Origin of the sequence: Pseudomonas sp. PD9R (assembly GCF_019200975.1) — a bacterium.
In the GTDB taxonomy this organism is placed as follows: domain Bacteria; phylum Pseudomonadota; class Gammaproteobacteria; order Pseudomonadales; family Pseudomonadaceae; genus Aquipseudomonas.
In genome coordinates this window covers 57672-115342 of sequence record NZ_JAHTMR010000016.1, presented here as the reverse complement: position 1 = coordinate 115342, position 57671 = coordinate 57672, and the positions used below count along the sequence as shown (strand labels likewise).

Here is a 57671-nt window from a genome sequence, read left to right as displayed (position 1 = left end):
TCACTTTGGGTTTACAGACATCCCCTGATGATTGCTGGACCCGAAGGTACCAGGAGGGAAGGGCTAAGGCTGCTTACGCAGCGAGAGCGTATTCCCCGTAGGTTTCGTCATTGGCAACTATAAGAAGTTGCAACAGTGGATTTACGAGTTCTGTTACCAACTCGGCATGCACCTAAAGTTTCGCAACCGGCGTCGAATCCTAAACGGCCCCGAACTCATTGCTCGTGAATCTGATGAGCAACAAGCCTGTGTAGTCTACGTCAATGCGACCCGGAAGGCCAACCCGAAGGTTGGCCATGTCTCGCATCAGTTCCGGGTAGGATTTCGAATCTGCATTTTTTGGATCATGTTACTTGAGATTTCGACGCAATCCTTGTCGTTACCGGCTGCCTGGGCTGCTTTGGCTTTTTCCATCGCGGCTTTGACGTTGTCCAGGGAGCCTTCCGGGATAGAGGGCGCACTGTCCACAAAGTCGCTGATGGTCTGAAGGTTATCGGTACAAAGATCTTTATCCGCCGCAAACACAGGCGAGGCCAGCAGTGCAGCGGTGATGAACAATCCAGCAATTGCAGAGTTCTTCATGAGTATCTCCTTGCGCATGAGGGCTCGGGGCTGCCGGTCGAGGAGGGGGCCGCTGGCCGAGGTGGTTATAAGCCCCTTTCACAGGGCCTGGCTAAATGACTATAGCCGCAGGTTGGAAATTGGCTCTTTTTTGCGCATCTGCCGGTCATACAAAGGAACGAGGGCCCCATCTGTAGGAGCGAGCTTGCTCGCGAAGAACTCAAGGGCGACGCGCTTATTCAGAGAAAACGCGTTTTCGTTGACATCCATCGCGAGCAAGCTCGCTCCTACAAAGGTTACCCCTGGATCGAGCGTGGCTGGGTCACGCGATCCACCAGATAAACCAACCCGTGATAGTCGATCCCGCCATGCTGGCTCAGGCCTATTTCACAGGTACGACTGGTGGAGATGCCTTCGCTGCAGTGCTGCACGGCATCTTTCAGGGTGCGCAACGAATGCGCATTGAGTTCGGGAGTCGTGAAGCCCTTGTCACCGGCAAAGCCGCAGCAGTGAATGCCTTCCGGGATGACCACGTTTTTGCTGCACTTGCGCGCGAGATCAATCAAGGCCTGGCTTTCCCCCAGGTGCTGGGTGCTGCAAGTGACATGCACCGCGATCGGCGCATCCTGCGGCGTGAAGTCCAGTCTATCCATCAGATGCGTGCGGATGAAGCGCACTGGGTCGTACAGGTCCAGACGCACATCGCCCAGGTCCTGAGCCAGGCGCAAGGTGCAGGGGCTGGTGTCGCAATAGATCGGATCGAGGCCGCCACGGCTGGCGTGAAGCAGAGCGCCGATCAGTTCCTGGCGTTTGTGCTCGGCTTGTTCGGCATATCCCTTGGAGGCAAAAGGCTGGCCGCAGCAGAGGTTGTCGAGGTTGTCCGGGAACACCACCTGATAACCGGCCTTTTCCAGCAGGCCGCGGGTTTTGTCATACAACGACATTTGTTCCTCGTCACCGGCTGCCGGTCCCATGGCGCGGGATACGCATGCTGCCAGGTACACCACCCGAGGGCGCTCGTCCGTAACGGATGGACTGAAACGAATGGCTCTTTCCGGCTGTGGCATGGCGTTGGTCCATTGCGGAACCTGACCTTTTGACAGCCTCGTCAATGTCGCCGACAACTTCGCCAGTCGCGGCGCACCCAGCAATATCCGCGCACCATTGGCCACGTGCAGGGTGAAACGTGCACCTTGCAGTGCCGTGGCGAAATTTCCTTCCAGCCAGTTAGCGGTTTTCGTATGCGTGGCGTGCTGACCGCGAAGCTTTTTCACCAGTTCGCCAGTATTAATTCCTACAGGGCATCGTTGTGCACAAAGACCGGTGGCGGCACAGGTGTCGATGCCCTGGTACTCATAGGCCGCTTCAAGTTCACGGGTGTCGACTCCAGCGCGTTTCTTCGCCTGAATGTCACGCCAGACAACGATGCGCTGGCGCGGGCTCAGGGTCAGGCCTTTCGACGGGCACACCGGTTCGCAGAAGCCGCATTCGATGCACTTATCCACAATTTCGTCGGCAGCGGGCAAGGGTTTCAAATGCTTGAGGTGTATCTGCGGATCTTCGCTGAGCACCACGTCCGGATTGAGAATGCCGTTGGGATCGAGCAGGCGTTTGAGCTGCCACATCAACTGGTAAGCATCGCTTCCCCATTCCAGCTCAACGAACGGTGCCATGTTACGCCCGGTGCCATGTTCGGCCTTCAGCGAACCACCAAATTCCACCGCGACCAGTTGCGCCACGTCGTCCATGAATGCCTGGTAACGTGCGACTTCTTCCGGGTTGTTGAAGCCTTGGGTGAAGACGAAGTGCAGATTGCCTTCCAAAGCGTGTCCGAAAAGGATCGCTTCGTCGTAATGATGTTTGTCGAACAATTCGATGAGGCGATTCACGCCAATCGCCAGTTGTTCCACCGGGAAGGTCACGTCTTCGATGATTACCGTGGTGCCGGTTTTACGCACCGCACCGACGGCGGGGAAGGTGTCCTTGCGGATCGCCCAGAGACGGGCGTTTTCCAGCGGGTCTTCGGTGAAATCGACCTGTTTTTCCACCGGGAACGAGCCAAGCGACGCCATGATTTGCGCCAGTTGTTCGTGCAGCAATGTGGACGACGCGGCGCGGGATTCGATGAGCAAAGCACAGGCATTGTTCGACAGGTGCTGTACGAAACCCGGCATGCCGGGTTTGTTCTGCACCGAGCGCAGGCTGCGACGGTCGAGCAGTTCTACGGCGGATACCGGTTGGCTTTTCAGCACAGTGACTGCGTTGCAGCAGGTTTCCACATCCGGGAACACGATGAGCGCTGAGGCCTTGTTCGGGTGGTCGATCACTGTGTCGTAGGTCACCGCGCTGATAAAGCCGAGAGTGCCTTCGGAGCCCACCAGCAAGTGGCTCAAGATATCCACAGGCTCGTCGAAATCCACCAGGGCGTTGAGTGACAGGCCGGTGGTATTTTTCAGACGGTATTTGTGGCGAATCTTTGCAGCCAGTTCGGAATTTGCCCGGGTCTCGCGGCCCAGCGTCGCCAGACGCTCAAGCAGCGTTGCATGGCTTTGCAGAAACGCCGCGACACTGGCCGAATCCTCGGTATCGAGACGGCTGCCGTCAGCCAGCACCAGACGAATCCCGGCCAGTGTGTGATAGGTATTTTGTGCCGTACCGCAGCACATACCGCTGGCGTTATTGGCGACGATGCCGCCAATTTTGCACGCATTGATCGAGGCCGGATCCGGACCGATCTTACGCCCGAACGGCGCCAGCCACGCATTGGCCTGAGCGCCGATTACACCCGGTTGCAGGCGGATTTGGGTGCCCTGGCCACGGATCTCACGACCGTTCCAGTTATCCCCCAGCACGATCAATACCGAGTCGCTGATGGCTTGGCCGGAGAGGCTGGTGCCAGCAGCGCGGAAGGTCACCGGGACTTGATCACGCTGCGCCAGTTTCAGCAGCGCCACCACTTCATCTTCGGACTCGACGCGGATTACCAATTGCGGAATCAACCGGTAGAAACTCGCGTCAGTACCGAAGGCCAGCGTCGATAACGGGTCGTCGAAGCGTCGTTCTTGGGGAATCAGTTGCTGCGCATCGCGCAGGAAAGCGGCCGGTAAAGTCATTGGTCCTCCAGGATCAGCACCACCAGGTCTTTAGGACCGTGGGCACCGTACGCCAAGACCTGCTCGATGTCGGCGGTCTTCGACGGCCCGGACACCAGCAACGCATTGGTCGGCATGCCCTGGGCCCATTCGAACTCCTGCTGCACCTGATAGAAGTTATCCCGAATTTCACTGGCCTTGAGCAGGGCGAAATGCACGGGTGGCGCCAGGCTCATCAGGCGCGGTTCTTCCCGCGTGGGCCACAGAATCAGACTACCCGTGGCGGCAATGGCGCCGAGTGTTCCGGTCAGGCTTGCCGGTGTGTCGTTAAACAGCTCGGCTTTCCATTCTTCGACGGGACGGTCGTAGGACTTGAGTACCGGCAGATCAGGATTGTTCGCCCACTGCTGAGTAAGTTGTTGCCCGTGAGGTGTTGTCGGTGCGATCAACAGGCTTGGCAACTGACGATCCAGCAACAACCGAGCGAGCAACGCCGGCCAATCGTCACCCGACGTCAGGTGGATTTCCGTGTGCACCGCTTCCATCAGTTTGCGCAATTGCGGGATGCGTTGCTCAGGCGTGTAGGTGTAGGGCTCTGTCACCAGCGCGACGTCAAAGTTGTCATCCACTGGCGTGGTGCCTGTCAGGCTTTTGCGCAGTTTGGCGAGGATATTTTGCTTGGCGCTCATCAACGATCTCCCTGTTTGGCCAGATGCTCGCGGGCCATGTCATGCAATGAGCGGGCGGCGGGTTTCGGTGCGCTGTGATTTTGCGTCCACGGCCCGACATTACCGGGCGTGAGTGCGCGCAGGCGCGTGGCGAAGAAACCGAACAGGCGATACAGCGTCGGCGAACTGTTGAGTCTGGCCCAGGCGTTCCAGATGAACCGTTCTTTACGCGAGTACTTGCTGCCCTGGCCGCGCATCACTTGATGCGGGCTGTCCGGGGCTTTGACGTTCTCTTCCCGCAGACGACGCAGCAAAGCAGGGATCGGGATTTTCACCGGGCACACTTCGCCGCAGGCTCCGCACAACGAAGAGGCGCTCGGGTGGTCCGGGACTTTCGCCAGGCCGACCATGTGCGGGGTGATGATTTTTCCGATAGGCCCAGGGTAAACCTCGCCGTAGGCATGGCCGCCGATTCGAGTGTAAACCGGGCAATGATTCATACAGGCGCCGCAGCGGATGCAGTTCAGGGTCTGACGCAATTCGCTGTCGGCAAAGGCCTGGCTGCGACCGTTGTCGAGCAGCACCAGGTGCACTTCCTGCGGACCGTCGAGTTCATGCTCCTTGCGCGGGCCGGAAATCATGTTGACGTAAGTGGTGATCGGAATGCCGAGTGCCGAGCGGGTCAGCAGTGACAGCAAAGGGACCACATCGCGCAGATTTTCCACGACTTTTTCGATACCGGTGACGGCGATGTGCACGGGCGGGACCGTGGTGGTCATGCGGCCGTTGCCTTCGTTTTCCACCAGCAGCAGGGTGCCGGTTTCAGCCACGGCGAAGTTGACACCGGAAACGCCGATGTCCGCTTCAAAGAATTTCTGCCGCAGAACCCTGCGACCGATTTGAATAAGTTGGTCTACGTCCTTGGTGTATTCCACGCCAAGTTTGTCGTGGAACAAGGACGCGACCTGACCGGCATTCTTGTGGATCGCCGGCATAATAATGTGTGAAGGCTTCTCGTCATCGAGCTGAACGATGTACTCGCCCATGTCCGATTCCAGGCATTCAATGCCCCGATCAGCGAGGAAGTGGTTCATCTCCATCTCTTCGCTGACCATCGATTTGCCCTTGATCACTTGCCGCCCCTCGTGAGCGCGGATGATCGAGAGGACGATGCCGTTGGCCTCGTCCACCGTTTCCGCCCAGTGCACTGTCACACCGTTGCGGGTCAGGTTCTGTTCAAGTTGCTCAAGCAAGTCGGGCAACTTGGATAACGCACGGGCACGGACAGCATTGCCCAGCGCTCGCAGATGTTCTCTCTCGTGGGCATCGCTGAAGGACGTTGCCCGTTTTGTCATCAGTGAATCCATCGCCTTGCGAAAGTTGTTTCGCAATTGCGCGTCACCCAGCGCCTCGTGAGCGCGGGTGCGGAAATCTTCTTCTACGGCGACCACTGGAATCAGTTCGGCGGCGCTCATCGGGCACCCCCGGTACGCTGCCAAAGGAAACTGGCCAGATGTTGGCCGCGCAACGCTTCCTTCTGCTTTTCCAGCGAGCCGTTGATGTTCATCAGGCAACCGCAGTCGGCACTCAGTACCTTGTGTGCGCCGGATTCCTTCAACGAGCGGGTCTTGTCAGCCACCATCGCGCCGGAAATGTCTGGCATACGGACGCTGAAAGTCCCACCGAAGCCACAGCATTCGCTCTCGTGACTGTGCTCGACGCGCTCCACATTGCTTAGCTGCGCCAACAACTCGCGGCCATGCAGATGGGTGTTCATCTCGCGGCGTGCCGAACATGACGTGTGCAACGCCACTTTTACCGCTTCGCCGCTGTCCTTGAATTGCACCTTGCAGACAAACAACAGGAACTCGGCGAGTTCATAGGTTCGGGCAGCCAATGCCAGGACCTGTTTCAATGTTTCCGGCTCGTCCTGGAACAAGTCGGCATAGTGCTCGCGCAACATGCCCGCGCAGGAGCCGGACGGTACCACCACCGGATAATCACCGGCGAACAACGCCAGTTGTGAGCGCGCCACGGTCCTTGCCTGCTCGGTGTAGCCCGAGGTGTAGGCCGGTTGTCCACAGCAGCTTTGCCCTTGCGGGTACTCGACCCGGATGCCTTCGCGTTCCAGCAAGTGGATCGCATCCATTCCGGCTTGCGGGTAGAACAAATCCACCACGCAGGTCCCGAACAGATACACCCTTTGCGGTTTCTCACTGGGGTATTGCCGAGGCTCAGGCAGTGGCGGGGCGACACGGGTCGCATTCGGCACTGCGTTGTAAAAAAGCTCGCTCATCAGGCGTGTCTCTCGGCCGGTTACCCGTCCGTTGAGGCTGCTGAATATAGAGATAGATTCTTTCAGCAGCCTTACAGACCGAGTAGTGAATAGCTGACGCCAGAATCGTGGTCCGACGTCGGTTTTTTCCATGTTGCTTGTAGTGCTTAGTGCACCAGCATGCCGGTGAGCCAATAAGCCTGAACGTAGGTGATCACGCCTACGATCGTGGCGAAGAACAGGCTGTGTTTGAGCGTGAAGCGGAACAGGTCCGACTCTTTGCCCACCAGACCGGTTGCGGCGCAGGCCACGGCGATTGATTGTGGCGAGATCATCTTGCCGGTCACGCCGCCGCTGGTGTTTGCCGCCACCAACAGGGTGTCGTTGACGCCGATCTGGTGTGCGGTGGTCGCCTGTAGCGAACTGAACAGCGCGTTCGACGACGTATCGGAACCGGTCAGGAACACGCCCAGCCAACCGAGGAACGGCGAGAAGAATGGGAAGGCTGCGCCAGTAGCCGCCAGAACGAGGGCCATGGTCGAAGACATGCCCGAGTAGTTGGTGACGAAGGCGAAGGCCAACACCATGCCGATGGACAAAATCGGCCAGCGCAGTTCGTAGAAGGTCTCTTTAAAAGTGGTCAGACCAGTTTTGATGTTGATCTTCAGGATCAGCATCGAGATCAACGCCGAGAAGAAGATGGCCGTGCCGGTCGCAGAAATCGGGTCAAGCTTGAATACCGCCGGAATGGCGGTCGGAGCGGCCACGATGGGTGCGACCTTGATCACCATCTGATCCAGATGCGGAATGGCGAAGTTGAACACCCAGCTGTACATCGAACCGCCAGCCGCGAACATGGCCTTGAACGGTTTCAGGGTCCAGATGGTCACCAGCACGGTGAGGATCAGGAACGGCGACCAGGCTTTGAATATTTCCCCCAGGCTATAAGGCGAAGCCACGGTGGCGCGTTTCTGGCCGAAGCCGCCGACGCTGGCGGTCACTACGGACGCCGAGACGGCACCAGCAATGTGTTGGCCTGCGGCGCGCTTCGGCTGCCAGACTTTCAGGAACAGCGTCAGGGAAACCAGCGAAACCAGCGCCGAAGTGATGTCCGGCAGTTCCGGGCCGATGAAGTTCGAGGTGAAATATTGGGTCACCGCAAAGCTCAACCCGGCCACCAGTGCTGCCGGCCAGGTTTCCCGCACGCCGCGCAGGCCGTCCATCATGAACACCAGCCAGAACGGCACGAACAGCGACAGCAATGGCAGTTGACGGCCGGCCATGGCGCCGATTTTGAATGCGTCAATACCGGTCACTTGCCCGGCAACGATGATCGGAATGCCCAGTGCGCCGAACGCAACCGGAGCGGTGTTCGCAATCAGGCACAAGCCTGCGGCGTACAGCGGGTTGAAGCCCAGGCCGACCAACAGCGCGGCGGTAATCGCCACCGGTGCACCGAAACCGGCGGCACCTTCCAGGAAGGCACCGAAGCAAAAGCCAATCAACAGAACTTGCAGGCGCTGGTCGTCGGTGATCGACAGAACTGAACTGCGGATGACTTCGAACTGGCCGCTCTTGACCGTCAGTTTGTAGAGGAATACGGCCGCGACGATGATCCAGGCAATCGGCCACAGGCCGTAGGCGAAGCCATACCCGGCGGCGGCGAACGCCATGTCGACCGGCATCTGGAAAGCAAAGATCGCCACCAGAATCGACAAGGCCAGCGTGATACTGCCAGCGACGTGTCCTTTGAGGCGGAACACGGCCAAGGCCAGGAAAAAAAATACGATCGGAATAACGGCCGCGAGGGCGGACAAGCCGAGGCTGCCGAGCGGGCTGTAGAGCTGTTGCCAGGTTTGCATATGGGGTGGCCCCTAATTGTTGTTGGTCAGGCACTGATCAGCGTGCTTGGATAATTGGTAATACCAATTTACAATCGCTGTTGGCTAGGGTAAAAGCCTTGTAGGCGGTGTGTCAATTTGCCGCGCTAAAACTTTTGTCGAATGCGTGAGCCATCAGCTCATCTGATCCGCTCGCGCTATTGCTGCCTGGCAGGTGCCGCCGCGGCACCAATAGGCCAGAATGGAGCCCCGGCGAATCGTCGGGCCTTGGAGAAATCGAGTTATGGGGTTTGATCAGATTCGGCAGCGCCGTTTGTCTGACGATATTGTCGAGCAGCTGGAGGGGATGATCCTCGAAGGCACGCTGAAGGCGGGTGAGCGTTTGCCGGCCGAGCGCGCGCTGGCCGAACAGTTCGGCGTGTCACGCCCGTCACTGCGCGAGGCCATTCAGAAGCTGGCCGCCAAGGGCTTGCTGGTCAGTCGTCAGGGCGGCGGCAATTATGTCGTGGAATCCTTGGGCACAACCTTCAGCGATCCGTTGCTGCATCTGTTGGAAAGCAATCCCGAGGCGCAACGCGATCTATTGGAGTTTCGCCATACGCTGGAAGCGTCTTGTGCCTATTACGCTGCGTTACGTGCCACGGATGTTGACCGCGACCGCCTGACCGCTGCGTTCAATGAGTTGCAGGACTGTTATTCGCGGCACGACGAAGTGAGCCGTGTGGAGGAGGGCGCGGCGGATGCGAAATTTCATCTGGCGATCGCCGAGGCGAGCCACAACGCGGTGTTGCTGCACACCATTCGTGGGTTGTTCGACCTGCTCAAACGCAACGTGGTGACCAATATTGGCGGCATGTACAAACAACGCACCGAAACCCGCGACATGCTGATCACGCAGCATCGGGAGTTGTACCAGGCGATCATCGAAGGTCGGGCGGACCAGGCGCGGGAAGTCTCCAGTAGACACATTTTGTATGTGCAGGAAGTGCTGGAAGAAGTGCGCCAGGAAGTGCAGCGCATGGCTCGGGCGGAGCGGCGCAAGGGGATGTGATTTTTTAAAGCAAAAGATCGCAGCCTGCGGCAGTTCCTACATGGAATGCATTCCAAAGTAGAGCTGCCGCAGGCTGCGATCTTTTCGCTAGTGCCTTAAAACTCAGGCCGGAAGATTAATCTTCCTTGCCCTTGTTCCGCACCGCACGCTGCAATTCACGGCCGGCATCGCGCTCGCGCTCGGTATCACGCTTGTCGTATTCCTTCTTGCCCTTGCCCAGAGCGATCTCGCACTTGACCATGTGCTTGCTCCAGTACCAGGACAGGCACACGCACGCATAACCTTTTTGCTGCACGGCGGCGGCCAGTTTTTCGAGCTCGCGGCGGTTGAGCAGCAATTTCCGGGTGCGGACCGGATCAGCAATGACGTGGGTGCTGGCGGTCATAAGGGGCGTGATGTGGCTGCCGAGCAGCCAGGCTTCGCCATCCTTGAGCAGCACGTAACTGTCTACCAGTTGCAGCTTGCTCGCCCGCAGACTTTTTACTTCCCAGCCGGCCAGGACCAGACCAGCCTCGAACTTGTGTTCGATGAAGTAATCGTGTCGCGCCTTTTTATTTTGCGCGATGGTCCCTGTAGGGTGTTTCTTCTGTTTAGCCATAGGGGCGGCATTATAGGGACTTGCAAGCGAGTCGGCTACGGTGATGCTACGTGCTTGAGCAGGTTGATTGAATCCCGGACAATGCGCGCTCTTTTTTGAATGCTTGGTCGTAATAACGATGTCGACAGACAAGGTTTCTGTCCACGGCAGTTGGGCTAGCCGCTGGGTCTTCATACTCGCCGCGACCGGTTCGGCCGTGGGCCTGGGTAGTATCTGGAAATTCCCGTACATGGTAGGCGTCTACGGTGGCGGCGCCTTTGTGCTGATGTTTCTGGCCTGTATTGCGCTGATCGGTGTGCCGGTCATGTTGGCGGAAACCCTGATTGGCCGGCGCGCCCGGCAGAGTCCGGCCAACGCCTTGAAGGTGTTGGCACTGGAAGCTGGGCACTCGGGCAAATGGTCCTGGGGAGCGTTCGCCGGAATGATCACCGCGCTGCTGATCCTGTCTTTCTATAGTGTGGTCGGCGGCTGGTCGCTGGATTACATCATCGACATGGGGCGTGGCGATTTTCAGGGGGTGACGCCGGCTCAGGTCGGTGCGTACTTTGGCAATGTGATTGCCGACCCATGGCGCCTGACACTTTGGCACACGATTTTTATGCTGCTGTCGGCCCTGGTGATCGCCAAAGGCGTGGTTGCCGGGCTCGAGCGTAGCCTGCGGATCATGATGCCGTTGCTGTTCGTGATGATTCTTGTATTGCTGGGCTACAGCATGACCACCGGGCATTTCATGGAGGGCGTGCACTTCATGTTCGACTTCCACCCGGAAAAGGTCCTTGACGGTTTATTGCCAGCGATGGGGCATGCGTTCTTTTCCCTGAGCGTGGGCGTCGGTTCGATCATGATTTACGGCGCCTACATGCCGAAGAACTCGTCGATTTCAGGCACTGTCGTCGGCGTGGCACTGCTAGATACCTTCGTTTCTCTGGTGGCCGGCCTGGCACTGTTTCCGATTGTGTTCGCCGCGGGCCTGAACCCGAGCGAAGGCCCGGGCCTGATGTTTGTCAGTCTGCCATTTGCCTTTGGCAACGTAGCCTTCGGCCAGTTGATGGGCGTAGTGTTCTTTGTGCTGGTAGCAATTGCGGCCTGGAGCTCGGCAATCTCCCTGCTTGAACCGATGGTGGCATACCTGGTTGAGCGCACGAAAGTCAGCCGCGCCTGGGTGACATTCTGGCTGGCATTCACCTGCTGGTTTGTCGGGCTGGGCACAGTGTTTTCCTTCAATGTCTGGAAGGAAGCGAAGTTTTTCGTGAACGAAGGCGGTCTGTTTCACCTCTACCAATGGGGCGCTGCGGGCGGTCTGGATTTCTTTGGAGTGATCGATTTCTTCACCTCGCGGATCATGTTGCCACTCGGTGGGTTGTGTTTCGTGGTGTTTGCAGGTTGGGTGATGGGCCGTGAAGCGGTGCGCGACGAATTGTCGATCCGTAGTCCTGCGCTGTTCGCCTTGTCTTTGTTTTTGATGCGCTATGTGGCGCCCATCGGCATTCTCGTAGTGTTTGCCGCCCAGCTGTGGAAGTGACGCTGACATGACGACACACATTTCACGTTCGGCCTTGCTGCCGTATCCGGCGCAAGCGCTGTACGACCTGGTCAACGACGTTGCGCGGTATCCGGAATTCCTTCCGTGGTGCTCGGAGGCCGAGGTCCTGGAAAGCTCTCCTGAGCATATGCGCGCGAGCGTTGGCGTGGCCAAGGGTGGGCTGAGCCAGCATTTTGTGACGCGTAATACTCTGGTATCCGGCCAGTCGATTGAAATGAACCTTGAAAAAGGGCCGTTCACTCAACTGCACGGTGTCTGGGTGTTCAAGCCTCTGGGTGAGAAGGCCTGCAAGATCAGTCTGGACCTGTCGTTTGATTACGCGGGGCCGATCATTCGCGCGACTCTGGGGCCATTGTTCAATCAGGCCGCCAACACGCTGGTGGATGCGTTCTGCCAACGGGCGAAGCAAATGTATGGCTGAGGCGTTGATCAAGGTCGAGGTGGTGTATGCCGCGGTTGATCGTCAGATGCTTCTGTCTGTGACGGTGCCTGCTGGAACAACTGTGCGGGCGGCATTGTTGAAGTCCGCTGTAGGTCGTGAATTTCCGGAGCTGGACTTGGCTGAATGCCCGGTGGGGATTTTTGGAAAGGTAATCACCGACTCCAACAGTCGACCGGTTCAGTCAGGGGATCGCATCGAAATTTACCGGCCGCTGTTGGCCGACCCGAAAGAGGTTCGCCGGCTGCGTGCGGCCAAGGCTGCCGAGGCCAAAGCACGGAATCTTTAAGCTGGGTAAACGCCAGACAATAAAAAACCCGGCATGCCGGGTTTTTTATTGCGTCGCAAATTATTGCGGCGAAGTTTCCAGAGGTTGTGGCGTCGGGACTGGAACGGTTTGTACGCCGTCAACGTCCTTCTGAATCTGATCCAGCAACGAACCTGGTTTCACCGGTTTTTCCGGTTTTGGCTTCGGCTTCTCGGCGTTTTCAGCAGGTGCGGTCACTGTCGTGGCGGTGTCCTTGCCGAGGATGGCCTCGTCGCGGCTCACGCCCGGCATGAAATCACCAGAAAGACTGACAAGCTGGTCATTTGGGTTGAAGATAACGCTAATGCGTTCTTGTTGGCGTTCACCGCCACCCGGTTGCAGGCTGTACAGATAATCCCAGCGATCGGCATGGAACGTGTCAGTCAGCAGAGGGTTGCCCATGATAAACCTTACTTGCTTACGGGTCATTCCCGGGCGTAACTGGTCTATCATGTCCTGCGTGACGACATTGCCCTGCTGGATGTCGATTTTGTAAACCCCGGGGAATGAACAACCGGCGAGTGCGAGCAGTCCCACAAAGGTGAAACTGGTTAGCAAGAGCTTGGTGTTTTGCATCGGTGGGCGACTTCCACTATCTTGGCTGGGACAACGTAAACGCCGATCATACCCGCATTAAGAGAAGCTGCGAAGCAGCATCGCGAGAAAGCTGACCATGGTTGAAAATAGCGAACTACGCAAAGCCGGCCTCAAAGTGACCCTGCCACGGGTCAAAATTCTGCAAATGCTCGATTCCGCCGAGCAGCGCCACATGAGTGCTGAAGATGTCTACAAGGCACTGATGGAGGCTGGCGAGGACGTCGGTCTGGCCACGGTTTACCGTGTACTGACTCAGTTCGAGGCAGCTGGCCTTGTGGTGCGGCACAACTTCGACGGAGGCCACGCGGTCTTTGAACTGGACGACGGCAAGCATCACGACCATATGGTCAATGTCGAAACCAGCGAAGTGATCGAATTCTTCGACGAAGAAATCGAGCGCCTGCAGAAAGCCATCGTCGATAAGTATGGTTTCGAGATGGTTGATCACAATCTTGTGTTGTACGTACGCAAGAAAAAGTAAGCATGTCGCGCGAACTCAATGTTCGCGAAACGAACGAAGGCGACCTTAGGGTCGCCTTCGTGCTTTCTGTGGGCCTTAAACTTTCGCAGTAACCACCATTTTCCTGGCGTGAGCTAAGGATTCTTTGGTGAGGTCAATGCCGCCCAGCATCCGCGCCACTTCTTCGACACGATCGTTCTTACTCAGCTTGGAAACGGCCGTGCGGGTGGCATCTTCGCCACGTACTTTGTGCACAAACAGGTGTTGATGACCTTGTGCCGCCACTTGTGGCAAGTGCGTGACGGTCAGAACCTGCCCGCGCTCACCCAATCGACGTAGCAACTGACCAACGATTTCGGCTGTCGGGCCGCCGATGCCTACGTCTACTTCGTCGAACACCAGCGTTGGTACGCGGGAGGTTTGTGCGGTGATGACCTGGATGGCCAGGCTGATCCGTGATAGTTCACCGCCCGATGCCACTTTCGCCAAGGCTTTTAAAGGTTGGCCCGGGTTGGCACTGACCAGCAGTTCGACCTGTTCGAGTCCGTTAGGCAGCAGTTCGTCACCACTGTTAGGGCGTAGCTCAATGGTGAAGCGGCCGCCGGGCATGCCCAGGCGCTGGATTTCCTGTTCTACCGCGCAAGCCAGGCTACTTGAGGCTTGATGGCGCAGATCGCTCAGTTCCCGAGCCTTTTCCTGATAGTGACGAGCGTAAGACGACAATTCGTCGCTCAGTCGTTCAATGGACTCGTCATTGGCATTCAGGGTTTCAATTTCATCGAGGAGCTTCTGCTGCATCTCGGCGACTTCGGTTGGCTGGATACGGTGTTTGCGCGCCAGGGTGTAGATCGAATCCAGGCGCTCCTCCAGATATTGAAGGCGCGACGGGTCCGCGTCGAAGTTGTCGAGAAAGCGATTCAGTTCGCCAACGGCCTCTTCGACCTGGATTTGCGCGCTGGTCAACAGGCTGCTGGCTTCTCCGAGTGCGCCGATTGAGTTGTTCACGCTCGACAGCCGGTTGAGGCTGGCGGTCAGCGCGTTCAGCACATTGCCGGAGTCACTTTCACTGCATTGCTCGACGACTTGCCGGCAGATGCCCAGCAAGGTTTCAGCGTTGGTCAGGTTTTTGTGTTCCTGTTCCAACTGCTCGAGTTCGTTGTCGCCAAGACCCAGATTTTCCAGTTCTTCGAGTTGATAGCTGAGCAGTTGATGGCGAGCACGCTGCTCGTCGCCGGAGTTGGAGAGGCGCTCCAGTTCCTGGCGGGTCTGGCGCCAGCGCTGGGCAGCCAGTTGCACCTGGCGGGCAAGGTCCGTCGCGCCGGCGTACTCATCAAGCAGGCGGCGGTGGGTGTCGGTCTTGAGCAGGGATTGATGTTCGTGTTGGCTGTGGATGTCGATCAGTAGTTCGCCCAGCGCCTTGAGGTCGCCGAGTGGGCAGGGCGTGCCGTTGATGTAGCCGCGTGAGCGCCCTTCGGCGGTGATTACGCGACGCAGGATGCACGGGCCATCGTTTTCCAGATCGCGCTCGGCCAGCCAGGTACGGGCTTCAGGGATGTCGACCAGATCGAAGGTGGCGAGGATGTCGGCCTTGTCTGCGCCGGGACGGACGACGCCGCTGTCGGCGCGATCGCCCAGGGTCAGGCCGAGGGCGTCGAGCATGATCGACTTGCCGGCGCCGGTTTCCCCTGTGATCACGCTCATCCCGCGATCGAGTTCGAGATCGAGATGTTCAACGATGGCGTAGTTATGTACGGACAGGTGCACCAGCATAAAGGCCGCTCCCAGGCATTAGGTCTGGTTATTTATACAGTGTTTTGTTTCTGGCTGACAATGCCCCTCGTTAGCTCGATTTGCTTGATCCGACGAAATCGTTAGTGCAGTGGGGAATGACAATGCAGCGTTTTTTGTAGGGTTAATCTCATTAAACCCCTTGAAGCTGAATTTTGCGGCCCCATATAGCTGGGCAGAAGCGCGAGTTGAGCTCGCGGACGATATTGAAAGGAGAATTCTATGGCTGACGAACAGACAGTGGATACGCAAAATCTAGACGCCGATCAGGCTTCCCAGACTTCGGGTGATGACTTGGCGGCTCGTGTACAAGTGCTCGAAGAGCAACTGGCAGGTGCGCAGGATCAGGCTTTGCGTGTGGCCGCCGATCTGCAGAACGTCCGCCGTCGCGCCGAGCAGGATGTAGAAAAGGCTCACAAATTCGCGCTGGAAAAATTTGCCAGTGACTTGCTGCCGATCATCGACAGCCTGGAGCGTGGCCTGGAGTTGTCCAACCCGGATGACGAAAGCATCCGCCCGATGCGCGAAGGCATCGAGCTGACCCTGAAAATGTTCCAGGACACCCTGAAGCGTTATCAGCTGGAGGCGATCGATCCGCATGGCGAACCGTTCAATGCCGTTCTTCATCAGGCAATGGCCATGCAGGAAAGCGCCGACCTCGAGCCAAACAGCGTGCTCAAGGTGTTCCAGAAGGGTTACCAGCTCAACGGTCGCCTGCTGCGCCCGGCGATGGTCGTGGTCAGCAAGGCACCGGCGCCGGTTTCGCCTTCTATTGATGAGCAGGCTTGAAATTAGCCGTAAGGCCCCCATTTAGAAGTCAAGCGTTTAAGTGCTACCGCAGTTAGCCACCACTGCTGCGGCAACCAAATCCAAAGTTTCGGGAGAGTGAACATGGGCAAAATTATCGGTATCGACCTGGGGACTACCAACTCCTGCGTCTCCGTACTTGAAAACGGCGTAGCCAAAGTTATCGAAAACGCCGAAGGCGCGCGTACCACGCCGTCGATCATCGCTTACGCCAACGATGGCGAAATCCTCGTTGGCCAATCGGCCAAGCGTCAGGCAGTGACCAATCCGCACAACACCCTGTACGCGGTGAAGCGTTTGATCGGTCGTCGCTTCGAAGAAGAAGTTGTACAGAAAGACATTCAGATGGTGCCTTACAAGATCGCCAAGGCTGACAACGGCGACGCTTGGGTTGAAGTGAACGGCCAGAAAATGGCACCGCCACAAATCTCGGCTGAAATTCTGAAGAAAATGAAGAAGACCGCCGAAGACTACCTCGGCGAGCCAGTGACTGAAGCGGTGATCACCGTTCCGGCCTACTTCAACGATAGCCAGCGTCAAGCGACCAAAGACGCCGGCCGCATCGCGGGTCTGGACGTAAAACGTATCATCAACGAACCGACCGCAGCTGCTCTGGCTTACGGTATGGACAAGGCCAAGGGCGATCACACCGTGATCGTTTACGACTTGGGTGGCGGTACTTTCGACGTTTCCGTGATCGAAATCGCTGAAGTCGATGGCGAGCACCAGTTCGAAGTGTTGGCCACTAACGGTGACACCTTCCTCGGTGGTGAAGACTTTGACATTCGTCTGATCGACTACCTCGTCGAGGAATTCAAGAAAGAAAGCGGCATGAACCTCAAAGGTGACCCGCTGGCGATGCAGCGTCTGAAAGAAGCTGCCGAAAAAGCCAAGATCGAGCTGTCTTCTGCTCAGTCGACCGACGTGAACCTGCCGTACATCACTGCAGACGCCACCGGTCCTAAGCACTTGAACGTGAAGATCTCGCGCGCCAAGCTGGAAGCGCTGGTTGAAGACCTGGTTCAACGCACCATCGAACCTTGCCGCATTGCTCTGAAAGACTCTGGTATCGACGTTGGTGCCATCAACGACGTGATCCTGGTGGGCGGTCAGACCCGTATGCCACTGGTTCAGAAGCTGGTGACCGAGTTCTTCGGTAAAGAAGCGCGTAAAGACGTTAACCCGGACGAAGCAGTTGCCATGGGCGCTGCAATCCAGGGCGCGGTACTGGCCGGTGACGTGAAAGACGTTCTGCTGCTCGACGTCAGCCCGCTGACCTTGGGTATCGAAACCATGGGTGGCGTGATGACTGCGCTGATCGAGAAAAACACCACGATTCCTACCAAGAAATCGCAAGTGTTCTCGACTGCCGACGACAACCAGGGCGCCGTGACCATTCACGTGCTGCAAGGTGAGCGTAAGCAGGCCGCACAGAACAAGTCCCTGGGCAAGTTCGACCTGGCCGAGATTCCACCAGCACCACGTGGCGTGCCACAAATCGAAGTGACCTTCGACATCGACGCCAACGGCATTCTGCACGTAGGCGCCAAAGACAAGGCCACTGGCAAGACTCAGTCGATCGTGATCAAGGCCAACTCCGGTCTGTCCGACGAAGAGATCGAGCGCATGGTGCGTGATGCCGAGGCTAACGCTGAGGAAGATCGCAAGTTCGAAGAGCTGGCTGCTGCCCGTAACCAGGGTGATGCACTGGTTCACTCGACGCGCAAAATGGTCGCTGATGCTGGCGATAAAGTGAGCGCCGAAGAGAAGACTGCAATCGAAGCTGCTGTAGTTGCCCTGGAAGCCGCTGTCAAAGGCGACGACAAGGCTGCAATCGAAGCCAAGGTTGAAGAGTTGTCCAAGGTCTCCGCGCCAGTGGCTCAGAAGATGTACGCCGAACAGGCTCAACCAGCTGAAGGCGCTGCACCGCACGCTGAATCGGCTGAAAAAGCTGACGACGTCGTCGACGCTGAGTTCGAAGAAGTCAAAGACCACAAGTAAGTTGTTGGTCGGCCGGTTGACTGCCTTGAGGCGGTGACTGGTAGGATGTCGCCGCGCGGGAGCTTGCTCCCGCGTTGGCGTGTCTGGAGTAAGCGAATTTTTACAGCATGCGACAACGTTCGCCTGCTGCCGGCATGGTCGGGAATGCTCCTGCTTTCCGAGCCGAAAGTGCCACATAGAAACAAAGACCAGGATCGTTGAATTGACGTGAGTTGGGTCCGGGCCTGTATTGGGGCTCAACGAGTTTGGCGAGGCTCAGGAGAGGTTTGCCGAACGTCCTCAAGAGTGCAAAAGAATTATGGCAAAGCGTGACTATTACGAAGTATTGGGTGTTGAGCGAGGCTCAAGCGAGGCGGACCTGAAAAAGGCCTACCGTCGCCTGGCGATGAAGCATCACCCGGACCGTAATCCCGATGACAAAGCGTCGGAAGATATGTTCAAGGAGGCCAACGAGGCCTACGAAGTGCTGTCCGATTCCAGCAAGCGCGCAGCGTACGACCAGTACGGCCATGCTGGTGTTGATCCGAGCATGGGTGGCGGCGGTGCCGGTTTCGGCGGCCAGAACTTCTCCGATATCTTTGGCGATGTCTTCAGTGACTTCTTTGGTGGCGGTCGCGGTGGTTCCCGTGGCGGCGCTCAGCGCGGCAGCGACCTGCGCTACACCCTGGAGTTGGATCTGGAAGAAGCGGTGCGCGGCACGACCGTGAATATCCGCGTTCCGACGCTGGTCAACTGCAAGCCGTGCGATGGCTCTGGTGCCAAGAAAGGCTCCTCTCCGGTGACTTGCCCGACGTGCGGCGGTATCGGTCAGGTGCGTATGCAGCAAGGCTTCTTCTCGGTGCAGCAAACCTGCCCACGCTGCCATGGCCAGGGCAAGATCATTTCCGATCCGTGCGATTCCTGCCACGGTGAAGGTCGTGTCGAAGAATACAAAACCCTGTCGGTGAAAGTGCCGGCCGGTGTCGATACCGGCGACCGAATTCGCCTGTCCGGCGAAGGCGAGGCTGGCGCTCAGGGTGGCCCGACTGGCGACCTGTACGTGGTGATCAATGTGCGCGAGCACTCGATCTTCCAGCGTGATGGCAAGCACCTGTTCTGCGAAGTGCCCATTAGTTTTGTCGATGCTGCGCTGGGTGGCGAGCTGGAGATTCCGACCCTTGATGGTCGGGTCAAACTGAAAATCCCTGAAGGGACCCAGACGGGCAAGCAGTTCCGTGTTCGCGGGAAGGGTGTTGCGCCGGTGCGCGGTGGTGGTGCAGGTGACTTGATGTGCCGTGTGGCGGTCGAAACCCCGGTCAACCTGAGCCGTCGTCAGCGTGAGATGCTTGAAGAGTTCCGCAGTTCGCTGGCGGACGACAACAGCCATTCTCCGAAAACCACTGGTTGGTTCGAAGGCGTGAAACGCTTCTTCGGCGATCTGTAAGGAGTCGTCATGCGACGTATAGCTGTGATGGGCGCTGCCGGGCGCATGGGTAAGATTTTGATCGAGGCGGTGCAGCAGCGCGCGCCGCTCACCGGTTTGACGGCAGCCATCGTCCGCCCTGGTAGCACGCTGATTGGTGTGGATGCCGGTGAATTGGCTTCGCTGGGGCGAATCGGCGTGCCGTTGTCCGGAAATCTGGATGCGGTGGCGGATGAGTTCGATGTACTGATCGATTTCACCTTGCCGGAAGTCATGTTGAAAAACCTGGCGTTCTGCCGCAAGGCGGGCAAGGCCATGGTTATTGGCACGACAGGGCTGGATGCGGCGCAAAAGCAGTTGCTGGCCGAGGCGGGCAAAGACATTCCGATCGTGTTCGCTGCCAACTTCAGCGTGGGTGTGAACCTGTCGCTGAAATTGCTCGATATGGCAGCTCGAGTGTTGGGCGATGATGCGGATATCGAAATCATCGAGGCTCACCATCGGCACAAGATCGATGCGCCTTCTGGTACTGCCCTGCGCATGGGTGAGGTGATCGCCAGCGCGCTGGATCGTGATCTGCAAAAGGTCGCGGTCTACGGGCGTGAAGGTCACACCGGTGTGCGTGAGCGTGAAACCATCGGCTTTGCCACTGTTCGCGGTGGTGATGTGGTGGGTGATCACACGGTGCTGTTCGCCTGTGAAGGTGAGCGTCTGGAAATCACGCACAAGGCATCGAGTCGCATGACATTCGCCAAGGGTGCGGTGCGTGCCGCGTTGTGGCTGGATGGTCGTGAGCCCGGCCTCTACGACATGCAAGACGTGCTCGATCTGCGTTAAGATGCGCCCGAAATCGGGTTCAAACATGCCGTTTGAGCCCGATTTTGCTCCGCCAAGCGACGACCTGTCGCATTCTCCGGCCTTTCGGGCTCATTGGCGGTAGACCAAAAATGCCTTTTTCTGTAAGCTACAGCTTTAGTGTGTCCACTAAAAGCGCGCAGAATAATTCAGTGAAGAAGCGGGGTGACGTGTCCATACGTCACTCCGCTTTTTTACAGCCTGCGATCGCCCTTTCAGGCTTTATTTACGGGAGGTCTTCTTGACTAAGCCAGCCATACTCGCCCTTGCTGATGGCAGCATTTTTCGCGGCGAAGCCATTGGAGCCGACGGTCAAACCGTTGGTGAGGTGGTGTTCAACACCGCAATGACCGGCTATCAGGAAATCCTTACTGATCCTTCCTACGCCCAACAGATCGTTACCCTGACTTACCCGCACATCGGCAACACTGGCACCACGCCGGAAGACGCCGAGTCGAACCGCGTATGGTCCGCTGGCCTGGTCATCCGTGACCTGCCACTGGTTGCGAGCAACTGGCGTAATACGATGTCTTTGTCCGACTACCTGAAAGCCAACAACGTTGTGGCAATCGCCGGTATCGACACTCGCCGCCTGACGCGCATCCTGCGTGAGAAAGGCGCGCAGAACGGCTGCATCATGGCCGGTGACAACATCTCCGAAGAAGCCGCCATCGCTGCCGCCCAGGGTTTCCCTGGTTTGAAAGGCATGGACCTGGCGAAAGTCGTCAGCACCAAAGACACCTACGAATGGCGTTCGACAGTCTGGGATCTGAAAACCGACAGTCATGCGACTATCGATGCGTCCGAGCTGCCGTACCACGTGGTTGCCTACGACTACGGCGTCAAAGTGAACATCCTGCGCATGTTGGTCGAGCGCGGTTGCCGCGTGACCGTGGTGCCTGCCCAGACGCCTGCTGCTGATGTGTTGGCGATGAAGCCGGACGGCGTGTTCCTGTCCAACGGCCCTGGCGATCCGGAGCCTTGCGACTACGCGATCCAGGCGATCAAGGATGTCCTGGAAACCGAGATTCCGGTCTTCGGTATCTGCCTCGGTCACCAGCTGCTGGCCCTGGCCTCCGGCGCCAAGACCCTGAAAATGGGTCACGGCCACCACGGTGCCAACCACCCGGTGCAGGATCTGGACACCGGCGTTGTGATGATCACCAGCCAGAACCACGGTTTCGCGGTAGATGAAACAACGCTGCCAGCCAATGTTCGTGCGATCCACAAATCGCTGTTCGATGGCACCTTGCAAGGTATCGAGCGTACCGACAAGAGCGCCTTCAGCTTCCAGGGTCACCCTGAAGCCAGCCCTGGCCCGAACGACGTAGCGCCATTGTTTGATCGCTTCATCAACGAGATGGCCAAGCGACGCTGATCGCTCGCCTTGATGTTGCAAAGCTTGAGGGTGGTCCCGACAACGGCGGCCCCCTCAAGTCTTCAGAGATTGAACAAGACGGCTTGCCGACTGACCTGCGGATTTGAGTGACAAACCCATGCCAAAACGTACAGACATTAAAAGCATCCTGATTCTTGGCGCTGGCCCGATCGTTATCGGCCAGGCCTGCGAATTCGACTACTCCGGCGCCCAGGCCTGTAAAGCCCTGCGCGAGGAGGGTTACCGCGTCATCCTGGTGAACTCCAACCCAGCGACCATCATGACCGACCCGGACATGGCTGACGCTACATACATCGAGCCGATCAAGTGGCAGACCGTTGCCAAGATCATCGAGAAAGAGCGTCCGGACGCGCTGCTGCCGACCATGGGCGGCCAGACTGCTCTGAACTGCGCACTGGATCTGGAGCGCGAAGGCGTTCTGGAGAAGTTCGGCGTAGAGATGATCGGCGCTAACGCCGACACCATCGACAAGGCTGAAGACCGTTCGCGCTTCGACAAGGCCATGAAATCCATCGGCCTGGACTGCCCGCGTTCCGGTATCGCCCACAGCATGGAAGAGGCCAATGCGGTCCTTGAGAAGCTCGGCTTCCCATGCATCATCCGTCCGTCCTTCACCATGGGCGGCACTGGTGGCGGCATCGCTTACAACCGTGAAGAGTTCGAAGAAATCTGCGCTCGTGGTCTGGACTTGTCGCCGACCAAAGAGCTGCTGATCGACGAATCGCTGATCGGCTGGAAAGAGTACGAGATGGAGGTTGTCCGCGATAAGAAGGACAACTGCATCATCGTCTGCTCCATCGAAAACTTTGACCCGATGGGTGTGCACACCGGTGACTCGATCACCGTGGCGCCAGCACAGACCCTGACCGACAAGGAATACCAGATCATGCGTAACGCCTCCTTGGCGGTACTGCGTGAGATCGGCGTGGAAACCGGCGGTTCCAACGTCCAGTTCGGCATTTGCCCGGACACGGGTCGCATGGTCGTCATCGAGATGAACCCGCGTGTATCGCGTTCGTCGGCACTGGCTTCGAAGGCCACTGGCTTCCCGATTGCCAAGGTCGCGGCCAAGCTGGCCGTTGGCTACACCCTCGACGAACTGTCGAACGACATCACTGGCGGTAAAACCCCGGCGTCCTTCGAACCGTCGATCGACTATGTCGTCACCAAGCTTCCACGTTTCGCCTTCGAGAAATTCCCGAAAGCTGACGCACGCCTGACCACTCAGATGAAGTCGGTCGGTGAAGTCATGGCCATCGGCCGGACTTTCCAGGAATCCCTGCAGAAAGCCCTGCGTGGCCTGGAAGTGGGTGTTTGCGGCCTGGACGAGAAGCTCGACCTCAGCAATCCGGAAAGCATGAGCGTGCTCAAGCGCGAACTGACCGTGCCGGGTGCCGAGCGTATCTGGTACGTGGCGGACGCCTTCCGCGCCGGCCTGTCCGTCGAAGACATCTTCGGCATGAACATGATCGACCCTTGGTTCCTGGTGCAGATCGAAGACCTGATCAAGGAAGAAGAGAAGGTCAAGACTTTGGGTCTGTCGGCTATCGACAAAGACCTGATGTTCCGCCTCAAGCGCAAGGGCTTCTCCGATCAGCGTCTGGCCAAGCTGCTGGGTGTGACCGAAAAGAGCCTGCGCGCTCACCGCCACAAGCTGGAAATCTACCCGGTCTACAAGCGCGTCGACACCTGCGCTGCCGAGTTCGCCACGGATACTGCTTACTTGTACTCGACGTACGAGGAGGAGTGCGAGGCGGCGCCATCGGGTCGCGACAAGATCATGATCCTGGGTGGCGGTCCTAACCGTATCGGCCAGGGCATCGAGTTCGACTACTGCTGCGTACACGCGGCACTGGCCCTGCGCGAAGACGGGTACGAGACCATCATGGTCAACTGCAACCCGGAAACCGTTTCCACTGACTACGACACTTCTGATCGCCTGTATTTCGAACCGGTTACCCTGGAAGACGTGCTGGAAATCGTCCGCGTCGAGAAGCCAAAAGGCGTCATCGTCCAGTACGGCGGCCAGACCCCGCTGAAGCTTGCGCGTGCACTGGAAGCCGCTGGCGTGCCGATCATCGGTACGAGCCCAGACGCCATTGACCGTGCCGAAGACCGTGAGCGTTTTCAGCAAATGGTCCAGCGCCTGAACCTGCGTCAGCCGCCAAACGCCACCGTGCGCAGCGAAGACGAAGCGATTCGTGCCGCCGCCAAGATCGGTTACCCGCTGGTGGTGCGTCCGTCCTACGTACTGGGCGGTCGTGCGATGGAAATCGTTTACGAAGAAGAAGAACTCAAGCGCTACCTGCGTGATGCGGTAAAAGTATCCAACGACAGCCCGGTGCTGCTGGACCACTTCCTTAACTGCGCCATCGAAATGGACGTGGATGCGGTCTGCGATGGCACTGATGTAGTGATCGGCGCGATCATGCAGCACATTGAACAGGCTGGCGTTCACTCCGGTGACTCCGCGTGCTCGCTGCCACCGTACTCGCTGCCATTGCACATCCAGGACGAGATGCGCGAACAGGTCAAGAAAATGGCCCTGGAGCTGGGCGTGGTCGGCCTGATGAACGTTCAGTTGGCGCTGCAAGGCGACGACATCTACGTCATCGAAGTCAACCCGCGCGCTTCGCGTACCGTGCCGTTCGTGTCCAAGTGCATCGGTGTTTCCCTGGCGATGATCGCAGCTCGCGTCATGGCCGGTAAAACCCTGAAGGAAATCGGTTTCACCAAGGAAATCATTCCTAATTTCTACAGCGTGAAAGAGGCGGTGTTCCCATTCGCCAAATTCCCAGGTGTTGACCCGATCCTCGGCCCAGAGATGAAGTCGACCGGTGAAGTGATGGGCGTTGGCGACACCTTCGGTGAAGCGTTCGCCAAAGCACAAATGGGCGCTAGCGAAGTATTGCCGACCGGCGGTACTGCGTTCATCAGCGTGCGCGATGACGACAAGCCGCTGGTTGCAGGCGTGGCCCGAGATCTGATCAACTTGGGCTTCGAAGTGGTTGCCACTGCCGGTACTGCCAAGCTGATTGAGGCGGCTGGCCTGAAAGTGCGCCGCGTGAACAAAGTGACTGAGGGGCGTCCACACGTGGTCGACATGATCAAGAATGACGAGGTCACTCTGATCATCAACACCACCGAAGGTCGTCAGTCGATCGCGGACTCCTATTCCATTCGTCGCAACGCCTTGCAGCACAAGATCTACTGCACCACCACCATTGCTGCTGGCGAAGCTATCTGCGAAGCACTGAAGTTCGGTCCCGAGAAGACCGTGCGCCGCTTGCAGGATCTACACGCAGGATTGAAGGCATGATCAAATACCCAATGACCGTCCAGGGCGCCAAAGCCCTGGAAGAGGAGCACGCTCACCTGACCAAGGTCGTACGTCCGAAGCTCAGCCAGGATATCGGTACGGCCCGCGAGTTGGGTGACTTGAAGGAAAACGCCGAATACCACGCTGCTCGTGAGCAGCAAGGCATGGTCGAGGCGCGGATCCGTGACATCGAAGGCCGGATTCAGAATCAGGTCGTTATTGATGTCACGACTATTCCTCACACCGGTAAAGTGATTTTCGGCACGACCGTTGAAATCGCCAACGTCGAGACTGATGAGCGCGTCACTTATCACATCGTGGGTGAGGACGAGGCTGACTTTAAACTCGGCAAGATCTCTGTCGGTTCGCCACTTGCCCGCGCCTTGATTGCCAAGGAAGAGGGTGATGTGGTTGCTGTGAAAACGCCTGGTGGCGTTATCGAGTACGAGATTGTCGAAGTTCGTCACATCTAAAAGCAGGCGCCCGCTTCGTGCGGGCGCGATGCTTTGGCAACTGACTCAGATGTTATGGGTCGGTGGCCTGTGGTTGTTACATATCGGTTTGCTGCCGGTGCTGGGGCGAATTGGCCTGGCGCCGCTGCTGATCGATGAAATTGCAGGCATGCTGAATGCGCTGATGGTGGGATTCGCCGCAGCGTGTGTGGTTTTTCAGGCTTTGGTGCTGGTTCAGGCCGAGGGCCTTGCCAGTCTATGGCGCGATATTCGCGGGCAGTTGCTGTTGATGGCGCTGTACGCGTGTGTGATGTACTTCGTCGTGCGTATCGTCTGGCCGGATGCGGAGCGCTGGCAGGTGTTCAGTTATCTGGTTCTGGGTTTTTCCGGGCTGGTGCTGGTGTTGCAGCCAGTGCCGGGATGGAGTGGCAGGGTGCGCGAAGCACACCCTTGACCCTTGCCGTCACTTGAAACGATGGACGTTCGACAGCTGCTTGTTGACGCTGAAGTTCTTGCGGTAAATCAGTGCCATCTTGCCGATGACCTGAACCAGGTCCGCTTTGCCAACCTTGCACAGTTCTGCAATGGACGCCAGGCGCGACTCGCGATCGAGGATGTTGAGCTTGATTTTGATCAGCTCGTGATCCGCCAAAGCGCGTTCAAGTTCGGCTAACACACCTTCAGTCAAACCGTTGTCCGCCACAATCAAAACTGGTTTCAGATGGTGGCCGATGGATTTGTACTGTTTCTTCTGCTCTTGAGTGAGCGGCATAATCTGACCCTTTCGTCTGGATTCTGTAAAATGGCGGCCATTTTACCCGAGGGCTCGTGGATCCGCCCAATTAATCACGACCCTTATCATCGAGGTGCCCAATGGCGCGTTCCAAGACAAGCCTTGGTTGGCTGAAAAGACATGTCAACGATCCCTATGTGAAGCAGGCGCAGAAGGATGGCTACCGCTCGCGTGCGAGTTACAAACTTCTGGAGGTCCAGGAGAAATACAAGCTGATCCGTCCTGGTATGAGCGTTGTCGACCTGGGTGCGGCGCCTGGTGGCTGGTCGCAGGTCACCAGCCGGCTGATCGGTGGTCAGGGTCGTCTGATCGCCTCGGACATCCTGGAAATGGACAGCATTCCGGACGTGACTTTCATCCAGGGTGACTTTACCCGGGACGAAGTGCTCGCCCAGATCCTTGAGGCCGTGGGTAATTCGCAGGTGGACCTTGTGATTTCCGATATGGCCCCCAATATGAGTGGTACGCCTGAAGTGGACATGCCAAAAGCCATGTTTCTTTGCGAGCTGGCGCTTGATCTGGCGGCTCGGATACTCAAGCCGGGTGGTAATTTCGTGATCAAGGTTTTTCAGGGCGAAGGGTTCGATGCTTACGTGAAGGACGCTCGTCAGAAATTCGACAAGGTCCAGATGATCAAGCCGGACTCTTCCCGTGGCAGTTCTCGCGAGCAATACATGCTGGCTTGGGGTTACCGCGGCCGTAGTGAATAAAATGCGGTTTTCTTGCGGGGCGATAGGATTTTCGTATTTCGCCCTGTAAGAAATAGCGAATATTGTGTAGGAAGTGTTTCACAAAGGGTTACAGACGGCGCCTGCCAGAGTTGTAGGTAATGTAGTAAGTTAGGCCGGTGAATATCATGCGAAGCGCGCGCCATTAGCGGAGCTTGCTTCAGAGGGTAGTTAATTGAACGATATGGCAAAGAATCTGATCCTGTGGTTGATCATCGCGGCTGTCCTGGTGACGGTGATGAACAACTTCTCCAGCCCTAACGAGCCGCAGACCCTCAACTATTCCGACTTCATCCAGCAGGTCAAGGATGGCAAGGTCGAGCGCGTGGCAGTTGATGGCTACGTGATTACCGGCAAGCGCAACGATGGCGATAGCTTCAAGACCATTCGTCCGGCAATCCAGGACAATGGCCTGATCGGCGACCTGGTGGATAACCACGTCGTGGTCGAAGGCAAGCAGCCTGAGCAGCAAAGCATCTGGACTCAACTCCTGGTCGCAAGCTTCCCGATTCTGGTCATCATTGCCGTGTTCATGTTCTTCATGCGGCAGATGCAGGGCGGCGCCGGAGGCAAGGGCGGGCCGATGAGTTTCGGCAAGAGCAAGGCGCGCCTGCTGTCTGAAGATCAGGTGAAAACCACCCTGGCTGACGTTGCCGGTTGCGACGAAGCCAAGGAAGAAGTCGGGGAGCTGGTCGAGTTCCTGCGTGATCCGGGCAAGTTCCAGCGCCTGGGTGGTCGTATTCCGCGCGGCGTGCTGATGGTGGGGCCACCGGGTACCGGTAAAACCTTGCTGGCCAAGGCAATTGCCGGCGAAGCCAAAGTGCCTTTCTTCACCATTTCCGGTTCCGATTTCGTCGAGATGTTCGTCGGCGTCGGTGCGAGCCGTGTTCGCGATATGTTCGAACAGGCCAAGAAACACGCTCCATGCATCATCTTTATCGATGAAATTGACGCCGTCGGTCGCCACCGCGGTGCCGGTATGGGCGGTGGTCACGACGAGCGCGAGCAGACTCTCAACCAGTTGCTGGTAGAGATGGACGGCTTCGAAATGAATGACGGCATCATCGTGATTGCTGCAACCAACCGTCCTGATGTACTGGACCCTGCGCTGCTGCGTCCGGGTCGTTTCGATCGTCAGGTTGTGGTTGGTCTGCCGGATATCCGTGGTCGCGAGCAGATTCTCAAGGTCCACATGCGCAAAGTGCCAATGGGTGACGACGTTGCTCCGGCCGTGATTGCTCGTGGTACCCCTGGTTTCTCCGGTGCTGACCTGGCTAACCTGGTGAACGAAGCGTCGTTGTTCGCCGCCCGTGCCGGCAAACGCATCGTCGAGATGAAAGAGTTCGAACTGGCAAAAGACAAGATCATGATGGGTGCCGAGCGCAAATCCATGGTCATGTCCGAAAAAGAAAAGCAGAACACTGCATATCACGAAGCGGGCCATGCCATTGTTGGCCGCGTCGTGCCTGAGCATGATCCGGTGTACAAAGTCTCGATTATCCCTCGCGGTCGTGCGCTGGGTGTGACCATGTTCCTGCCGGAAGAAGATCGCTACAGCCTGTCCAAGCGCGCATTGATCAGTCAGATCTGTTCGCTGTACGGCGGTCGTATCGCTGAAGAAATGACCCTTGGCTTCGATGGCGTTACCACAGGTGCTTCCAACGACATCATGCGTGCCAGCCAGATTGCGCGAAACATGGTGACCAAGTGGGGCTTGTCGGAAAAACTCGGTCCGCTGATGTATGCCGAAGAGGAAGGTGAAGTGTTCCTCGGTCGTGGCGGTGGTGGTCAGAGTGCAAGCTTCTCCGGCGAAACAGCCAAGCTGATCGACTCCGAAGTGCGCAGTATCATTGATCAGTGCTACGGCACGGCGAAGCAGATCCTCACGGATAATCGCGACAAGCTCGACGCCATGGCTGATGCCTTGATGAAGTACGAAACGATTGATGCCGAGCAAATCGACGACATCATGGCGGGACGCCCACCTCGCGAGCCTCGCGACTGGTCGGGTGGCACCGGCACTTCCGGAACACCTCCGGTAGTGCAGGATGAGCGTCCGCAAACACCTATCGGCGGCCCGGCTGCTGACGTTTAAGGTTTGAAATGACTTCTGTTCAGTCCTCAACCCGGTTGCCTTGCGGCAGCCGGGTTCTTGATTTGGCCCAGACGCACGTCATGGGCATTCTTAATGTCACTCCCGATTCTTTTTCCGATGGCGGTCAATACAGCCAGCTTGATGCGGCCTTGCGTCACGCCGAAGCCATGGTGGCGGCGGGCGCGACACTGATCGATGTGGGTGGTGAATCTACGCGCCCGGGTGCCAGGGCGGTTTCGCCGCTGGAAGAGCTGGAGCGCGTTGCACCAATCGTCGAACGCATTCACCGAGAGCTGGATGTGATCATCTCGGTGGATACTTCCACGCCATCCGTCATGCGCGAAACCGCACGACTGGGTGCTGGGTTGATCAACGACGTGCGTTCACTGCGCCGTGAAGGGGCACTGGATGCGGCGGCGGCAACCGGTTTGCCGGTCTGTCTGATGCACATGCTTGGCGAGCCGGGCGACATGCAAGACAATCCGCATTACCAGGACGTAACGAAAGAAGTGGGTGAGTTTCTCGCTGAGCGTATGGCTCAATGTGCGGCGGTTGGAATTGCGGCTGAGCGGATCATTCTTGACCCGGGCTTTGGCTTCGCCAAAACCCTGCAACACAATTTAAGCTTGTTCAAGCATATGGAAGCCTTGCATGCCTTGGGGCGACCCCTGCTGGTTGGTGTTTCGCGCAAGAGCATGATAGGTCAGGCACTGAGTCGCCCGGTGGGTGAGCGCTTGTATGGCGGGCTCGCTCTCGCTGCGCTGGCTTCGCACAAGAGAGCGCGTATATTGCGCGTCCATGATGTCGCCGAAACAGTCGACGTGGTGAGGATGATCGCCGCAGTGGAATCAGCCGAATAAGAATGATGGAGCACACTTATGACTAAAAAATACTTTGGCACCGACGGCATTCGTGGTCGTGTCGGTGAGTATCCGATTACTCCTGACTTCATGTTGAAGCTCGGTTGGGCTGCTGGCATGGCCTTCCGAAAGATGGGCGCCTGCAAGGTTTTGGTAGGCAAAGACACTCGGATTTCCGGATACATGTTCGAATCGGCACTTGAGGCCGGGCTGACGTCGGCAGGCGCTGACGTCATGCTCCTGGGCCCGATGCCGACACCGGCCATCGCCTACCTGACGCGTACCTTCCATGCCGAAGCTGGCATTGTGATCAGTGCTTCGCACAATCCTCATGACGACAACGGCATCAAATTTTTCTCCGGCAAAGGCACCAAACTACCGGATGAAGTCGAGCATATGATCGAAGAGTTGCTCGATACGCCGATGACTGTGGTTGAGTCGAGCAAGATCGGTAAGGTTTCGCGAATCAACGATGCTTCGGGTCGTTACATTGAATTCTGTAAGAGTAGTGTGCCGACCGGCACCAGCTTTTCCGGCCTGAAAATCGTAATCGACTGCGCTCATGGCGCGACGTACAAGGTAGCGCCTAGTGTGTTTCGTGAGTTGGGCGCCGAAGTTGTCGTCCTGTCTGCGCAGCCCAACGGATTGAACATCAACGACAATTGCGGCTCGACTCACATGGGGCAGTTACAGGCTGCTGTGCTGGCTGAGCACGCCGATCTGGGTATTGCGTTCGACGGTGATGGCGATCGCGTTCTGATGGTCGATCACACGGGTACCATCGTCGATGGTGATGATCTGCTGTTCATCATTGCCCGCGACCTCCATGAGCGTGACCTGCTGAAGGGCGGCGTGGTCGGTACGTTGATGAGCAACCTGGGGTTGGAGTTGGCCCTGGCGGATCTGGCGATTCCATTTGTGCGCGCCAATGTTGGCGACCGTTATGTCATTGCTGATCTGCTGGAGCGCAATTGGCTGGTGGGTGGTGAAAATTCGGGGCATATCGTTTGCTTCAATCACACCACGACCGGTGATGCGATCATTGCTGCGCTGCAGGTGTTGATGGCGCTCAAGACTCGCTCGGAAGGGTTGGCGCAAGCGCGTCAGGCGCTACGCAAGTGCCCGCAAGTGCTGATCAATGTGCGATTCGGCGGTGGTGCGAGTCCTCTTGATCATCCGTCGGTCAAGGAGGCCAGCGAGCGCGTGACCAAGGCCATGGCGGGTCGCGGACGGGTGCTGTTGCGCAAGTCCGGAACCGAGCCATTGGTGCGCGTCATGGTCGAAGGTGAAGACGAAACACTGGTGCGCGGCTATGCCGAAGAGTTGGCAAAACTGGTAACTGAAGTTTCTGCCTGAATTCGGCTTGCCAGCCTTGATTGTGTTGGGTAACATCTGCGCCCACTTTGACCGACGAGGTACAGCATGCGTCGCCCTATGGTAGCTGGTAACTGGAAGATGCACGGTACCCGCGCCAGCGTCGCTGAGCTGATTAACGGCCTTCGTCATTTGGCCTTGCCGAGCGGTGTTGATGTAGCGGTATTCCCACCTTGCCTGCATATCAATCAAGTGATTGATAGCCTGGAAGGAAAGTCGATTTCGGTCGGCGCGCAGAACTCTGCGGTGGAAACCGGGCAAGGCGCATTGACCGGCGAGATTTCGCCGAGTCAGTTGGTGGATGCAGGCTGTTCCTTTGTACTTGTCGGGCACTCCGAGCGCCGCCAGATAATGGGTGAGCAGGACGCAGTGCTGATTCGCAAGTTCGCAGCGGCGCAGGCATGTGGCTTGATTCCGGTGTTGTGCATAGGGGAAACCCTGGAGCAGCGTGAAGCCGGTAAAACTCTTGAGGTTGTCGGGCGTCAGCTGGGCAGCATCATCGAGGAGCTAGGTGTCGGCGTCTTTGCAAATGCAGTTATTGCTTACGAGCCGGTCTGGGCCATTGGCACCGGGCTGACTGCTTCGCCGCAACAGGCGCAGGATGTGCATGCAGCCATCCGCGCTCAGTTGGCGGCAGAGAATTCTGAAGTCGCGCAAGGCGCGCGGCTTCTATACGGCGGCAGCGTGAAGGCGGCCAATGCGGTCGAACTGTTCGGCATGCCGGATATCGATGGGGGGCTCATTGGTGGAGCTTCCCTGAATGCAGATGAGTTCGGTGCGATTTGTCGCGCCGCGGGAAACTGAAAAAATGCTGGAAACAGTCGTAGTCGTTTTTCATCTGCTGGGTGCATTGGGCGTAGTCGCTCTGGTATTGCTGCAGCAGGGTAAGGGTGCGGACGCTGGTGCGTCTTTCGGAGCAGGTGCTTCAAATACTGTCTTCGGAAGCCAAGGTTCTGCTACCTTTCTTAGTAAGTTTACTGCTATACTCGCCGCAGGTTTTTTCATAACCAGCTTGGGGTTAGGTTACTTTGCTAAAGAGAAAGCTCACCAGCTGACTCAAGTAGGTCTCCCAAACCCAGCGGTTTTGGAAGTTCCAAAGCAACAACCGGCTTCTGATGATGTTCCGGTGCTTCAAGAGCAAAAGTCGGCTTCTCCAGCGACTGACGTGCCTCCAGCTCAAGAGCAGAAATAAGAAGGGTTTAAACGTAGTATTGCCGAGGTGGTGGAATTGGTAGACACGCAACCTTGAGGTGGTTGTGCCCATAGGGTGTAGGGGTTCGAGTCCCCTTCTCGGTACCAATTAGTCAGGAGAGCCCGCTGTTGCGGGCTTTCTTGCAGGTGGAAGGTTACATTGACCCTGTCAGGGATCGGTCGTATACTTCCGCCCCAGCTTTGTCGCGGGGTGGAGCAGTCTGGTAGCTCGTCGGGCTCATAACCCGAAGGTCGTCGGTTCAAATCCGGCCCCCGCAACCAGTTTAAGGAGCCCCTTTTCAGGGGCTTTTTGTTAGCTGGACACTTTCAACGCCGCTGTTCGACGGCGTTTCAAGGATGGGCGTTTCGCCCATTTTTTTATTTTGCAAAGCATGCACATACATGCACGAGGGGGTTCAGGTGTCGAGCAAGCTAGAAGAGTTGCAGGCCTTGCTGGCCCCGGTGGTCGTGGCCCTAGGCTATGAATGCTGGGGTATTGAGTTTTCGGCTCAAGGTCGCCACTCAATGTTGCGCGTTTATATCGATAAAGAGGGCGGTGTGCTGGTGGACGATTGTGCCATTGTCAGCCGTCAGATCAGCGGTGTTCTGGATGTTGAAGATCCAATCTCCGTTGAATATACCCTCGAAGTTTCCTCGCCTGGCATGGAACGCCCGCTGTTCACTATTGAGCAGTTTGCAAAATTTGCCGGTGAACAAGTGAAGATCAAGCTGCGCTCGCCTTTTGAAGGTCGACGCAACTTTCAGGGCCTTCTGCGCGGTGTAGAAGAGCAGGATGTCGTGGTGCAGGTAGAAGACCATGAGTTCCTGTTGCCGATCGATATGATCGACAAGGCCAACATTATTCCCAGTTTTGACTGAGACGCGGATCCCGCGGATCCAATGGCTTGCGAAAGGCGAGGCGTACGATGAGCAAAGAAGTACTGCTGGTTGTTGAGTCGGTATCCAATGAAAAGGGCGTACCGGCAAACGTAATTTTTGAAGCGCTGGAGCTGGCTCTGGCCACTGCTACCAAAAAACGTTTCGAGGACGAAGTTGATCTGCGTGTGGAAATCAATCGCCACACCGGTGCTTATGAGACTTTCCGTCGCTGGACGGTCGTCGAAGAAGCAGACCTGGACGATCCGGCCATCGAAACCTGGCCGAGCAAGGTTGCTGAAACGCATCCTGGTGCCAAGGTTGGTGACGTCGTAGAAGAGAAGATCGAATCGATCGAGTTCGGCCGCATTGCTGCACAGACTGCCAAGCAAGTCATCGTGCAGAAAGTTCGCGAAGCCGAGCGCGCTCAGGTTGTTGACGCTTATCGCGAGCGCCTGGGTGAAATCATCTCCGGCACCGTGAAAAAAGTGACCCGCGACAACGTGATCGTCGACCTGGGTAACAACGCCGAAGCGTTGCTGGCTCGTGAAGACATCATTTCTCGCGAAACCTTCCGGGTTGGCGTGCGTCTGCGTGCGCTGCTCAAGGAAATCCGCACCGAGAACCGCGGCCCGCAGCTGATCCTGTCGCGTACCGCGCCGGAAATGCTGATCGAGTTGTTCCGCATCGAAGTGCCGGAAATCGCTGAAGGCCTGATCGAAGTAATGGCCGCCTCCCGTGATCCGGGTTCGCGTGCCAAGATCGCCGTTCGCTCCAAGGACAAACGCATCGACCCGCAAGGCGCTTGCATCGGTATGCGCGGTTCGCGCGTCCAGGCAGTGTCGGGTGAGTTGGGTGGTGAGCGTGTTGATATCGTCCTGTGGGACGACAACCCGGCTCAGTTCGTAATCAACGCCATGTCCCCGGCTGAGGTTGCGGCAATTATCGTTGACGAAGATGCCCATGCAATGGACATCGCCGTTGGCGCAGACAATCTGGCTCAGGCCATTGGTCGCGGTGGTCAGAACGTGCGTCTGGCTAGCCAGTTGACTGGCTGGACCCTGAACGTGATGACCGAATCGGACATCCAGGCTAAGCAGCAAGCAGAAACCGGCGACATCCTGCGCAACTTCATCGACGAGCTGGAAGTCGACGAAGACCTGGCGCAGGTGCTGGTAGATGAAGGCTTCACCAGCCTGGAAGAGATTGCCTACGTACCGTTGGAAGAAATGCTCAACATCGACGGCTTTGACGAAGACACCGTCAACGAGCTTCGCGCTCGTGCCAAGGATCGTTTGTTGACCAAAGCCATCGCTACTGAGGAAAAGCTGGCAGACGCCCATCCGGCCGAAGACCTGCTCTCGCTTGAGGGTATGGACAAGGATTTGGCGATGGAACTGGCGGTGCGCGGCGTAATTACCCGCGAAGACCTGGCCGAGCAGTCTATTGACGACCTGCTCGACATCGACGGCATTGACGATGATCGTGCCGGCAAGTTGATCATGGCCGCCCGAGCCCACTGGTTCGAGTAATTAGGCGCGGCCTGAGGAGAGAAGTGCATGACGCAAGTCACGGTGAAACAACTGGCCGATGAGGTCAAAACACCGGTAGAGCGCCTGTTGCAGCAGATGCGTGAGGCAGGTCTGCCGCACACCGCCGCCGAAGAACATGTGACTGACAGTGAGAAGCAATCGTTGCTGACTCACTTGAAAAGCAGCCACAAGGCGAAAGTGGAAGAACCACGCAAGATCACGCTGCAGCGTAAAACCACCAGCACCCTGCGTGTTGCTGGCAGCAAAAGCATCAGCGTTGAAGTACGCAAGAAGAAAGTCTTCGTACAGCGCAGCCCGGAAGAAATCGAAGCCGAGCGCAAGCGTGAACTGGATGAACGTCGCGCAGTAGAAAATGCTGCACGTCAGAAGGCTGAAGAAGAAGCCAAGCGTCGCGCCGACGAAGAAGCGCGTCGCCAGCCTGCTGCTGCGCCGACCGCTCCAGCCGAACCTGTTGCTGCCGCCCCTGTTGCAGTGGCCGAACCTGTGCGTGAAAGCGCGCCGGTTGTAGCTGCCGCACCGGCTGCCGATGCGCGCAAGCGTGACGAACAGCGCCGTCCGGACAAGCCACGTGCCGACGATAACAATCGTCGCGGTAGTGGTGATGGCGAGCGCAAAAACGCTCCGCATCGTGCTTCGGTCAAGGAAAAAGCGCCTGCTCCACGCGTAGCCCCACGTACTACCGACGAAGAAAGCGATGGCTTCCGTCGTGGTGGTCGCGGCAAGGCCAAGCTGAAAAAGCGCAACGCCCACGGTTTCCAGAGCCCAACCGGCCCTGTCGTGCGCGAAGTGAAGATCGGCGAGACCATCACTGTGGGCGATCTGGCCCAGCAGATGTCGGTCAAGGCTGCTGAAATCATCAAGTTCATGTTCAAACTGGGTACTCCAGCGACTATCAACCAGGTACTTGATCAGGAAACTGCTCAACTGGTTGCTGAAGAGCTGGGCCACAAAGTGACCCTGGTCAGCGACACCGCCCTGGAAGATTCCCTGGCCGAGTCCCTGAAGTTTGAAGGCGAGGCTGTTTCCCGTGCGCCAGTCGTGACCGTAATGGGCCACGTTGACCACGGTAAGACTTCCCTGCTCGACTACATCCGTCGTGCCAAGGTTGCAGCGGGCGAAGCCGGCGGCATTACCCAGCACATCGGTGCATACCACGTTGAAACCGACCGTGGCATGGTGACGTTCCTCGATACCCCTGGTCACGCCGCGTTTACCGCCATGCGTGCCCGTGGTGCCAAGGCGACCGACATTGTGATCCTGGTGGTTGCAGCGGACGACGGCGTGATGCCGCAGACCATCGAAGCCGTTCAGCACGCTAAGGCTGCTGGCGTTCCGTTGGTTGTTGCGGTGAACAAAATCGACAAGCCGGGCGCTGATCTCGATCGCATCCGTAGCGAACTGTCGGTTCACGGCGTGACGTCGGAGGAGTGGGGTGGTGACACACCATTCGTACCGGTTTCGGCGAAGATGGGTACTGGTGTCGACGAACTGCTCGAAGCTGTTCTACTGCAAGCCGAAGTTCTGGAACTGACGGCTACGCCTTCGGCTCCTGGCCGTGGTGTTGTGGTTGAATCGCGTCTGGACAAGGGCCGTGGCCCGGTTGCGACCGTTCTGGTTCAAGACGGTACCCTGCGTCAAGGCGACATGGTACTGGTCGGTTCGAACTATGGCCGCGTTCGCGCCATGCTCGACGAGAACGGCAAGTCAATCAAGGAAGCCGGTCCAGCCATCCCTGTCGAGATCCTCGGCCTGGACGGTACCCCGGACGCTGGCGACGAGATGAGCGTGGTTGCCGACGAGAAGAAAGCCCGTGAAGTGGCTCTGTTCCGTCAAGGCAAGTTCCGCGAAGTCAAACTGGCTCGTGCTCACGCCGGCAAGCTGGAAAACATCTTCGAAAACATGGGTCAGGAAGAGAAGAAGACGCTCAACATCGTCCTCAAATCCGACGTCCGTGGTTCGCTGGAAGCGTTGAACGGTGCCTTGAATGGCCTGGGTAACGACGAAGTTCAAGTGCGTGTGGTCGGTGGCGGTGTCGGTGGTATCACCGAATCCGACGCCAACCTGGCACTGGCCTCCAACGCTGTACTGTTTGGCTTCAACGTGCGTGCCGATGCCGGTGCTCGCAAGATCGTCGAGCAGGAAGGTCTGGATATGCGTTACTACAACGTGATCTACGACATCATCGAAGACGTCAAGAAAGCCCTGACCGGTATGCTCGGCAGCGACGTTCGCGAGAACATCCTGGGCATCGCCGAAGTGCGTGACGTGTTCCGTTCGCCGAAGTTTGGCGCGATCGCTGGTTGCATGGTTATCGAAGGTGTTGTTCACCGTAACCGTCCAATCCGTGTACTGCGTGAAGACATCGTTATCTTCGAAGGCGAGTTGGAATCCCTGCGCCGCTTCAAGGATGACGCTTCCGAAGTACGTGCCGGCATGGAATGCGGTATCGGCGTGAAGAGCTACAACGACGTCAAAGTCGGCGACAAGATCGAAGTCTTCGAGAAGGTTCAGGTTGCTCGCAGCCTCTAACTCGCGCACTTCAAGGGCCACGGCGAGCCGCTGCATGCAAGTGCGCGGCACGGCGTCAGGACTCTAAACGCAACGCCCGGTCTGGCTTTTGTCAGGCCGGGCGTTTGCCGCTTTCAGACCCCACGGGTTTCACCGTGAGGCAGTAACAGGTAACAAGACATGGCAAAAGAATACAGCCGTACCCAACGTATCGGCGATCAAATGCAGCGTGAGCTGGCACAACTGATCCGTCGTGAAGTCAAAGACCCGCGTGTCGGCCTGGTCACCATTACCGCTGTGGAAGTCAGCCGTGACGTTGGTCACGCCAAGATTTTCATCACTGTGATGGGACAGGACAGCGCCGAAGACATCGCGCAAAGCATCAAGGTGCTCAACTCGGCCGCCGGCTTCCTGCGCATGCAATTGGCTCGCGAGATGAAGCTGCGCAGCGTTCCACAGTTGCACTTCCACTACGACGAAAGCGTCGTGCGCGGCGCGCATCTGTCGGCCTTGATCGAGCGCGCAGTGGCTGAAGACAACCAGCATCCGGTTGCGGCAGACGCCGAAGACACCAAGGAGTAATCGGTGGCTCAGGTCAAACGTATCCGTCGTAACGTCAGCGGCATCATCTTGCTCGACAAGCCGTTGGGGTTCACCTCCAATGCGGCCCTGCAGAAGGTCCGCTGGTTGCTCAACGCCGAGAAGGCCGGGCACACCGGCAGTCTTGATCCGCTGGCCACCGGCGTGCTGCCGTTGTGCTTCGGTGAGGCCACCAAGTTCTCGCAATACCTGCTCGATTCCGACAAGGCTTATGAAACCCTGGCGCAACTGGGCAAAACCACGACCACGGCGGATGCCGAGGGCGAAGTTTTGCAGGAGCGTCCGGTGACCGTTGGTCGCACCGATGTCGAGGCTGCACTGCCGAAATTTCGTGGGCAAATCAGTCAGATACCACCGATGTACTCGGCGCTCAAGCGTGACGGGCAACCCCTGTACAAGCTGGCTCGTGCAGGCGAAGTAGTGGAGCGCGAACCGCGTTCTGTTACTATTGCGCGCTTGGAATTGCTGGCCTTCGAAGGTGATACTGCGCGGCTTGCGGTGGATTGCAGCAAAGGCACCTATATCCGCACCCTGGTGGAGGATATTGGTGAACAACTCGGTTGTGGCGCTTACGTTGCAGAACTGCGACGTACCCAGGCCGGGCCTTTCACGCTGGCCCAGACGGTCACCCTGGAAGAGTTGGAAGCAGTACATGCCGAAGGCGGCAACGAAGCGGTCGATCGCTTCCTGATGCCATCGGACAGTGGCCTGCTGGATTGGCCCCTGTTGCAGTTCTCGGAGCACAGCTCGTTCTACTGGCTAAACGGCCAGCCGGTACGTGCCCCGGATGCACCGAAGTTCGGTATGGTGCGGGTACAAGATCACAATGGTCGCTTCATCGGTATCGGTGAAGTGAGCGAAGACGGGCGCATCGCGCCACGTCGACTGATTCGGTCAGAATGACCGAACGAGGGTGGCTGTTAACAGGCACGGTCACTACTCATTTTTAGATACAGGGATTTGTCCCTGGCCTGTTGAAACTGTTTTTCTGAAACAGTTTCCTGATAAAAGGATTGCCTCATGGCTCTCGACGTTCAAGAAAAAGCTCAAATCGTAGCTGACTACCAGCAAGCTGTTGGTGACACCGGTTCGCCAGAAGTGCAAGTTGCACTGCTGACCCACAACATCAACAAGCTGCAAGGTCACTTCAAGGCCAACGGTAAAGATCACCACTCCCGTCGTGGTCTGATCCGCATGGTAAACCAGCGCCGTAAGCTGCTGGACTACCTGAAAGGCAAGGATCTGGGTCGCTATCAGACTCTGATCGGTCGCCTGGGTCTGCGTCGCTAATAAGCGATTGCGCTAGAGGTTGGTTGTCTGTCGTGCGTCAGCGGGTTTCCCGTTGGCGCATGGCAGGCTCCCAGCCTCAAGTTTTATCTGGATACACGTTTTACCCTGGACAGGCGTTGGGCCGATTCCCGACATTGCCCAAGAATTTCGCAAGAAACCAGTTCCCCAAGAGCCACAAAAGAAGGTAGGACACCGTGAACCCGGTAATCAAAAAATTCCAGTTCGGTCAGTCGACCGTTACCCTCGAGACTGGCCGTATCGCCCGTCAGGCCTCCGGCGCAGTATTGGTCACCGTTGACGACGACGTCAGCGTATTGGTGACCGTAGTCGGTGCCAAGCAAGCCGATCCAGGCAAGGGCTTCTTCCCTCTGTCTGTTCACTACCAGGAAAAGACTTACGCTGCCGGCAAGATCCCTGGCGGTTTCTTCAAGCGTGAAGGCCGTCCTTCCGAGAAAGAAACCCTGACTTCCCGACTGATCGACCGTCCGATCCGTCCGCTGTTCCCGGAAGGCTTCATGAACGAAGTGCAGGTTGTCTGCACCGTCGTTTCCACCAGCAAGAAGACCGATCCGGACATCGCTGCGATGATCGGTACCTCGGCTGCGCTGGCGATCTCCGGCATTCCTTTCGATGGCCCGATCGGCGCTGCACGCGTTGCGTTCCACGAAAGCACCGGCTACCTGCTGAACCCGACTTACGAGCAACAAAAAGCTTCGAGCCTGGACATGGTCGTTGCCGGTACTTCGGAAGCCGTGTTGATGGTTGAATCGGAAGCCAAAGAGCTGACCGAAGACCAGATGTTGGGCGCAGTACTGTTTGCTCACGACGAGTTCCAGGTTGTGATCAACGCTGTTAAAGAACTGGCTGCTGAAGCCGCCAAGCCAACCTGGACCTGGGCTCCACAGCCAGAAGCCACCGCTCTGCTGGGCGCTATCCGTGCCGAGTTCGGCGACGCGATCTCCCAGGCCTACACCATCACCATCAAGGCCGACCGTTACGCTCGCCTCGGTGAGTTGAAGGACCAGGTGGTTGCCAAACTGTCCGGTGAAGAAGGTCAGCCTTCCTCCAGCGAAGTCAAAGCTGCTTTCGGCGAAATCGAATACCGTACCGTTCGCGAAAACATCGTAAATGGCAAGCCACGTATCGACGGCCGCGACACCAAGACCGTACGTCCTCTGAACATCGAAGTCGGTGTTCTGCCAAAGACCCACGGTTCGGCACTGTTCACCCGTGGCGAAACCCAGGCTCTGGTTGTTGCAACACTGGGTACCGCCCGTGACGCACAATTGCTGGACACCCTGGAAGGCGAGAAAAAAGACCCGTTCATGCTGCACTACAACTTCCCTCCGTTCTCGGTAGGTGAGTGTGGTCGCATGGGGGGCGCTGGTCGTCGCGAAATCGGTCACGGCCGTCTGGCCCGCCGTTCGATTGCAGCCATGCTGCCTGCTGCCGACGTGTTCCCGTACACCATTCGTGTTGTGTCGGAAATCACCGAATCCAACGGTTCGAGCTCCATGGCTTCGGTCTGCGGCGCTTCCCTGGCCCTGATGGATGCTGGCGTTCCGATGAAGGCACCGGTTGCCGGTATCGCCATGGGTCTGGTTAAAGAGGGCGAGAAATTCGCCATCTTGACCGACATCCTGGGTGACGAAGACCACCTGGGCGACATGGACTTCAAAGTAGCCGGTACCGCCAAAGGTGTGACCGCGCTGCAGATGGACATCAAGATCAAAGGCATCACCGAAGAAATCATGGAAATCGCTCTGGGCCAAGCCCTGGAAGCGCGCCTGAACATCCTCGGTCAGATGAACCAGATCATTGGCCAGTCGCGTACCGAACTGTCGGAAAACGCTCCGACCATGATCGCGATGAAAATCGACACCGACAAAATCCGTGATGTCATCGGTAAAGGCGGCGCGACCATTCGTGCGATCTGTGAAGAGACCAAGGCTTCGATCGACATCGAAGACGACGGCTCGATCAAGATCTTCGGCGAAACCAAGGAAGCTGCTGAAGCTGCACGTCAGCGCGTTCTGGGCATCACCGCTGAAGCAGAAATCGGCAAGATCTACGTGGGTAAGGTTGAGCGCATCGTCGACTTCGGCGCATTCGTCAACATCCTGCCGGGCAAGGACGGTCTGGTGCACATCTCCATGCTGAGCGACGCTCGCGTAGAGAAAGTGACCGACATTCTGAAGGAAGGCCAGGAAGTGGAAGTACTGGTACTGGACGTGGATAACCGCGGCCGTATCAAGCTGTCCATCAAAGACGTAGCAGCTGCCAAGGCTTCGGGCGTTTAAATACACCCGCGCTTAACTGCTGAACAGCAAACGCCCCGACTGGTTCGGGGCGTTTTGCTGTACGCAGTAAAATCAAAAGATCGCAGCCTTCGGCAGCTCCTACACCAAATCACTGTAGGAGCTGCCGAAGGCTGCGATCTTTTGATTTATGTTGGAAAAGAGCGACTCGCCCACGTTGCCTGACTCATTGGTCAGTGCTAGGTTTAGCGCACTGCCCGTGTAGCTCAGTTGGTAGAGCAGCGCACTCGTAACGCGAAGGTCGCAGGTTCAATTCCTGTCTCGGGCACCAGCGACACCCTGTTTTCAGATGATCCCGAATGGTTCTGAAGGCCAGACAAACCGGGCTGCCAACGGTTTTTTGCGTCAGAGAGATCCTTGATGATCCAGATCCATCTTCCATTCCCCAGATCAGCGAGAACAACATGACCGTTAAAGAATTGAGCCAGGAAGCCAGACACGAGGAAGCCCTCAAGCAGTACGTGCTGGATTCGCCCGAGTTACTGGAAGAGATCAAGGACCTGACGGCCGACGATCAGAAAGACCAGATCCAGTGGGCGTTCGAAGATGAAGCAGAAGCCCAGGGTCTGCAGCCATGGGAGCTGTCGCTCAAATATACATCGACCCCTGAAGAGTTCGAGGCTGCGCGCCTGGCTTTGCATAAAGAGGCCGCGGAGGTGTTGGGTGTCGAGTGGGAAGAGTATTGCGAAATGAATAATTTGGTGGTTTGACAAAATGTGTAGGAGCGAGCTTGCTCGCGATGGACTCAAGGGCGCCGCGTTTAGCCAGTAAACACGCGTTATCGTTAACGACCATCGCGAGCAAGCTCGCTCCTACAGTTCATTTGGTGTGATCACAGACTCAAACGCATCGACAGGTCGACAGCCTTCACATCCTTGGTCATTGCACCAATCGAAATATAATCCACACCGGTTTCGGCGATCGGCAGCAATGTGCTTTCGGTAATACCGCCGCTGGCCTCCAGTTTGGCCTTGCCGCCGTTCAGGCGCACAGCTTCGCGCATGTCATCCAGGCTCAGCTCATCCAGCATGATGATGTCGGCACCGGCCGCCAAAGCCTCTTTCAGCTCATCCAGGCTTTCCACTTCGACCTCTACCGGTTTGCCCGGCGCGATTTTGTGCGCGGCGGCGATGGCTTGCGGAATGCCTCCGCAGGCGGCGATGTGGTTTTCCTTGATCAGGAACGCGTCATACAGACCTATGCGGTGATTGTGACAACCGCCGCAGGTTACGGCATATTTTTGCGCCAGGCGCAGCCCAGGCAAGGTTTTGCGGGTGTCGAGCAGCTTCACTTCGGTCCTGGCGACGAAATCCGCCAGGTATTGCGCGCGAGTGGCCACGCCGGACAGCATTTGCAGGAAGTTCAGGGCGCTGCGTTCACCGGTCAACAGCGAGCGCGCGGGGCCTTCGAGGTGGAACAACACCTGATTGGGCTTGACCCGTTCGCCATCGGCGACTTGCCAGTGCACCGCAACCCGAGGGTCCAGTTGCCGAAACACGGTGTCCACCCAAGCGGTGCCACAAATGACGGCGGCATCGCGGGTAATGATGGTGGCTTTGGCCAGGCGTTCGGTCGGGATCAATTGCGCGGTGATGTCGCCGCTGCCGATGTCCTCGAGCAACGCACGGCGCACGTTGGCTTCGATTTCGGCAGTCAAATCGGCGAGACGTAGGTTCGGCATAACGGACTCCACAAACAAAGTGGCCCGATTATAGGGCCATGGCGCCGGGCAACCCAAGGCATCAGGCGCGCTCTTGTCGCTCTAAAGTCTGCATTTGGTCGATTGCAACGGGCGATCTGTCTTAAGCGTCGAGTCTATTTCGGCAGAAGCAGCAGAGCCTCTGGCACAAGGACTGTCTTTTACAAGATAATTCGACTTCTATTTGACGTCATGACTTTGACGAATTGGTGGGTCAGGAGGCTGAATGCAAAAAGACGGGAATGTAGTGCCTTTGCACAAGGTCGCTACCGACCAGGCGACTCATGCGCCGCTCGCCCGCCTGCCTGTGATTCTGCTTCAGGTTCGTGACAAGGCCACACAACAACTGCGCCAGGGTTTTCAGGCGCTGTTCGATAACGCCGATGACACGCTTTTTGAAATGGCCGACCGCGCGTCTGACAATGTCGAACAGAACACCTTTTTTCAAGCAATGCGCGACTTGCGACTCAAGCGCAAAAGTATCGAGCGGTTTTTTTTCGAACAGTTCTTCGAGGCGTTTGTCAGCCTTACCCAGTACGACGGCACTCATACACTCTTGCCTCGGGCATTGCCCGACGCTGTCTCAGCGACGCTGCCCGATGATGAGTTGGAGCGCAATGTGGCGGTGGAGGCGATGGTCAATAAAGTGCTGAACCGCGATGGGTTCGCCCTTGATCAATTCACCGCTCGTCTCAGTACGCTGTTGGGCAGGGCGTTGATGGAGCAGCACAATCCGATGGGGCCAACGATGCTCTGTGAGTTTTTCTTGCAGGCCGGGAGCAACCTGGGGGTGGAGATCAAGGTCAAGTTGATCATCCTCAAACTGTTTGATCGCTATGTGCTGAGTGGTACCGACCAGCTCTACGTTGAAGCCAATCAACTGCTGATTGCTACGGGCGTCCTGCCCGATCTCAAGCCTGCCCCGGCACGTCGGCTTACGGATGAGTCGAACACCCTTGCGCCGCTTGATTCCAGCTATACGCAAAACGACGACAAGGTCCCGCAGGTGTTCGCCACGTTGCAAGCGCTGTTGCTCCCCGAACGTGGCAGCGGTTCCACCTCTCTGGAAGACCGTGCCCCGGCCCAACCGATTTCCACCCGAGACTTGCTGCGTCTGCTCTCGCACCTGCAGCAGCATGTGCCAGCACCGACGGTCGGGGACGACTTCGATCTGCGCAAACAACTTGAACAGCTGTTGACCCGGGTCAGCGTCAAAAGCGGCAAGTCGCGAAGGGTCGACGCGGCCGACGAAGACGTGATTAACCTGACCGGCATGTTGTTCGAATGCATGCTCGACGACCGTCATCTGCCGGACTCGCTCAAGGCATTGATCGGTCGCTTGCAAATCCCGATGGTGAAAGCGGCGGTGCTCGACAAGAGCTTCTTCAGCCGCAGTAGCCATCCGGCACGACGACTGCTCAACGAAATCGCCCATGCGGCCCTGGGCTGGGGCGAGTGTGCTGCCTCTGAGCGTGACAGCCTGTACGTGCGCATCGAGCAAGTGGTGCAGCGTCTGTTGAGCGATTTTGCCGACGACCCGGCGATCTTCTCCGAGCTATTGACTGATTTCCTCGCATTCACCAGTGATGAACGGCGGCGCAGCGAATTGCTGGAGCAACGTATCCGCGATGCTGAGGAAGGCCGCGCCAAAACCGGCTTGGCCCGCCAGCGTGTCGAGCAGGCGTTGAACCAGGTGTTACTGGGCAATGTGCTGCCGCAAGCCGTGGTGAAGTTTATCCAGGAGGCCTGGAGCAACGTCTTGCTGATGACCTGGCGCAAGCATGGCGACCCCTCCGCGCAGTGGCACGCCGATGTGCAGGCCATGGAGCAATTGATCTGGAGCGTGCAACGCCATGACGAGCCCGATGCAAGTTCGCATCTGTTGGCGCTGGTGCCGGGGCTGCTCAAGACATTGCGCGAGGGGTTGAGCGGTTCGGCATTCGACCCTTTCGCCACCAGTGAATTTTTCAGCGTGCTGGAACGTTTGCATGTCCAGTTATTTTCGCAACCGGCGCCATCGGCCACTGATGCACCGGTGATGATCGAAGTGCTGGAAAAGGTCGTGTTGCCGAACGCCGATGAAGGCCCGGTCGAGACAGTTTCGGTACATTTGCCAGCGGGCGATGACGGCTTGCGTCAAGTTGATCAATTGCGCGTTGGCTGCTGGGTCGAATTTCAGGAGGACCTGGAAAACACCCTGCGCTGCAAACTGGCGGCGATCATCGGCGCTACCGGTCAATACATCTTCGTCAACCGCACCGGTTTGAAAGTACTGGAGCGCAGTCGCACGCGCCTGGCTCTCGAGTTTCACCAGGGTGCGGTGCGCAGGCTTGACGACACCTTGTTGTTTGATCGGGCACTTGAGTCAGTGATCGGTAATCTGCGCCGCCTCAATCGCGGCAAGTGATCGCGTCCCGAGGGTCTATCGCGGCATACTGGGCACTCACACAGTCGTCGTTGAAGGAACCTGTATGCAGCTGGACCCCGCGAGCGGTTGGTGTCAGGACGTGCGTTTATGCCCCTCGCCCAACTTCAATGCGCGCCCCACGGGCGAAATTTCCCTGCTGGTGATCCATAACATCAGCTTGCCACCGGCGCAATTCGCCACCGGCAAGGTGCAGGAATTTTTCCAGAACTGCCTGGATGTCACGGAGCACCCTTATTTTGAGGGGATTGCCGACCTTCGAGTGTCTGCGCATTTTCTGATCGAGCGTGATGGCGCCGTAACCCAGTTTGTCTCTTGCCTTGAGCGCGCGTGGCACGCTGGCATTTCGAGTTTTGAAGGCCGGGAAACCTGTAACGATTTTTCCGTGGGCATCGAGCTTGAAGGCACGGATGATCTGCCGTTCACTGATGCTCAATATGATGCGCTGACGGCCCTGACCCTGCAGCTGCAAAGCGCCTTCACAGCCATCACCACACAGCGTATCTGCGGGCATAACGACATCGCGCCCGGGCGCAAGACTGATCCGGGGCCGGCGTTTGACTGGGCGCGCTATCGCGCAGCATTGGCAAAAGCGGCTCTGGAAAAAGAGGAATGACAATGAGTTTTCTGGTGTTGCTGTTGGCGGTGTGGATCGAGAAGTTTTCGGCCCTGCGCCATCGGGTTCAACGTGACAGTTTCTGGTTGCGCGAGCTGGCCAGGCTTGAAGTCAACGCGCGTCTGATCAATCGCCCATGGCTGATCCTGGCTGTGATGGTGTTGTTGCCGGTGGCGTTGCTGGGTTTGCTGTTGGTGGTGCTGGAGCCGGTGGCTTATGGTTTGTTGGCATTGCCGGTGCACCTGCTGGTGGTGATTTACAGCCTGGGGCGCGGCGATCTGCTGGCCGGTCTTGGCCCGTTCCGCGATGCCTGGCGCAGGGAAGACCTGCAAGCTGCGGCCCTCGTGGCCAAGCGCGATCTGGATATTTGCGCCGACAGTGGCGAACAACTGCTGGAGCGGGTCGAGGGCCATTTGCTGTGGGAGGCTTATCAGGGTTTTTTTGCAGTGATTTTCTGGTACTTCCTGTTAGGACCGGTCGCGGCCCTGAGCTACCGGCTGCTGGCGCTGGTCGAAGAGCATGGACAAAACCCGGCCCTGGTCGAGCGCGCGACGCAACTGCGTCATGCCTTCGATTGGGTACCTGTACGTCTGCTGGCAGCGAGTTTTGCCTTGGTTGGCAACTTTGTCGCGGTCGGACGGGTGATGTTGCACGAGCTGCTGAACTGGAACATCAGTGCAGCTCAATTGATCGAGAAGGCCGGAATGGTGGCCGGTGAAATACCAGCGCCGGTGGTTGGGCCTGAGGGAATCAACAACCTCGATCGCATCTGGGAGTTGCTGCTGCGGGCGGCGGTGCTCTGGTATGCCGGGATCGCTCTTTGGACCGTTCTGCCCTGATTGAGTTTGAAGATCAAAAGATCGCAGCCTGCGGCAGCTCCTACAGGGATCGCATGACTTTGTAGGAGTTGTCGCAGGGTGCGATCTTTTTGCCGTTAACCTTAAGTTACAAAACCCTCCCTTGATTTGAGCTATACAGAGACAGCGCCGAAGGGTGGCTAACTGCTGTCGGCTTGCGCCTGCCAATAAAAATAAGAAATCAAAGGGAGACTTCCAGTGAAGAGCTTGCTCTATCCCGCCGTCGCGCTGATGAACCGCCTGAGCTTTGGCATGAAGTTCAGCCTGATCAGCGTACTGTTCCTGGTACCCATGCTGGTAACCAACTTCTACCTGGTACGTGATTCCTACCGCGAATTCCAGGGCACCCGGATTGAACTGCAAAGCCTCGATCTGCTGGGCAGCAGCCTGACGTTACGGCGCGATCTGGAAACCCTGAACAACCTGGTGCAGATCAATGTCTCCCTCGGCCAGTCCGGCAAGGCCGGCAATATCGAGTCGCAGATCAGTACGCTGGAGCAAAGTATTCTGGCGCGCTTGCAAGGGTTGACCGCGATGAGCACCGACCCGGAACACATCACGGTATTTGATACCAAACGCGATGAAATGATCGCCGCCTTCAAGGCGCAGCACAGCGAAACTTCCCTGCAAAGTAAAAGCGGGATGATTGGCAAATTGCTTGGCAGCGCACAGATTTTCAGCCAGATCGTCGCCAGTCAGGCCGGTCTGAGCCGCGATACGCAAAGCGATATGCGTCAGCTGAGTGAGCTCATTACCAACGTCACCCCGCCGGTGACCCAGCTTCTCGGCGAAGGCCGGGCGATGGGCTCTTTTTCACTGGGGCAGGGTTTTCTCAATTCAGCATCCAGTACGCGTTTCGATGAATTGCTGGCCCAGATCGAGAAACTGCAGGGCGAATATGGCTTGAAGTTGCAGGACGCCTTGAGTTCGAGCAAGGCTGCGCGAGAAACCCTGGCCTCCTTGGCCGATAGCAGCCGGGCATCACTGAAAAAAGCCAGTGAACTGTTCGAAGAACAAGTGGTGATGGCCGACACGCTCGATGCGCCGTGGCAGGGCTTTTACGATCAGGTCACTGGCCTGATGGACCACACTTACCAACTCAACGAAGCCACCCTGAAATTTCTCGGCACCCAGTTACAGCAGCGCCTTGAGCAGAACCGCACCCATATGGTGTTGCAGGCTGTGGCGCTGTCGGTGGTGTTTGTGCTGATTTTCTACCTCTACGGCGGCTTCTATGCCTCAACCCGCACTACCCTGAAACGCCTCGGCGGAGTGATGGATAAAGTGGCGGCCGGCGACATGACGGTGACCTTCAGTGCCCACAGCCGTGATGAGCTGGGCGAGTTGGGTGAAGTGTTCAATGGTACGGTGAAGAAGATCCATGACTTGATCGAACGCGTGGGGCAGACCGTCGGCGAGGTCGAGCGCCAGGCCGGGCAAGTGGAGAACGTGTCAGCGCAAAGTAATCAGGCGGTGGCGGGTCAGCGCACACAGATCGAACAGGTCGCCACGGCAATGAACCAGATGTCCGCTACCTCCCTGGAAGTTGCGCGCAGTGCGGCAGCAGCGGTCAGCAGTGCCCACAGCGTCAACGATGAAACCATCAGCGGGCGCGGGCTGGTGGAATCCCAGCAAGGCAGCATCGCGGCATTGGCCAGTGAGATCGATCAGTCGGTGCTGGTGATCAATCAACTGGCCAACGACAGTCAGTCGATCAGTCGCGTGCTGGAAGTGATCAAGAGCATCGCCGAACAGACCAATTTGTTGGCACTTAACGCCGCAATCGAAGCGGCCAGGGCTGGTGAGCAGGGCCGTGGTTTTGCGGTGGTGGCGGACGAGGTCCGGACACTGGCCAAACGTACCCAGCAATCGACCGAAGAAATCGAACAGATGATCGCCAAGCTGCACGGCGGTGTCGGCGCAGCGGTGAAGGCGATGGGCGTTAGCCACGAGATGGCGAATGGCACGGTGGGGCAGTCGGAAAAAGTCCAGCAAGCCCTGGAAAACATTCTCGGTGCCGTAGGCATGATCGTCGACCAGAACCAGCAGATCGCCGCCGCTGTGGAGCAACAAACCGCTGTGGCCCACGACATCGATCAAAACATCGTCGAGATCAACCGTGCCGGTGAGCGAACCGCTGAAGGTGCGCACCAGACCGAGGATGCCAGTCGTGCGCTATCGGCTCAGGTGGTGGAGCTCAAACAATTGATCAGCGCGTTCCGCGTCTGAAGACCCCCGAACCTGCGGCTGCTCCTGCAGGTTTTTGCGCAGGTTTCGTTTTTTCGTCTTCAATGAGGGAAGATTCACTTCACTGACCGCTTGGAGGAGGCCCGGTAATGGCTGTTGCAACGCAAGGAATCCAGGGTCGCTGTGCTCACTGCCAGCGCACGCTGTTACTCACACCCTGGCAACTCAATGCCATTGCAATCAACGAAGCATTCACCTGTTCCCACTGCCAAAAAAACTTACAACTGAGCGACCCGAAACAGATCAGGCGCTTCAGATCTCTCGACGCACTGGCCATGTTGAAGGCAAGCCTGTTGGTGATGATTTGCACCGCGTTGCTGGTGGCGTTGGTCATGGAGTGGGTGGGAATGTTGAGTGTTGTGGAGCAGCTGAATTATTCGCTGCTGGCGATTTTCGTCTACTTCATCGCCTTACATTTTGCTCGTCAGCGTCAGCACATGACGTTGATTTTTGAAGCTGCCAGGGCCCACGCCGACTGATTACCAGTTGAACAGCTCACAGGCATTGGCGGTACTGGCGGCCGCCAATTGTTCGGGGCTGGTCGCCATGATGGCGGCGAGTGCCGCGCAGATTGCCGGCAAGTGCGCAGGGCTGTTGCGTTGGCCAGGGAACATGGCAGGCGGCATGTCCGGTGAGTCGGTTTCCAGCACCACTGAGTCGAGCGGAAGCTCGGCGAGTACCCGGTGCATGCGCAGCGCCTGGGGCCAGGTCGCGGCACCGCCCAGTCCAAGTTTGAAACCCAGCTTGATGTATTCGCGAGCTTCTTCCTTGCTGCCGGCAAAGGCATGAATGATGCCGGCGCGCCGTAAACGAAAGCGCTTGAGCGTAGCGATTACCGCCGCATGGCTGCGTCGTACATGAATCAGCGCGGGCAGATTAAAGTCCGCCGCCAATTGCAGCTGCGCATCGAACAGCGCTTGCTGGCGTTCGCGATCCAGGGTTTCGATGAAATAGTCCAGGCCGATCTCGCCCACCGCACACAATTGCCGATGACCGCTCAGGCGGGTCAACCACTCACCGAGCGCCTGCAAATCCTCTGGACGATGATCCTCCAGATACACCGGATGCAAACCGAACGCTGCATGCAGGTCGGGATCGCTCTGCACCAGATCCCAGACCCGCTGCCAATTGCCCTGATAAACCCCCAGCACCACCATCCGCCGCACCCCTAGGGCACGGCTTTCGGCCATCAGCGCCTGACGATCCGCGTCGAAGTCCGGAAAATCCAGATGAGTGTGGCTGTCGATCAGCTCCACGGTTCAGTCCTGGCGAATTCGCTGCTTGAAGGTACGCGCGATGGCCTGCACGCCGGGTTGATAGTCGGACTGCTCGATGGCCGCCAGCGCCAGTGCGAGGGCCTTGTCGGCAATCAGCTGATGCTGTTGGGCCATGGCGTTGACCGGTAGCGGCAGGAAGTCCAGTAGTTGGGTGTCACCGAATGTGCCGAGGCGCAATGGGCGGTTTTTCAGCGGGAAGTCGTGCAAGGCATCAAAGACGCCCTGCAGCAATACGTAAGACGTAGTCACCAGTGCCTCGGGCAAATGTCCTACGCGCTGAAGTAACTCTTCCATCAACTGTTTGCCGCATTCACGGCTGAATGATTCGCCATGCTCGATCAGCACTTCGCCTTTGAATCCAGCCAGCGCCTCTTTGAAGCCGGCGGCTCGCTCCTGACTGATGCTCAATTCCGGGCGGGCACCGATCAGGGCGATTTGCGTGGGCAACGGGTCCAGCAGGCTTTGGGTCAGGTGCAAACTGGCTTCGCGGTCGTCGCTGATCACCGAGCAGAAATGTTCCGGCTCCATTACCCGGTCAATTGCAATGATCGGAATGCCTTTAGCCTGTAACTGGCGGTAGCTGTCGTCGCCCGGCGGAAGGCAACTGGCAACAATCAGTGCGTCGCAGCGCCGAGCACGGAACAGTTGCAGCAGTTGCCGTTCGCTGTCCGGCGCGTCGTCGGAACTGGCGATCAGCAACTGATAGCCGCGAGCCCGCGCGCCTTGTTCAAGCAGTTTGGCGATTCGTGCGTAACTGGGGTTTTCCAGATCCGGCAGAATGAACCCTAATGTTCGGGTATGCCGACTGCGCAACCCGGCGGCTTGGGGGTTGGGCGTGAAGCCATGTTGCTCGACGACCGCACGTACGCGTTCGACGGTGGCACGACTGATGCGCTGCTGTTCGGCCTTGCCATTGATGACATAGCTGGCGGTGGTAACGGACACACCGGCCAACTGGGCGATATCACTGAGTTTCAACCCGGGAGTTCCTTGTTTTTTCGAGCTTGCCTCGACATTTTCGTCAATCCTACCCGATTCAGGCAGGCGACCTCGCCTTCACGCATCCGACAAGTTGGACTTCAAGGATGGGGCATTATCGAGTAACGTGCCAATCAATCTAGATTAAACGTTTCAGCAAGCGTATTTTCTACGTTATGGGTGCCTTTGGCCGGTTCTGCCACGAAACCGCCAAAGATTGTTTTAAGGCAAGCGCCTAAGCTGAATCATTCAAAACAATACCTGGTGCCCACAGGCGCCAAAAAGGAGAAAGCATGCTCGAGCTCACCATAGAGCAGATATCCATGGGCCAATCGGCTGCGGATAAGTCCGCAGCGTTGCAATTGCTGGCCAGCCATCTGGTTGCCGATGGCCTGGTTGCCGAGGGCTACCTCGCCGGCCTGCAAGCGCGTGAAGCCCAGGGCTCGACCTTTCTCGGTCAAGGTATTGCCATTCCCCACGGTACGCCGCAAACCCGCGATCAGGTGTTTTCCACCGGCGTGCGCCTGATGCAGTTCCCCGACGGTGTGGATTGGGGCGACGGGCAGATCGTCTATCTGGCGATCGGTATTGCCGCCAAATCCGATGAACATTTACGCCTGCTGCAATTGCTGACACGTGCCCTCGGCGAGACCGATCTGGGTCAGGCGCTGCGTCGTGCCAGCACCGCAGAGTCGCTGCTGAAACTGCTGCAAGGTGCGCCGCAAGAGCTGGCGCTGGATGCACAGATGATCGGCCTGGGCGTTGCCGCAGAGGATTTCGAAGAGCTGGTCTGGCGCGGCGCGCGTTTGCTGCGTCAGGCGGACTGTGTGAGCAACGGTTTTTCCGCCGTGTTGCAGCAGGTCGAAGCGCTGCCGTTGGGTGATGGCCTGTGGTGGTTACACAGTGAGCAAACGGTCAAGCGCCCCGGCCTGGCGTTCGTTACCCCGGACAGACCCCTGCGTTACCTGGGTCAGCCGTTGAGTGGGTTGTTCTGCCTGGCCAGTCTTGGCGAAGCCCATCAAGCGTTGCTCGAACGACTGTGCGCGTTGCTGATTGAAGGTCGCGGCCATGAGTTGGGCCGCGCCACCAGTTGCCGCGCGGTGCTTGAAGTGCTCGGCGGTGAACTGCCGGCGGACTGGCCGAGTGCGCGGATTGCGCTGGCCAACGCCCACGGTTTGCATGCGCGTCCGGCGAAGATTCTCGCGCAATTGGCGAAAAGTTTTGAAGGCGAAATTCGCATCCGCCTCGTCGACAGTCAGGACAGCGCGGTGTCGGTGAAGAGCTTGAGCAAACTGCTCAGCCTCGGCGCCCGTCGCGGTCAGGTGCTGGAAATCATCGCCGAACCGAGCATCGCCGCCGATGCGTTACCGGCGTTGCTGGTTGCCATCGAAGAAGGCCTCGGTGAAGAAATCGAGCCGCTGCCAGCGGTCAGTCAAGTTCAAGAGGTGCTCGTCGAAGTAGCGACGGTGGTGCTCGCACCGGCGTCTGGCAGTCTGGTCCAGGCCATCGCCGCCGCGCCGGGCATCGCCATCGGCCCGGCGCACATTCAAGTGCTGCAAGCCATCGATTACCCGTTGCGCGGTGAGTCCGCCGCCATCGAACGCGAACGTCTCAAGCAAGCATTGGCGGATGTACGGCGCGACATCGGTGGCCTGATCGAACGCAGCAAGGCCAAGGCGATTCGCGAGATTTTTGTCACCCATCAGGAGATGCTCGACGACCCGGAATTGACCGATGACGTCGACACCCGTCTCAAGCAAGGCGAAAGCGCGGAAGCGGCGTGGATGTCGGTGATCGAAGCGGCAGCCCGGCAGCAGGAAGCGTTGCAGGATGCGTTGCTCGCCGAGCGCGCCGCTGATTTGCGTGATATCGGTCGTCGTGTGCTGGCGCAACTGTGTGGCATCGAAACCCCGAGCGAACCCGAGCAACCGTACATTCTGGTGATGGACGAAGTCGGTCCGTCGGACGTGGCGCGTCTTGATCCGACCCGTGTCGCCGGCATCCTAACCGCCCGAGGTGGCGCCACCGCTCACAGCGCTATCGTCGCCCGAGCGCTCGGTATTCCGGCATTGGTCGGCGCCGGTGCGGCGGTGCTGCTGCTGGCGCCGGGCACGCCGTTGTTGCTTGATGGCCAACGCGGTCGTTTGCACGTCGATGCCGACGCCACGACCTTGCAGCGCGCTACCGAAGAGCGTGACACCCGCGAGCAACGGCTGAATGCCGCCGCCGAACAACGTCATCAACCAGCCCTGACCACTGACGGTCATGCGGTCGAAGTGTTCGCCAATATCGGCGAAAGCGCAGGCGTCATTAGCGCGGTGGAGCAGGGTGCCGAAGGCATTGGCCTGTTGCGCACCGAACTGATTTTCATGGCCCACCCGCAAGCGCCGGACGAGGCGACCCAGGAAGCCGAATACCGCCGTGTACTTGATGGCCTGGCCGGTCGACCGCTGGTGGTGCGCACCCTCGACGTTGGTGGCGATAAACCGCTGCCGTATTGGCCGATTGCCAAGGAAGAAAACCCGTTTCTCGGTGTGCGCGGCATTCGCCTCACCTTGCAACGGCCGCAGATCATGGAAGCGCAATTGCGCGCCTTGCTGCGTGCCGCTGACAACCGTCCGCTGCGGATCATGTTTCCCATGGTCGGCAGTGTTGAAGAGTGGCGGCAGGCCCGGGACATGACCGAGCGCCTGCGCCTGGAAATCCCGGTCGCGGACCTGCAACTGGGGATCATGATCGAAGTGCCGTCGGCCGCATTGCTGGCGCCGGTGCTGGCCAAGGAAGTCGATTTCTTCAGCGTCGGCACCAATGACCTGACTCAGTACACGCTGGCCATCGACCGTGGTCACCCGACCTTGTCGGCCCAGGCCGATGGCCTGCATCCGGCTGTACTCCAACTGATCGACATCACCGTGCGCGCGGCCCATGCCCATGGCAAATGGGTTGGCGTGTGCGGTGAGCTGGCGGCCGATCCGCTGGCGGTGCCGGTGTTGGTCGGGTTGGGCGTGGATGAGTTGAGTGTGGGCGCGCGCAGCATTCCCGAGGTCAAGGCGCGGGTTCGCGAACTCAGCCTGAGCCAGACGCAAACCCTTGCCCAAGCGGCGCTGGCCGTGGGCAGCGCGAACGAAGTGCGCGCACTCGTGGAGGCCCTGTAATGGCCAGAATTTTAACCCTGACCCTCAACCCGGCGCTGGACCTCACCGTTCAGTTGCCGCGCCTGGAACCGGGTCAGGTCAACCGCAGCGACGCCATGCACACCCATGCTGCCGGCAAAGGGGTGAACGTGGCGCAGGTGTTGTCGGACCTCGGGCATCAGCTGACGGTCAGCGGGTTTCTCGGTGAAGACAACCTTCAAGCGTTCGAAACCCTGTTCGCCAAACGCGGCTTTGTCGATGCGTTTATCCGTGTGCCTGGCGAGACCCGCAGCAATATCAAACTGGCAGAAAGCGATGGCCGCATCACTGACCTCAACGGCCCGGGGCCGATGGTCGGCGTGGCGGCACAACAGGCTTTGCTTGATCGACTGGACCAGATCGCACCGGGGCATGACGCCGTCGTTGTAGCGGGCAGCTTGCCTCAAGGTGTCAGCGCGCAGTGGTTGCAGGCGTTGATCCTTCACTTGAAAAGCCTCGGTTTGAAAGTCGCCCTCGATACCAGCGGCGACGCGCTGACCGCCGCGCTCAAGGCCGGCCCGTGGCTGATCAAACCCAACACTGAAGAACTGGCAGAAGTGCTGGGCGGCGAAGTGGTTTCGGTGTTGGCCCAGGCCGAAGCGGCGAACCGATTGCACGCCCAAGGCATCGAGCATGTAGTGATTTCTCATGGTGCCGAGGGCGTGAACTGGTTCAGCGTTGGCTCGGCGCTGCATGCCACGCCTCCCAAGGTCTGCGTCGCCAGCACGGTGGGTGCGGGTGATTCGTTGCTGGCGGGGATGCTCCACGGTTTGCTCAGCGCCGACACCCCCGAGCAGACCTTGCGCACGGCCACGGCGATTGCCGCGATGGCAGTCACTCAGATCGGTTTCGGTATCGGCGATGCGGCGCAATTGGCGCAGCTCGAACAGGGTGTGCGCGTGCGTCCCCTGACAGAACAATAAGAGGGTTGGTCATGAAGTTAGCCATTGTTACTGCCTGCCCGAACGGCATGGTCACCAGTGTGCTGTGCGCCCGTTTGCTCGACGCTGCGGCTCAGCGTCAGGGCTGGAGCACCAGCGTCGAAATTACCGATATGGCGCATCCTGAGCGGCAATTGTCGGCGGCCACAATCGAGGTGGCCGAGTGGGTTTTGCTGGTGACCAGCGCGCCGGTGGATATGGCGCGTTTTGTCGGCAAACGCGTGTTCCAAAGTACCCCGGCGCAAGCCCTGCAGGATGTTGATGCGGTGCTGCGTCGCGGAGCCGAAGAGGCTCGGGTTTACGTCGCGCCTGTGGTTGTTGCAGAACCGGTTGCCGTCGCCAGCAACGCACCGCGCCTGGTCGCAATCACTGCATGCCCGACCGGCGTTGCCCACACCTTCATGGCGGCCGAAGCCTTGCAACAAGCGGCCAAGCGTTTGGGCTACGACCTGCAAGTGGAAACCCAAGGCTCGGTGGGTGCGCGCAATCCACTGAGCGCACAGGCCATTGCGGATGCCGACGTGGTGCTGCTGGCGGCGGATATCGAAGTCGCCACCGAGCGTTTTGCCGGCAAGAAGATTTACCGTTGCGGCACTGGTATTGCTCTCAAGCAAGCCGAAGCCACGCTGAAAAAAGCGCTGGCCGAAGGCACGCAAGAAACCGCATCGACTGGTGCCAAGGGACCTGCCAAACAAGAGAAAACCGGCGTCTACAAACACCTGCTGACCGGCGTGTCGTTCATGCTGCCGATGGTGGTGGCGGGCGGCCTGATGATTGCCCTGTCGTTCGTGTTCGGCATCACCGCGTTCAAGGAACCAGGCACGCTGGCGGCGGCGCTGATGCAGATTGGCGGCGAGACCGCGTTCAAGTTGATGGTGCCGTTGCTGGCGGGGTACATCGCCTACTCGATTGCCGACCGTCCGGGCCTGGCGCCGGGGATGATTGGCGGTCTGCTGGCGAGCACCCTGGGCGCTGGTTTTATTGGCGGGATCATTGCCGGTTTCCTCGCCGGTTACGCGGCGCAGGCGATCAATCGCTATGCACGGTTGCCGCAAAGCCTTGAAGCGCTGAAACCGATCCTGATCATCCCGCTGCTGGCCAGTCTGTTCACCGGTCTGGTGATGATCTACGTGGTCGGTAAACCGGTGGCCGGGATGCTCGCCGGGCTCACGCATTTCCTCGACAGCATGGGCACCACCAACGCGATTCTGCTCGGTGTTTTGCTCGGCGGGATGATGTGCGTCGACCTCGGTGGGCCGATCAACAAGGCGGCCTATGCGTTTTCGGTGGGGCTGCTGGCGTCGCAGAGTTATGCACCGATGGCGGCGACCATGGCGGCGGGCATGGTGCCGCCGATCGGCCTTGGCATTGCCACCTTCATCGCCCGGCGCAAGTTTGCCCAGACTGAACGCGAGGCCGGTAAAGCAGCGTTGGTGTTGGGGCTGTGTTTCATCTCCGAAGGGGCGATTCCGTTTGCCGCCAAGGACCCGCTGCGGGTGATTCCGGCGAGCATTGCCGGTGGCGCACTGACCGGTGCGTTGTCGATGTATTTCGGCTGCAAGTTGATGGCGCCCCACGGTGGGTTGTTCGTGCTGGCAATCCCGAATGCGATCAACCATGCGCTGCTGTATCTGCTGGCGATTGTCGCCGGGAGTTTGTTGACGGCGGTGGTGTATGCGGTGGTCAAGCGGCCTGAAACCGTTGAATTGGCGCTGGAGCCGGTAAAGGCATAGATCAAAAGATCGCAGCCTGCGGCAGCTCTTACAGGTGACTCCCTGTAGGAGCTGCCGCAGGCTGCGATCTTTTACTGTCACCTC

At 58.1% G+C, this 57671-nt stretch carries 48 protein-coding genes, 3 tRNA genes and 1 other RNA gene (1 of these 52 only partly in view); 38 read left to right on the top strand and 14 right to left on the bottom strand.

Annotated elements, in window-relative coordinates; translation table 11 throughout:
* From ssrA to KUF73_RS25495, 7 genes are all read right to left on the bottom strand, one after another.
* Window positions 1-211, bottom strand: a transfer-messenger RNA (tmRNA) gene (gene ssrA / locus KUF73_RS25525); it reaches 183 nt to the left of the window's first position.
* A 95-nt stretch (window positions 212-306) separates the two neighbouring features.
* A complete protein-coding gene (locus KUF73_RS25520; RefSeq protein ID WP_218440761.1) occupies window positions 307-582 on the bottom strand; it encodes a hypothetical protein in 276 nt (91 codons plus the stop codon).
* A gap of 275 nt (window positions 583-857) precedes the next feature.
* Window positions 858-3674 (bottom strand): FAD-binding and (Fe-S)-binding domain-containing protein, encoded by a 2817-nt coding sequence (locus tag KUF73_RS25515; RefSeq protein WP_218440760.1) that lies wholly within the window; start codon window positions 3672-3674, stop codon window positions 858-860.
* Window positions 3671-4342, bottom strand: coding sequence for an LUD domain-containing protein (locus tag KUF73_RS25510; protein ID WP_218440759.1), 672 nt, complete (start codon window positions 4340-4342; stop codon window positions 3671-3673). The genes KUF73_RS25515 and KUF73_RS25510 overlap by 4 nt, the downstream gene beginning before the upstream one ends.
* A complete protein-coding gene (locus tag KUF73_RS25505; RefSeq protein ID WP_218440758.1) occupies window positions 4342-5796 on the bottom strand; it encodes a LutB/LldF family L-lactate oxidation iron-sulfur protein in 1455 nt (484 codons plus the stop codon). Before KUF73_RS25505 ends, KUF73_RS25510 begins: the two co-directional genes overlap by 1 nt.
* Window positions 5793-6617, bottom strand: coding sequence for a (Fe-S)-binding protein (locus tag KUF73_RS25500; protein ID WP_218440757.1), 825 nt, complete (start codon window positions 6615-6617; stop codon window positions 5793-5795). The genes KUF73_RS25505 and KUF73_RS25500 overlap by 4 nt, the downstream gene beginning before the upstream one ends.
* Window positions 6618-6763: 146 nt before the next feature.
* On the bottom strand, window positions 6764-8458 hold the full coding sequence (locus tag KUF73_RS25495; protein ID WP_218440756.1) for a lactate permease LctP family transporter: 1695 nt from the start codon (window positions 8456-8458) through the stop codon (window positions 6764-6766).
* Between the two features lie 262 nt (window positions 8459-8720).
* On the opposite strand from KUF73_RS25495, the gene KUF73_RS25490 reads away from it, so the two are divergent.
* Window positions 8721-9488: an FCD domain-containing protein gene (locus KUF73_RS25490; protein WP_218440755.1), complete on the top strand. Its 768-nt coding sequence runs from the start codon at window positions 8721-8723 to the stop codon at window positions 9486-9488.
* A 115-nt stretch (window positions 9489-9603) separates the two neighbouring features.
* Here the strand turns inward: KUF73_RS25490 and smpB are convergent, their stop codons facing one another.
* Window positions 9604-10086 carry an SsrA-binding protein SmpB gene (gene smpB, locus KUF73_RS25485; RefSeq protein WP_007915208.1) on the bottom strand — a complete coding sequence of 161 codons (483 nt, stop codon included), beginning with the start codon at window positions 10084-10086 and terminating at the stop codon, window positions 9604-9606.
* A gap of 118 nt (window positions 10087-10204) precedes the next feature.
* Between smpB and KUF73_RS25480 the strand changes: the two genes are divergently transcribed.
* The 3 genes from KUF73_RS25480 to KUF73_RS25470 are packed head-to-tail and all read left to right on the top strand — an operon-like array spanning window position 10205 to window position 12357.
* Window positions 10205-11608, top strand: coding sequence for a sodium-dependent transporter (locus KUF73_RS25480; protein ID WP_218440754.1), 1404 nt, complete (start codon window positions 10205-10207; stop codon window positions 11606-11608).
* A gap of 7 nt (window positions 11609-11615) precedes the next feature.
* Window positions 11616-12050: a type II toxin-antitoxin system RatA family toxin gene (locus tag KUF73_RS25475; protein WP_218440753.1), complete on the top strand. Its 435-nt coding sequence runs from the start codon at window positions 11616-11618 to the stop codon at window positions 12048-12050.
* Window positions 12043-12357: an RnfH family protein gene (locus KUF73_RS25470; protein ID WP_218440752.1), complete on the top strand. Its 315-nt coding sequence runs from the start codon at window positions 12043-12045 to the stop codon at window positions 12355-12357. Before KUF73_RS25475 ends, KUF73_RS25470 begins: the two co-directional genes overlap by 8 nt.
* Before the next feature lie 60 nt (window positions 12358-12417).
* Here KUF73_RS25470 and KUF73_RS25465 read toward each other — a convergent pair whose 3' ends face one another.
* The gene (locus tag KUF73_RS25465) at window positions 12418-12951 is read right to left on the bottom strand and encodes an outer membrane protein assembly factor BamE (protein WP_218440751.1); all 534 of its coding nucleotides are present in this window, start codon (window positions 12949-12951) and stop codon (window positions 12418-12420) included.
* Window positions 12952-13048: 97 nt separating this feature from the next.
* Between KUF73_RS25465 and fur the strand changes: the two genes are divergently transcribed.
* Window positions 13049-13453, top strand: a complete 405-nt coding sequence (fur, locus tag KUF73_RS25460) for a ferric iron uptake transcriptional regulator (protein ID WP_003197684.1) — start codon at window positions 13049-13051, stop codon at window positions 13451-13453.
* A gap of 75 nt (window positions 13454-13528) precedes the next feature.
* Here fur and recN read toward each other — a convergent pair whose 3' ends face one another.
* Window positions 13529-15202 (bottom strand): DNA repair protein RecN, encoded by a 1674-nt coding sequence (gene recN / locus KUF73_RS25455; protein ID WP_218440750.1) that lies wholly within the window; start codon window positions 15200-15202, stop codon window positions 13529-13531.
* Between the two features lie 240 nt (window positions 15203-15442).
* Here recN and grpE point away from each other — a divergent pair, with 240 nt between their 5' ends.
* The 8 genes from grpE (at window position 15443) to KUF73_RS25415 (ending at window position 25909) form a co-directional block, all read left to right on the top strand.
* Window positions 15443-16009, top strand: coding sequence for a nucleotide exchange factor GrpE (grpE, locus tag KUF73_RS25450; protein ID WP_218440749.1), 567 nt, complete (start codon window positions 15443-15445; stop codon window positions 16007-16009).
* Window positions 16010-16111: 102 nt separating this feature from the next.
* Window positions 16112-18028 carry a molecular chaperone DnaK gene (gene dnaK / locus KUF73_RS25445; protein ID WP_218440748.1) on the top strand — a complete coding sequence of 639 codons (1917 nt, stop codon included), beginning with the start codon at window positions 16112-16114 and terminating at the stop codon, window positions 18026-18028.
* Between the two features lie 298 nt (window positions 18029-18326).
* On the top strand, window positions 18327-19451 hold the full coding sequence (gene dnaJ / locus KUF73_RS25440) for a molecular chaperone DnaJ (protein WP_116260296.1): 1125 nt from the start codon (window positions 18327-18329) through the stop codon (window positions 19449-19451).
* Between the two features lie 9 nt (window positions 19452-19460).
* Window positions 19461-20267, top strand: coding sequence for a 4-hydroxy-tetrahydrodipicolinate reductase (dapB, locus tag KUF73_RS25435; RefSeq protein WP_218440747.1), 807 nt, complete (start codon window positions 19461-19463; stop codon window positions 20265-20267).
* A gap of 259 nt (window positions 20268-20526) precedes the next feature.
* Window positions 20527-21663: a glutamine-hydrolyzing carbamoyl-phosphate synthase small subunit gene (gene carA, locus KUF73_RS25430; RefSeq protein WP_218440746.1), complete on the top strand. Its 1137-nt coding sequence runs from the start codon at window positions 20527-20529 to the stop codon at window positions 21661-21663.
* Window positions 21664-21781: 118 nt separating this feature from the next.
* Complete coding sequence (carB, locus tag KUF73_RS25425; protein ID WP_218440745.1) at window positions 21782-25003, top strand: carbamoyl-phosphate synthase large subunit; 3222 nt, start codon at window positions 21782-21784, stop codon at window positions 25001-25003.
* Entirely contained in the window at window positions 25000-25476 is a 477-nt protein-coding gene (greA, locus tag KUF73_RS25420; protein ID WP_218440744.1) for a transcription elongation factor GreA, read from the top strand. Before carB ends, greA begins: the two co-directional genes overlap by 4 nt.
* A gap of 28 nt (window positions 25477-25504) precedes the next feature.
* On the top strand, window positions 25505-25909 hold the full coding sequence (locus KUF73_RS25415) for an MFS transporter (RefSeq protein WP_218440743.1): 405 nt from the start codon (window positions 25505-25507) through the stop codon (window positions 25907-25909).
* 9 nt (window positions 25910-25918) lie between these two features.
* Here the strand turns inward: KUF73_RS25415 and KUF73_RS25410 are convergent, their stop codons facing one another.
* A complete protein-coding gene (locus KUF73_RS25410) occupies window positions 25919-26227 on the bottom strand; it encodes a YhbY family RNA-binding protein (RefSeq protein WP_007942889.1) in 309 nt (102 codons plus the stop codon).
* Window positions 26228-26328: 101 nt separating this feature from the next.
* Between KUF73_RS25410 and rlmE the strand changes: the two genes are divergently transcribed.
* The 17 genes from rlmE (at window position 26329) to KUF73_RS25325 (ending at window position 42351) form a co-directional block, all read left to right on the top strand.
* Window positions 26329-26958, top strand: coding sequence for a 23S rRNA (uridine(2552)-2'-O)-methyltransferase RlmE (gene rlmE, locus KUF73_RS25405; protein ID WP_218440742.1), 630 nt, complete (start codon window positions 26329-26331; stop codon window positions 26956-26958).
* Window positions 26959-27160: 202 nt separating this feature from the next.
* Window positions 27161-29071, top strand: a complete 1911-nt coding sequence (ftsH, locus tag KUF73_RS25400) for an ATP-dependent zinc metalloprotease FtsH (protein ID WP_218440741.1) — start codon at window positions 27161-27163, stop codon at window positions 29069-29071.
* Window positions 29072-29079: 8 nt separating this feature from the next.
* On the top strand, window positions 29080-29931 hold the full coding sequence (gene folP / locus KUF73_RS25395) for a dihydropteroate synthase (protein WP_218440740.1): 852 nt from the start codon (window positions 29080-29082) through the stop codon (window positions 29929-29931).
* An 18-nt stretch (window positions 29932-29949) separates the two neighbouring features.
* Window positions 29950-31287, top strand: a complete 1338-nt coding sequence (glmM, locus tag KUF73_RS25390) for a phosphoglucosamine mutase (RefSeq protein ID WP_218440739.1) — start codon at window positions 29950-29952, stop codon at window positions 31285-31287.
* Window positions 31288-31353: 66 nt separating this feature from the next.
* Window positions 31354-32109, top strand: a complete 756-nt coding sequence (tpiA, locus tag KUF73_RS25385) for a triose-phosphate isomerase (protein ID WP_218440738.1) — start codon at window positions 31354-31356, stop codon at window positions 32107-32109.
* A 4-nt stretch (window positions 32110-32113) separates the two neighbouring features.
* A complete protein-coding gene (gene secG, locus KUF73_RS25380) occupies window positions 32114-32497 on the top strand; it encodes a preprotein translocase subunit SecG (RefSeq protein ID WP_218440787.1) in 384 nt (127 codons plus the stop codon).
* 21 nt (window positions 32498-32518) lie between these two features.
* A tRNA-Leu gene (locus tag KUF73_RS25375) sits at window positions 32519-32604 on the top strand.
* 97 nt (window positions 32605-32701) lie between these two features.
* A tRNA-Met gene (locus KUF73_RS25370) sits at window positions 32702-32778 on the top strand.
* Between the two features lie 138 nt (window positions 32779-32916).
* Window positions 32917-33375, top strand: a complete 459-nt coding sequence (rimP, locus tag KUF73_RS25365; RefSeq protein WP_038843818.1) for a ribosome maturation factor RimP — start codon at window positions 32917-32919, stop codon at window positions 33373-33375.
* Between the two features lie 47 nt (window positions 33376-33422).
* A complete protein-coding gene (gene nusA / locus KUF73_RS25360; protein ID WP_008057419.1) occupies window positions 33423-34904 on the top strand; it encodes a transcription termination factor NusA in 1482 nt (493 codons plus the stop codon).
* 27 nt (window positions 34905-34931) lie between these two features.
* Window positions 34932-37454, top strand: coding sequence for a translation initiation factor IF-2 (gene infB, locus KUF73_RS25355; RefSeq protein ID WP_218440737.1), 2523 nt, complete (start codon window positions 34932-34934; stop codon window positions 37452-37454).
* 159 nt (window positions 37455-37613) lie between these two features.
* A complete protein-coding gene (gene rbfA, locus KUF73_RS25350) occupies window positions 37614-38015 on the top strand; it encodes a 30S ribosome-binding factor RbfA (protein WP_218440736.1) in 402 nt (133 codons plus the stop codon).
* Window positions 38016-38018: 3 nt separating this feature from the next.
* Window positions 38019-38936 carry a tRNA pseudouridine(55) synthase TruB gene (truB, locus tag KUF73_RS25345; protein ID WP_218440735.1) on the top strand — a complete coding sequence of 306 codons (918 nt, stop codon included), beginning with the start codon at window positions 38019-38021 and terminating at the stop codon, window positions 38934-38936.
* 117 nt (window positions 38937-39053) lie between these two features.
* Window positions 39054-39323, top strand: coding sequence for a 30S ribosomal protein S15 (rpsO, locus tag KUF73_RS25340; RefSeq protein WP_003177875.1), 270 nt, complete (start codon window positions 39054-39056; stop codon window positions 39321-39323).
* 194 nt (window positions 39324-39517) lie between these two features.
* Window positions 39518-41623, top strand: a complete 2106-nt coding sequence (gene pnp, locus KUF73_RS25335; RefSeq protein ID WP_007942868.1) for a polyribonucleotide nucleotidyltransferase — start codon at window positions 39518-39520, stop codon at window positions 41621-41623.
* 213 nt (window positions 41624-41836) lie between these two features.
* Window positions 41837-41912 (top strand) — tRNA-Thr (locus KUF73_RS25330).
* 133 nt (window positions 41913-42045) lie between these two features.
* On the top strand, window positions 42046-42351 hold the full coding sequence (locus KUF73_RS25325; RefSeq protein WP_218440734.1) for a DUF6388 family protein: 306 nt from the start codon (window positions 42046-42048) through the stop codon (window positions 42349-42351).
* A 122-nt stretch (window positions 42352-42473) separates the two neighbouring features.
* On the opposite strand, the gene nadC is transcribed toward KUF73_RS25325, so the two are convergent.
* The gene (gene nadC / locus KUF73_RS25320) at window positions 42474-43322 is read right to left on the bottom strand and encodes a carboxylating nicotinate-nucleotide diphosphorylase (protein WP_218440733.1); all 849 of its coding nucleotides are present in this window, start codon (window positions 43320-43322) and stop codon (window positions 42474-42476) included.
* Window positions 43323-43566: 244 nt separating this feature from the next.
* Between nadC and KUF73_RS25315 the strand changes: the two genes are divergently transcribed.
* The 5 genes from KUF73_RS25315 (at window position 43567) to KUF73_RS25295 (ending at window position 49964) form a co-directional block, all read left to right on the top strand.
* Entirely contained in the window at window positions 43567-45747 is a 2181-nt protein-coding gene (locus tag KUF73_RS25315) for a DUF1631 domain-containing protein (protein ID WP_218440732.1), read from the top strand.
* 64 nt (window positions 45748-45811) lie between these two features.
* On the top strand, window positions 45812-46381 hold the full coding sequence (ampD, locus tag KUF73_RS25310; RefSeq protein WP_218440731.1) for a 1,6-anhydro-N-acetylmuramyl-L-alanine amidase AmpD: 570 nt from the start codon (window positions 45812-45814) through the stop codon (window positions 46379-46381).
* A 2-nt stretch (window positions 46382-46383) separates the two neighbouring features.
* Complete coding sequence (ampE, locus tag KUF73_RS25305) at window positions 46384-47220, top strand: regulatory signaling modulator protein AmpE (protein WP_218440786.1); 837 nt, start codon at window positions 46384-46386, stop codon at window positions 47218-47220.
* A gap of 216 nt (window positions 47221-47436) precedes the next feature.
* Window positions 47437-49467 carry a methyl-accepting chemotaxis protein gene (locus KUF73_RS25300; RefSeq protein ID WP_218440730.1) on the top strand — a complete coding sequence of 677 codons (2031 nt, stop codon included), beginning with the start codon at window positions 47437-47439 and terminating at the stop codon, window positions 49465-49467.
* Between the two features lie 107 nt (window positions 49468-49574).
* Window positions 49575-49964 (top strand): hypothetical protein, encoded by a 390-nt coding sequence (locus tag KUF73_RS25295; RefSeq protein WP_218440729.1) that lies wholly within the window; start codon window positions 49575-49577, stop codon window positions 49962-49964.
* Here KUF73_RS25295 and KUF73_RS25290 read toward each other — a convergent pair whose 3' ends face one another.
* Together KUF73_RS25290 and cra are read right to left on the bottom strand one after the other, a co-directional pair.
* Entirely contained in the window at window positions 49965-50741 is a 777-nt protein-coding gene (locus KUF73_RS25290) for a TatD family hydrolase (RefSeq protein WP_218440728.1), read from the bottom strand.
* Between the two features lie 3 nt (window positions 50742-50744).
* Complete coding sequence (gene cra / locus KUF73_RS25285; protein WP_218440727.1) at window positions 50745-51740, bottom strand: catabolite repressor/activator; 996 nt, start codon at window positions 51738-51740, stop codon at window positions 50745-50747.
* A 293-nt stretch (window positions 51741-52033) separates the two neighbouring features.
* On the opposite strand from cra, the gene ptsP reads away from it, so the two are divergent.
* From ptsP to KUF73_RS25270, 3 genes are read left to right on the top strand one after another with little or no spacing between them, the layout of a single operon-like run.
* Complete coding sequence (gene ptsP / locus KUF73_RS25280) at window positions 52034-54895, top strand: phosphoenolpyruvate--protein phosphotransferase (RefSeq protein ID WP_218440726.1); 2862 nt, start codon at window positions 52034-52036, stop codon at window positions 54893-54895.
* A complete protein-coding gene (gene pfkB / locus KUF73_RS25275; RefSeq protein ID WP_218440725.1) occupies window positions 54895-55836 on the top strand; it encodes a 1-phosphofructokinase in 942 nt (313 codons plus the stop codon). Before ptsP ends, pfkB begins: the two co-directional genes overlap by 1 nt.
* An 11-nt stretch (window positions 55837-55847) precedes the next feature.
* Window positions 55848-57587, top strand: coding sequence for a PTS fructose-like transporter subunit IIB (locus tag KUF73_RS25270; RefSeq protein WP_218440724.1), 1740 nt, complete (start codon window positions 55848-55850; stop codon window positions 57585-57587).
* Window positions 57588-57671: the final 84 nt, after the last annotated feature.

Bases quoted from the DNA above. Each gene is read 5' to 3' on its own strand.
- KUF73_RS25520 (WP_218440761.1), bottom strand. From the start codon at position 582: ATGAAGAACTCTGCAATTGCTGGATTGTTCATCACCGCTGCACTGCTG.
- KUF73_RS25490 (WP_218440755.1), top strand. From the start codon at position 8,721: ATGGGGTTTGATCAGATTCGGCAGCGCCGTTTGTCTGACGATATTGTC.
- greA (WP_218440744.1), top strand. From the start codon at position 25,000: ATGATCAAATACCCAATGACCGTCCAGGGCGCCAAAGCCCTGGAAGAG.
- secG (WP_218440787.1), top strand. From the start codon at position 32,114: ATGCTGGAAACAGTCGTAGTCGTTTTTCATCTGCTGGGTGCATTGGGC.
- fur (WP_003197684.1), top strand. From the start codon at position 13,049: ATGGTTGAAAATAGCGAACTACGCAAAGCCGGCCTCAAAGTGACCCTG.
- ptsP (WP_218440726.1), top strand. From the start codon at position 52,034: ATGCTCGAGCTCACCATAGAGCAGATATCCATGGGCCAATCGGCTGCG.
- KUF73_RS25325 (WP_218440734.1), top strand. From the start codon at position 42,046: ATGACCGTTAAAGAATTGAGCCAGGAAGCCAGACACGAGGAAGCCCTC.
- KUF73_RS25475 (WP_218440753.1), top strand. From the start codon at position 11,616: ATGACGACACACATTTCACGTTCGGCCTTGCTGCCGTATCCGGCGCAA.
- dapB (WP_218440747.1), top strand. From the start codon at position 19,461: ATGCGACGTATAGCTGTGATGGGCGCTGCCGGGCGCATGGGTAAGATT.
- nusA (WP_008057419.1), top strand. From the start codon at position 33,423: ATGAGCAAAGAAGTACTGCTGGTTGTTGAGTCGGTATCCAATGAAAAG.
- pfkB (WP_218440725.1), top strand. From the start codon at position 54,895: ATGGCCAGAATTTTAACCCTGACCCTCAACCCGGCGCTGGACCTCACC.
- KUF73_RS25465 (WP_218440751.1), bottom strand. From the start codon at position 12,951: ATGCAAAACACCAAGCTCTTGCTAACCAGTTTCACCTTTGTGGGACTG.
- grpE (WP_218440749.1), top strand. From the start codon at position 15,443: ATGGCTGACGAACAGACAGTGGATACGCAAAATCTAGACGCCGATCAG.
- KUF73_RS25470 (WP_218440752.1), top strand. From the start codon at position 12,043: ATGGCTGAGGCGTTGATCAAGGTCGAGGTGGTGTATGCCGCGGTTGAT.
- dnaJ (WP_116260296.1), top strand. From the start codon at position 18,327: ATGGCAAAGCGTGACTATTACGAAGTATTGGGTGTTGAGCGAGGCTCA.
- rbfA (WP_218440736.1), top strand. From the start codon at position 37,614: ATGGCAAAAGAATACAGCCGTACCCAACGTATCGGCGATCAAATGCAG.
- rlmE (WP_218440742.1), top strand. From the start codon at position 26,329: ATGGCGCGTTCCAAGACAAGCCTTGGTTGGCTGAAAAGACATGTCAAC.
- KUF73_RS25495 (WP_218440756.1), bottom strand. From the start codon at position 8,458: ATGCAAACCTGGCAACAGCTCTACAGCCCGCTCGGCAGCCTCGGCTTG.
- KUF73_RS25270 (WP_218440724.1), top strand. From the start codon at position 55,848: ATGAAGTTAGCCATTGTTACTGCCTGCCCGAACGGCATGGTCACCAGT.
- carB (WP_218440745.1), top strand. From the start codon at position 21,782: ATGCCAAAACGTACAGACATTAAAAGCATCCTGATTCTTGGCGCTGGC.
- KUF73_RS25415 (WP_218440743.1), top strand. From the start codon at position 25,505: ATGCTTTGGCAACTGACTCAGATGTTATGGGTCGGTGGCCTGTGGTTG.
- KUF73_RS25515 (WP_218440760.1), bottom strand. From the start codon at position 3,674: ATGACTTTACCGGCCGCTTTCCTGCGCGATGCGCAGCAACTGATTCCC.
- dnaK (WP_218440748.1), top strand. From the start codon at position 16,112: ATGGGCAAAATTATCGGTATCGACCTGGGGACTACCAACTCCTGCGTC.
- recN (WP_218440750.1), bottom strand. From the start codon at position 15,202: ATGCTGGTGCACCTGTCCGTACATAACTACGCCATCGTTGAACATCTC.
- nadC (WP_218440733.1), bottom strand. From the start codon at position 43,322: ATGCCGAACCTACGTCTCGCCGATTTGACTGCCGAAATCGAAGCCAAC.
- ftsH (WP_218440741.1), top strand. From the start codon at position 27,161: ATGGCAAAGAATCTGATCCTGTGGTTGATCATCGCGGCTGTCCTGGTG.
- smpB (WP_007915208.1), bottom strand. From the start codon at position 10,086: ATGGCTAAACAGAAGAAACACCCTACAGGGACCATCGCGCAAAATAAA.
- ampD (WP_218440731.1), top strand. From the start codon at position 45,812: ATGCAGCTGGACCCCGCGAGCGGTTGGTGTCAGGACGTGCGTTTATGC.
- KUF73_RS25480 (WP_218440754.1), top strand. From the start codon at position 10,205: ATGTCGACAGACAAGGTTTCTGTCCACGGCAGTTGGGCTAGCCGCTGG.
- KUF73_RS25500 (WP_218440757.1), bottom strand. From the start codon at position 6,617: ATGAGCGAGCTTTTTTACAACGCAGTGCCGAATGCGACCCGTGTCGCC.
- glmM (WP_218440739.1), top strand. From the start codon at position 29,950: ATGACTAAAAAATACTTTGGCACCGACGGCATTCGTGGTCGTGTCGGT.
- ampE (WP_218440786.1), top strand. From the start codon at position 46,384: ATGAGTTTTCTGGTGTTGCTGTTGGCGGTGTGGATCGAGAAGTTTTCG.
- KUF73_RS25295 (WP_218440729.1), top strand. From the start codon at position 49,575: ATGGCTGTTGCAACGCAAGGAATCCAGGGTCGCTGTGCTCACTGCCAG.
- KUF73_RS25510 (WP_218440759.1), bottom strand. From the start codon at position 4,342: ATGAGCGCCAAGCAAAATATCCTCGCCAAACTGCGCAAAAGCCTGACA.
- KUF73_RS25505 (WP_218440758.1), bottom strand. From the start codon at position 5,796: ATGAGCGCCGCCGAACTGATTCCAGTGGTCGCCGTAGAAGAAGATTTC.
- tpiA (WP_218440738.1), top strand. From the start codon at position 31,354: ATGCGTCGCCCTATGGTAGCTGGTAACTGGAAGATGCACGGTACCCGC.
- infB (WP_218440737.1), top strand. From the start codon at position 34,932: ATGACGCAAGTCACGGTGAAACAACTGGCCGATGAGGTCAAAACACCG.
- KUF73_RS25315 (WP_218440732.1), top strand. From the start codon at position 43,567: ATGCAAAAAGACGGGAATGTAGTGCCTTTGCACAAGGTCGCTACCGAC.
- rpsO (WP_003177875.1), top strand. From the start codon at position 39,054: ATGGCTCTCGACGTTCAAGAAAAAGCTCAAATCGTAGCTGACTACCAG.
- KUF73_RS25410 (WP_007942889.1), bottom strand. From the start codon at position 26,227: ATGCCGCTCACTCAAGAGCAGAAGAAACAGTACAAATCCATCGGCCAC.
- folP (WP_218440740.1), top strand. From the start codon at position 29,080: ATGACTTCTGTTCAGTCCTCAACCCGGTTGCCTTGCGGCAGCCGGGTT.